This is a genomic window from Brevibacillus sp. HB1.2, from assembly GCF_013332495.1.
In the GTDB taxonomy this organism is placed as follows: domain Bacteria; phylum Bacillota; class Bacilli; order Brevibacillales; family Brevibacillaceae; genus Brevibacillus; species Brevibacillus porteri.
Genome location: NZ_JABMIU010000014.1, coordinates 115,343 through 158,854 on the forward strand (window position 1 = coordinate 115,343; position 43,512 = coordinate 158,854).

A 43,512-nucleotide genomic window follows, 5' to 3' on the forward strand; every position below is an offset into this window, starting at 1 on the left:
ACGTGTTCGATACGATTCAACGCTTGGCGGTGACGGCGACTGATCCCGAAACATTGAAGTACTATGAGCAAATCAGAGAATGGGCCATTTTATACGATGAAGTGCACAACCTCGGCATGACAGAAAAAAAGGATCGACTCGATCAGTTGGAAAGGGAGATTCCCGAGTCTGTGCTGGAAGATTACTTAAACGCCCGCGAGCGGAACCACAAGATTAACTCCTTGTTGATCGACTGGGTGGAAGATGGAACCATTGATTATTTAGTGCTGGCTCAGGATGACGCTGCTCCCCATGGTCTTCACCGGGCAGAGCGGGAGACCTTGGTCAAAAAAGCAAAGGAGCTGGATGTAGAGGAACGTGTAGCGATTTTCCCTGGAGCGGACGAAGTAGGAACCGTCTTGTTGAGCCGATTCTCCTTGAACGAAATGCGCATTCATCCAAAAGTAGCAGTCGAGTATTCGGGTATAGATGGTAGTGAGTGGACGGCGCCGTTTGAAGACACGACCTTTGATGTAAATGTTGAGAAGCATATCATCGCAGCAGGCGGCAAACCCGTTCGGGACGAGGACGATGCAGATATCGTATTAATGATTCATTCACCGAAGAAAAAAGGACAGAGCAACGCAGAGAGACGCGATGATCTGGATGAGTTCGTCGAAGAAATCAATGATCTTCTGGAAGTAGGAAAGCAGGTCGCAATTACAGACGTTACGATTACAAACAAAGCTGACCCTGAGCTGATCGAGCGACTACAAGAAGAAGTAAAGCTGCCGGAACTTTTCGCCTACACGGCATGGGGAACGGCGGGAAATAACATGGGAAGCGCGTTGGGACAGGCGTTGCAACGATCAGCCTTTTTAGAAAAAGGAAATCAGTTCGGTGTGCCCTTAACGGTGGATGCGGCAGAAACCCATATCAATCTGCTCTTGTCATCGTTTGTAAATGACCATCATTACCGAAATGAAGTGATGGCAGAAGCACGTAACCTCGTAAAAGAGTTAAAGGGAAATGAGTGGAATCTCGGCGATGACTACGACGAAGTCAATGATTTTGTGAGGGATGAACTGACGCCACATGCGGAAGAATGGTACGAAAACTATTTTGCCAATCAATCGCTGGTTATCGGAAAGAGAGGCAAGAATACGTTTGAAGGCGAAATCGTCGAAGTAACGGATATAGTGATTAAGCTTCCTTGGGAGCGGTTGTTTGAAGTCTTTGTCGGGCCAGAAGTGAAGATTGAAAGGAAGTAAGATGTAGAAGAAGCCGGTCTATTTTTCGAATCTGCACATATCATGTCTCTATCGCTATAAGAAGGTGACGAGGATGGAGACTCTACAATGGGTGTATGTGCAGTATGACTTGGAAATGTATGTGCGGGTAGTGGTGAGCGCGATTCTCGGTTTGTTCATCGGGTGGGATCGCTCGCACAGAAACAAGCCTGCCGGGCTGAAAACGTACATGTATGTGTCCGTAGCCTGCACGCTCATCACACTCGTTTCTATTTACAGCACAAAGCTATACAGCGCGCCTGGCAACGGAACGATGATGGACCCGATGCGCTTGGCGGCACAGATTGTCACAGGTCTTGGTTTTTTGGGAGCAGGCGTCATCTTGAAGGACGGCTTGAAAGTAAAAGGACTGACCTCCGCAGCCATGATCTTTTTCGCTGGAGGGATTGGCATAGGGATCGGAGCCGGATTTTACGGCATTGTGATATTCTCGGTTATCGTCGCTTTTGTACTCGCGAGGATCAGTCAGCGTGTGGAAGATGTCCAGCACAAGCGGTTAGGAAAGTGAATCATGGAGAAGCGGTGCATTAGCATCGCTTTTTGTTTTTAGAAGGAGCTGTAGTGGGGGAAGAAGCGAATTTCCAGTCTACGCTTCGGCATACGCCCCGCATGGGGTATCACTGTCCGCTTCGGAAAAAATGGCGGGAGCGCTTCAAACCAGAAAACGCGAATGCGTTTTTGTATGTAATAAAAGCTGAAATTCCCCGCCAGTTTTTCCGAAGCTAGGGTGGGCTCCAGAGGCGCTTGGACTGGAAATTCGCTTCTCAAATCTTAGAAGGTGAATGAAGTACAATGCTCTCAAAAACTTCTTTGTACAAACTTACAAAACGCCATAACAGCACGAAGTCATCCACAGCTGTCCGAAAGCACTGTCACATGTTTGGAAGGAGACCGCCCGAACGAAGAGAGGATACAGGCGACTGGAAAACATGTGGCAGGGCTTCTCCCGACCACAACAGTTAGGAGAACAACAATTAGGGGTTTTGATTCATTCAATTCCATAATATGCTAACGTTAGAATATTTCAAATAGGATGAGTGCCTCCATGAGCAAGTGGTTTGTAAGTCTATGCAATCTTGTCGTTATCATGGTGATCGGGATGCTTGCCGTGACGCCATTCGCTAATGCCGTAGAACAACCACGCCAAGCCAAACAAGGCGTGTTGGATTTGCGGGGCGTGGATTGGGAAGACGGCGACACGATTAGGCTGGATGGGGAATGGAGTTTTTACTGGCGGCAGCTCCTCCCCCCAGGTACTTTTGAACCCGATACTTCCGTACGAGAGTACATGCAAGTACCTTCATCTTGGAAGCAGGGGGCCGGTGATCGAACGGATATATCCAATCAGGGATACGCTACGTATCGACTGCTCATTCAGCTGAATGAGCAAAAGTCAGAAAGACCCTTCGCGCTCTATATGCCCAGCGTCGCAACGGCCTACAAACTGTGGATAAACGGCAAGGTTATGGCCGAAAACGGTGTAGTCGGTGAGGATGTAGGGAGGATGACCCCGAAAAATTATCCCAAGGTCGTCGTGTTTCAACCAGATCAACCGCAAGTGGAGCTCGTTATTCACGTCTCTAATTTTGTCCAGCGAAAAGGCGGCCTGTGGGAAGCCATTGAGTTGGGGCATGCTGAGCAAATCATGCGGAAGCGTGAAGCCAACATTATCTACAGTGGCATGATTGCGGCATCCTTGTTAGTCATGGGCATCTATCATTTCGGCTTGTATATGACACGCAAAAGAGAGAGTTCGACTCTCTATTTTTGTGGAGTCAGCATTGCGATCGCTGTCCGCATATTATTTTTGGGAGAGACGATGGCTGTTAGCTTGCTTCCGCAGATCCCATGGGAGATGGTGGTCAAGCTGGAGTACATGTCTTCTCTTCTCACGCTGATCATGCTCGCTTGTTTTGTCCATTCGCAGTATCGGGCATTATTCAATCGTTTCATTCTGAGAGCCTGCGTCTGGACAGGGCTTCTCTTTATTCTCTTCGTGCATTTTACCCCTGCTAGAATCTATACAGAATGGATTTATGTAGGAGAAGCGTATTTGTTGCTAAACTATGGCTACATGCTATTCGTTTATGGACGGGCCATCGTTCAAAAACAGACAGGCGCTGTCTTAAATGGAATCGGTCTCCTCGTATTTTTTACCGCAGTTGTCAATGAAGTGTTGTTTTACGCACATCTGTCTCCGTTTGAAAATGCCATTCCGTTCGGCTTGCTCGTTTTTTTACTCACCCAAATGATGAATTTGTCCATGGTATTCGCTCGTTCTTTTGCCCATGTCGAGCAACTTTCCGAAGAGCTTGCGCAGACCAATGAATGGTTGGAGCAAAAAGTACGGCAACGGACACAGGCACTCGCGGACAAGAATGAGGAGCTGCAAAGGATGGAGGAGTCACGGCGCATGCTGCTCTCCAATATTTCGCATGAACTGGGGACGCCGCTAACCTCGATTCAAGGGTTCATCAAGGCGATGCTTGACGGTGTGGTCAAGCCGAACGATCCGAAATACTTGGGGATCATCTATGAAAAAACAATCTATTTGCATCGAATCATCACGGATTTGTTTGAGTTGTCCAAGATGGAGTCGCGGCAGCTTCGCTTTCATTTTCAGCCATTGTCGCTGGTTGGATTTTTCCGTGGCTTGTACGAGAAGCATTTACTCGATATGCAGGAGAAACAGCTGCAATTTGTGTGGGAAGCACAGGAGGAGCCAGATACGGAGTGCAAGCTTTTGCTGGTGGCTGATCCGATTCGCCTGGAGCAGGTCATGAGTAATTTGCTTGTAAATGCACAAGCGTATACGCCACCGGGCAGGCTCATCAAGCTACAGGTGGAGTGGGAGCTGGCTCTGGATGGGACAGGCGAGGCAACGATCAAGGTAATAGATACAGGAGCAGGGATACAGGCGGAGGCGCTTCCTTTTGTGTTTGATCGATTTTATCGGGGGAGTGAATCTAGAAAGCTGAGGACGGCAGGAGTAGGGCTAGGTCTGGCCATCTCCAAAGAAATTATCGAAAATCATCACGGGAAAATCGGCGTACAGAGTAAAGCGGGAGAGGGAAGCCTCTTCTGGTTTTCGCTGCCAGTCCGCTGGAAGGAAGAGAGTGAAGAGGGAGGAGAGAAGGTGAGATGAGCAACGAGGTAATCCTGTTGGTAGAAGATGATGAGAACATTCGCGAATTGGTCAGGCTCTATTTGCAGGCTAGTGGTTTTCAGGTGCGAGAGGCAGAAGATATGAGGCAAGCGCAGGCCATGGTGCTGAGTGAACAGCTGGATATGGTCCTCCTTGATATTTTGTTGCCGGATGGATCGGGCCTAGAACTTTGTCAGACATGGAGGCAGAGTGGAATTCATGTGCTTGTCTTGTTTTTGAGCTGCAAAAATGACACGGAGGATATGATCGCTGGCCTGGATCTTGGTGGTGATGATTATGTGACCAAGCCCTTTGATCCCAATCTGTTGATTTCACGGGTGAAGGCGCACTTGCGCAGGAGGAGCATACAGGGAGAAAACAGCAAAGCTTTGTTGTCTCCAAAAGGACTGATAGAGACCTTGACCAAACGAGAGCTGGAGATGCTTCACATGATCAAAGCGGGGTATACGAATCAGGAGATCGCCCTGCAATATCAAATATCGATTGGTACCGTCAAAGGATACAATAACCAATTATTCAGCAAGCTCGGTGCCAAAAACCGGACGCATGCCATTATGCTCGCGAGTCAGTTCGGCTTTTTTACGTGAGCCCTAACTTTGGTTGACTCCTCTCACGATTTTTCCGATGATATTCCTCTGACAAACGCGCGTTATGCTGGAAGAGCAATCACAATCTGGAAAGGACGCGTGCGCGATGAGAGATGAAAGACTAGGAAAAATAGCAGACAACTTAATTTCGTACAGCTTGGATGTGCAAGCCAAACAGCATATTATGATCATGGTCGTGGATGAAGGGGAGCCGCTGGCCATGGAATTGGTGAAGCGGTTGTATGCGAAGGGAGCGTATCCCCACTTGCGCTTTGTCCGGCCAAAGGTCCAGCGGGAATGGTTGAAAGGAATAACGGCAGAGCAGCTTGCCGAGACCGTTCAGTGGGAAAAGGACATGTGGTTTGGCATACAAGGCTATATCGGAATTCATGGCGAGACGAATGACAGTGAGATGAAGGATGTTCCGCAGGAGAAATACCGTCTGTACGCAGAAGCATATGATTCCATTTTCCATCATGTCGACAATCAAATTACGGGACTGCGCATTAATTACCCGACCTCGGCCCTTGCTCAAAAGGCCAACATGACGACAGAAGCGTTTGAAGATTTTTATTTCAACGTATGTGCACTCGATTATCGAAAAATGGCCGAAGCGTGCCAGCCGTTGTACGACCTCATGGACAAAACGGACAAGGTGCGCATCGTCGGACCAGGGACAGACCTGACGTTTTCGATCAAAGGGATTGGGACGCGGACAGCGGTAGGTAAACGCAACATACCCGATGGCGAAGTGTATACATCTCCCGTGCGTGACTCGATTCACGGGACGATCAGCTACAATACGCCCAGCAATTTCAAAGGTACGACGTTTGAAAACATCCGGTTTACTTTTCGGGAAGGAAAGATTGTCGAGGCGTACGCTAACCATTCGGACAAGCTAACGGAAATATTGGACACGGATGAAGGTGCACGCTACATCGGTGAATTCGCCATTGCGTTTAACCCGTACATTTTGCACCCGATGGGCGATACTTTGTTTGATGAAAAAATCGCTGGCAGCTTCCATCTCACACCGGGCCGTGCCTATGATCAGGCGGATAATGGCAACCGCAGCGCGATTCACTGGGACCTGATCTGCATTCAGCGTCCGGAATACGGTGGCGGCGAAATATGGTTTGATGATGTGCTGATTCGAAAAGACGGAAGGTTTGTGCATGAGGCTCTGCTGGGGCTGAATCCGGAGCAATTGATTCTGTAGGGGAGGGCGATAATGCCCTCCTTTTTATTTGAATTTGAAAACCATTACGCCTGCGATCATGATGCCGATTCCGATGATCTTGTTCAAGGTGATCGGAACCTTTTGTACGCCGAACAGGCCGAGAGAATCAATGAGGAGAGCGACGAGCAATTGGGAGATGAGCAGAATTGATACAGCGTAGGCAGGGCCGATGGTCGTAATGCCTTTCATCACACTAAAAACGATGACCGCCCCGAAAACGCCTCCAAGCAAATACACCTTGTTGACTTCCCCAATGCTTTTCCAATCGCCATCACGAACGTAGAGAAAGATCGCGAATGATACAAGAAAGCCTACGGCGTGAACAATCGCATTGGTTTGCCACAGTCCGAGCTTTGTACTGGCTTGCGCATTGAACACGCTTTGCAGACATATAAAAACGCCAGCGAGTAACGAAAAGAGAATGCCTTGCACAATATGACCTCCTATATGGTTGATTACTCATAGATGTTTCCGCTCGCAAGCTCACTGATTTTTTCTCGATCCTTGATAATCAGTGCGCCTTTTTTGCGTTCGATCACGGAAGCTGCGCAAAGATTGCGGATGACCCGGTTTAGATGTCGGTAGCTGGTACCCAACAGCTCGGCTACCTCCGTCAGCTTCGCCGTCTTTAGCTCCTCGGAAGCAGTCGACCCTGTGTCGCTGGACAGCGTAGAGAGCAAATAGCTGGCAAAGCGATTTTCAACGGGATACAACAGGTTCAGGCTGGTTGAGTTCGATGATGTATGCAACTTGTGACTGATTTTATGCAGAATGAATTGCAAAAAAGGCGGATGGTTCTGGTAGTTTTCCTGCAAAACTTTAAAAGGGAGACTGACCACGAGACTGCGATGGACAAACTCAACGGTATTGCGGACCTCGCATTGTGTGACATACTCGACGTCTCCAATAATCGTGAGTGGATTGTTAAAGCGCAGTAACAAAGATTTTCCGTTAGGAAGCGTCGTGAAAATTTTGATTTTTCCCTTCAGAATGAAGTACATGTGGTGAAGCTGATCGCCCTTCGAACAGAGGATGTCACCCTTCTCAGCCTGATACAGGCGCATTTCATGGAGGGTAATGGCATCAAAAATATCGGGCAAGGGACTATTTTGCACCAGCGTATGCAAAAGGGTGCGGTCGTGAAGTTCTTTCATGTATCAAGCCTCCTGCTTGTTTGCTTGCAGGCTATACCCCCTTTAGTAAAAGGGATTTACGCGCGAAAAAAAAGGACATATGTCCTTTTTCTTATTTAAACACAGAAGGCGCGTAGCAGGAATATTCGGATAGATTCGAGAAGTACAATTGTCGAGATAATTAGGAAAGAGAGAAACGAAGGAGTGGTTCACATGACTTTGCCTGTAAGTGAAAGAATCATTGGATTTGTAGGAACGGGTGTCATGGGGAAAAGCATGGCAACCCATTTTCTGCAAGCAGGATATACAGTGCTGGTGTACACACGTACAAAGGAAAAAGCGGCAGATTTGCTGGCAGCCGGTGCGATCTGGAAGGAACAGGTCAGTGAGCTGGCAAAAGAGGCAAACGTCATCATCACAATGGTCGGCTACCCATCTGATGTCGAGGAAGTGTATCTCGGCGTGGACGGAATTGTGGCAAATGCGAAGCCGGGCACTTATTTGATCGATATGACGACATCGAAGCCGTCGCTGGCGAAACATATTTATGAGGAAGCCAAAAAATACGAGCTGTATTCCCTGGATGCGCCTGTCTCCGGTGGAGATGTGGGGGCACGCGAAGCGCGACTGACTATCATGGTTGGCGGCGATCAGGAAGTATTTGATGCGATGGAGCCTGTGTTTACGATCATGGGGACAAACGTCGTCTTGCAGGGCGGACCAGGTGCAGGTCAGCATACGAAAATGTGCAACCAAATTTGTATTGCCACGAACATGATCGGTGTGTGTGAAGCGATCGCGTATGCGAAAAAAGCAGGACTGGACCCGGAGAAAGTGCTGACGAGCATTGGAGCGGGTGCCGCAGGTAGCTGGTCGCTGTCGAATCTGGCACCGCGCATGATCGCGGGCAACTTCGCACCTGGCTTTTACGTCAAACATTTTATCAAGGACATGGGCATTGCATTAGAAGCAGCGGAGGAAATGGGGCTGATGACGCCAGGACTCGCGCTCTCCAAATCGCTCTATGAAGAACTGGCAGCAAACGGCGAGGCAGATAGCGGCACGCAAGCTTTGATCAAATGGTTTGAAGGCAAGTAAAGGAAAAAGGAGCCCTATTCATGAGGGCTCCTTCTCTATGGTGTTCATCCGTTGCGTGTTGACTTGTACATCTCGTACATCTTTTGGAACGGATTTATTTTTGGACGAGGGTTGTTCCATTTTCTTCACTTCTAAGATGTCTAGCAAGAAAACAAAGGACGGAATCCCGACAATCAGCCCCCATACACCAAAGAAATGCTCGGAAAAGATCAGGACGACAAACGTGTAGAAAATCGGCAAGTGAGTCTTCGTTGCCATCAAGCGAGGGTTCAACACATATGCCTCAAGCGCATGAATCAACATGATGAAAACGAGCAAATAAATAACGGTTGCGATACCACCGACGCTAAAAGCGATGGCACTGAGCGGAATCAATGAAATGGCGACACCTGCAACCGGAATGAGCCCCAGTATGAAGACCATGATCGCGAGTCCCAATAGATTCGGAAAGCCCATGATCCATAGACCGATAACGGTGAAGGTCGTATTGAATAAGGCAATCAACAGCTGTGTTTCGATTACTTTACCAAAGGTCAGGATGAATTTTTGGCTGAAGTAGGCGATTTCGTTGTACAGCCAGGATAATTTGCTCGTGCGAAATTGAGCGGTAAACGTAACGACATTGTCTTTGCCGAGCAGGAAAAACAGACTCAGAATAATCGCCAGAAAGACATTGAACCCAACGTTTCTGACCACTGCGAGAAAATCAAGGCTGCCTTGAACGATGCCCTTCATATCTAGCTTCCCAACAACAGACATAAGATAAGGGGCAAACTCATTGTGCTGATTTTGGTGGTACACTTGCTCGATGACATGGAACAATTGTCCGGTTTGATGAATAAGCGCCGGAATGGCTTTCATCCCACCCACTACGAGCAAGAACGTCAGCAAAATATAGAGGAAAATAAGAATCAGCTTGGGATGGATCGGCACGACTTTGTGTGTGAGACGTGTAAGATATTGATGCAGCCGATTCATTAAATAGGTAACTAAAAAGGTAAGCAAAACCATGTTCAGCATACTTCCCAAGGAGTAAAGCAACAAACAAAACAACGCCAAAATCCCAAATCGTCTTACATCCGGCTTTTGCAAGGCGGCAGCAAAGAAATTCATGGGAACATCCTTTCCAAGTGCTCTTATAAGCACTCCCATCCGTATACGATGATTATACTGCGTCGGTGTGAACAATTATAGCACGCTTAAAAGCGAGTGGAGGGAAAGAAAAGGTTCCAGTTGTTTGAAAAAGGGCAACGAAACTATTTCACCCTACGAAGCGTCAAAGGGAGGGAATGTTTGCCAAGGGGGCCTATCACGAATGAACATAAAAACGAAAACCATCAGTTTGGTTACGGCTGTCGTACTCGGGACAAGTGCGTGGACTTCTTCTGTCCATGCTGCTACGTTTTCCCAGATTCAGCCGTATCTAACAGACTACAAGATCGGTTTTACGGACGGTAACAAGCTGGTCACACAGGCCATTTATGATGATTTTGAGCTATCTTCCAAAGACATGATCGTAACAAAGGGCGGTAAAAAAGGAATTCTCGATGCGCGAACCGGGAAAGAAATAACCCCTGCGATTTGGGATAACATTGACATTCCCGATTCCAAAAATATCGCGATTGTACAAAAAGGCAGCTGGTTTCAATATATCGATTTAAAAACGCACAAGCTGTCGACTATGAAGTTTGCTGGGGCGCATCCGTATTATTTGTCCAAAGAGCAAGGGACGGCGATTATGCTGCTGGGAAAATCATCGATGCTGCTCAATGTGGATGGAAAGGTCCTGATTCCGCCTTTTGCAGGCAAGCTAGCGATGGTACAACTAGTTGCTCCTGATCAGACGGAAAATAAAGAGGTGGAGAAAACGCGTTATTTCGTTGCGTCTACTCCCAAAGAGCTCATTATGTACGATCCTGCTTCCAGCAAAAAGCTGTTTGCGCTGGCAAAAGCAGAATGGATTCCGAACGAAGGCGGTCCAGACACCGCGTATCTCAAGGTTCGATCCGGTGGAAAAGAAGGCTTGATTGATCGCTATGGCAAGTACGTACTCGAGCCAAAATACAACGCGATTTATATTTGGATTAATGGATACTTTCAGGTGATTGGACCAAAAGGACAAGGGCTGTGGAAAGACGGACGGATGCTGGCAGAGCCCATATATAAAGAAGTGGGGATCGAGCATAATAATCCGGATGTGTACTACACGGTTTCTGGAGATGTCATCACTTATCATTCCAGGTCCAAAGGTACGTCACATCCTTTGAAAAAAGGTGCCGAGTTATTGCATGGCAGCTATGTGCAGGGACAGGACCCGAAAACGAATCTGTACGGCGTCCTCCAAGTCGGGGGAGAGACGGTTATCCCCTTTGCTTATCCGCGGGCTGAAGGTCCGCCAGCTGCACGCTTGCTCGTCCGTAGCGACGGGAAAAAAGTGATCCTCCCTGGCTGGGGTAAAGAAGTCAAGGAGCCAGATTTTTGGTTCGACTCGTATGTGACATTGGGCAGCTACAGCATGCTTAGCATCAAGGACGGAAACAAAATCGGACTTTATTCTGAAAAGGAAGGCTTGGTCTTGCCCCCTGTTGAGAATCGAGTCATTCGCTACGAGGAAGCAACGGGGCAGGTGCTGGTGACTGAGCCGGATGGAAACGTGCTGCGATACAACTCTGTTGGGAAATCGGAAGAAACTGGAAATACAATGCCGTTGTCCGATGAGTTGACGACCATGTATCAGCCGGGAAAAGGCGTTATGATCGTGGACCGCAAGACGAACCAACCAATCAGCAAGCTCTACCAATCTGTCTACATGGATTCCGATACCAATCTCATCGTTGCGATGGATCACGATTGGGCGGATCTTTATACCGCTGAGGGCAAGCTGTTGACGACGGAGATCAAAGTCGCGGTGTGGAAGTCAGGCAACGACGGACCGCCTCTCACTTTGATTAGAGTTGCTGACTCCGTATACACCATGGGTGTGAGAGCGGGGAATATCGAAATGGCGATGATCAAGGCCGATGGCGGGCAGCTTCAGGTCGTGAGCGATTTTGTGTATCGGGATGCAGACGAAGCGATGGTACAAAATCAAAAGATCGCAGTGACAGCACGTTTGGACGGTACACTGGATGTATGGGTGCAAGAAGGGAACCAGCTCACAAACAAGCTCACTAGCGTGAAAGGTTTTCACAGGGAATCTGATTTTGATCGGGTATTGATTCAATCAAGTACAGGATGGGATGTATATTCACCGCAGTTGCTCCGCCTAAGCACGGGCGATTATCAGTCCATGAAGTATTTGCCCTTACCGGATCGCAAGATGGGTGTCATTGCCTACCAGGACAAGAAGACGGGATTGTACGGCCTCATGTCACTGGAAGGCAAGGTGCTGACAGCGGCCAAATATGAGGCGATTTTGCCAACGAACAAAGTATTCTCACAAATGTGGAGTAAGGCAGACGATCAGACGCCTTATGTATTCACAACGAAAGACCAGTTCGGTTACCTCAGTCAAGGTGGGCAAGAGTTGTTTGCGACAAGATTCCTGACGAAAAAACCAGTGGTCTCCTATAGTCCGATTACGTTCCAAGCGTTTTCGGCCTACTCGGATGTGATGCGACATCGCTCGCTTGAGCTGATCGATTTCGGCAAACCGTATAGCTGGCCAGCTGGTGGCAACAGCGAGAGCAAATTTTTTGCCAATCTGGCGCTTTATTTGAATCTGCCGAAGGATGCTGGCAAGCAAGCGGTACTTTCAGATCTGGTGTCCAAGGGTATCATCAAAGTCGATGAGAATCGTTCTGTCATGAGCGACGAAGATATGTTCCGAGTGGCTTATTTCATGGCGACAGGCAAAACGAGTCAAGCGATGAAGACGCCAGAGGTGATGGAGTGGGCACAGAAGCGGGGAATTGTGCCGGTGCGAGAGGGAATGAGCTACTACATGACAATGGATTTGTACACGGAGTATCAGCACATCCTGATGACCGAGCTCATGCGTTCCCTGAAAGGAAAAAAAGTGCTCAAGCCAAAGACGTTAACGACGGCTTCACTCAGTGACGCACAACAGCAAATGCTAACAACAGCTCTGATCGTAAACGGCAAGCCAGCCAATCAATTGTCAGTGCCGCTCCCGCAAGCTGAGTGGCAAAAAGCCATTCAAGGCTTGGTCAACCAGTACAACAAGCAAGCGGCTCAATTGCTTGCGGCCTACGAAGCGAAGCTGTGAGTAGATAAACGTACAGGCGCGGATGTTCATCCTGCGCCTTTTTTGTGCTATTAAAAAAACGGCCAATATTTTACAATTAGCACGTAGAAGGCAGCGTGAACGCAAGCCGTGACCGCCAAGGAGACAATGAACGAGACAAACGAAATCTGATCGAGCTTGTAAGCGACAAAGAAAAATATCGTAAAGGCAATAAAGGCGATAAACGTACCTTCTTCTAGATAAGCAACAGTCATATGAAAATTCCACCTCTATTCAAGAAAGGATACCTTCCCCTGATGATTTCTATTGAAAAATTAAGCATACAAGATGCAGCCAGCTTGTTTCAATTTGAAGTGTACAATCGCGCTTTTTTTGAAAAATCGGTTCCCAGTCGGGGAGACGCTTACTACCAATATGACCATTTTTTACGTGGTCTGCAAGCCTTGCTCGACGAGCAGGCGCAAGGAATCTCGTTTTTTGGTCTCATAAAAAACAGCCAGGGTGACATCTTGGGCAGAATGAATTTGGTAGACATCGAGAAAGACGAAGGAATCGGACATCTCGGTTATCGAGTCGGGGAGGATACTGCTGGTAAAGGAGTGGCTTCGCAAGCATTGAAGATCTTTTTAGCGGAGCACGTTCCCCAATTGGCTGTCAAAACCATCTGTGCTAAAACTACAACGGATAACATCTCCTCGCAAAAAGTGTTGTTGAAAAATGGATTCGAGCCCTATGACATGGAGCTGGAAACACCAGATGACTTTCTCCACTTTCACTTGGGCGTCCAAAGAGTAAGATAGAAACAGCAAAAAGTCCCCAGCCTGGGAAAAGGTAAGGGGACTTTTTGGCGTTATAGGGTGTCCAATCACGGTTCCCACGGACGTCTCGTTCCGAGCATATCCGCGAGATGCTTATTGTCCTTGCGACGAACTTTCCGTTTCTCCGCTCGCTTTTCAGCACCATCATGCAAGAATTTTTCCTCTTCTGTTTCTGGAACGACCTTGGGAACGGGTGTCGGCCGTCCATCCTCGCCAATCGCCACAAACGTGAGAAACGACGTAGCACAGACTGTTCGAACCCCCGTGAGCAAATCCTCCGCGACAATTTTGACAAAGACCTCCATCGACGTGTTATGCGTCCATGTGACGAAGGCTTCGAGCGCAACCTCATTGTCCACTCGGATCGGCTGCAAAAAGTCGACGGAATCAGTAGAAGCGGTAACAACTGGTCCCCGGGCATGTTTCATGGCAGAGATCGCAGCAACATCGTCGATATGCGCCATCAGCCTGCCGCCAAACAGCGTATCGTGATTGTTCGTATCCGGGGGCAGCACATGGCTTGCTTTGAACGTGCGCGACTCCCGAACAAAACGTTGAATCGTCATAAAGGTAGCTCCCTTCTTTCTTGCAATCGGATTATGAATGATGACAATCTTCTCTCCTTTTCATTGTTCCACAAAAAAATGGATCTATTCCTCTTCGGTGGAGTAAGGCGGCGAATTTTATCAAAGGCTATGGACGGGATAAGGTATGCGAGAGGAGGTTTTTCGGTTTGGGGGATTATGTGCAGTATTTCAATAATCTTATCGCCTCGATCAATGATATTCCGAACAAGCTGATGAGCGTTTTATCTGTTATTCATGCACCCATTCAGCATTTGACGAGCACATTGATTGTTACAAACATCCTGTTGGGTCTACTTGTACTGACCTCTATTGCGAATGTGTATATGCTTTGGCGAAATGGAAAAAAGAGACACTAATGCTGTTGCCACGAACGTCATTTGCCTCTATACTTGTGGAGTAGTTCATGGATAATAATGTAACGGTTGTTGCTACGACCGTCTCTATATCGAAAGGGTATGCACGAAAAAACAGCGGAAAGGAGGGTATCCACATGAAAAAAAGATCATTACTGTCTTTGCCAAAAGGAATTGGATACTCCACCGCTGTTTTCTTTGATCTGGCTAAATCACGGGAGAAGTATGTCCAAAAACGGATATAGCGACCATCCTTTGATGTAGTGGGATTCATCAGGATACAGTGGAAAAACGCCACAGGTCGCTTCCTGTGGTTTTCTTTTTAGGGCACCGCAGGATTTCCTGTGGTGTTTTTTTTATTTCGAAAAAGGGAGATGGATGGTATGCAAGGAAACGGAGAGAACATTTACGTAAGACTGGTACAGGAATCGGATGCACAGAGCCTCTTGGCGCTTGAAGGGAGAAACAGAGACTTCTTTCAAAACTTCACAGGGACGAGAGAAGAGGCGTTTTACACGCTGGAAGGACAAATCGACAGGATCAAGAGCTCGATGGCTTTAAAAGAAGAAGATAGAGGGTACGTCTTTGTCATTGCGGAGAAAGGACAGGATGAAATCATTGGGGAAGTCATCCTTTCAGAGGTCGTAAGAGAGAATCTGCAAAGTTGCTGGATCGGCTACTTCCTGGACAAAGAGCATAATGGAAAAGGTTACATGACCGAAGCAGTAAAGCTCGTCGTTGGCTATGCCTTCGAGACGCTAGGTCTTCACCGCTTGGAAGCAGGAGTGATGCCGCATAATATAGGCTCGATCAAGGTGCTGCTAAAAGCTGGTTTTCACAAGGAAGGGATTGCCAAGAAAAACGTGAAAATCAATGGTCGGTGGGAAGATCATCAAACACTGGCGATCGTCAAAGAAGAACAAACCGACCAGGTGAAGCCCAAGGTTCACCGCAAAAATCCTAGTACAGTTGCTCCGCCTATGGGACCCTATACACATCTGACGGTCGTTCCAAAAGGAGCCGATTTGCTCATACTTTCTGGGCAAGTAGGAATGGACCTTCATGGAGAATTGCCGACAGATATGAAAGAACAAGTAGAAAACACGCTACAGAACATCCTGCGCAATTTTGAAAGTGAGTCAGTAACTGCGGACCATATCATCAAAATCAATATATGGGCAACCGAGCAAATGGATTGGAAGCATTTTAATCAGGTGTGGGAGAAGTTCCACGGGGGGACACCGCCAGCGATGACGATGTCTTACGTCCCAGCCTTGGCAGTCCCTTCGCTCAAAGTGGAGATAGAAGCTTGGGCAGCGAAATGGTAGGAAGGAAATAGAGTCGAAAGAAAAAGGGTGAAGCTTGTCGCTTCATCCTTTTTTCTGTAACTTTTTTCTAGCAAATACGTCACTATTTTCAGGAGATAGAATGATCGTGAGGATATTGCTGTTTTGAGAGCAAAAGATGTCAAAACATGAAGGAATATGCGGACGAATCGAGAAGTTCTTTCTATTAGCTGGATTTTCCAAAAATACGAAAAAAACAGAGGGGAACGAGGAACTTGCTTTTACGAGTAAATGTCAGCTTGCTAGCTGTTTTCTTCCTGATTTTGCTGATGCCTCTGTCCATTGCGCGAGCGGCCACCCATGTAGACGTGGCGGTCGATCAGTTAAATATTCGAAGCGAGCCAGGTACGACTACCCAGATCGTCGCAACACTCAAAAAAGCCACGCGGTTGCCAATCACCAAACAGCAAAAAGATTGGACTCAGGTAAAGCTGCCGAACGGCAATACCGGATGGGTCAATAATAAGTATGTGAAGATGATAGAAGTTCCACAGATCAAATATGTCAAAAGCAATGTGGACATGCTGAATGTTCGGGCAGAACCAAATGCCACTGCACAAATTTTGCAGATCCTCGACAAAAACGGTGTGTTTTTGCAAATGAGAAAGCAAGGGGAATGGGCACAAATTAAGCTGTCTGATCAAAAGAACGGCTGGGTGAAAGCCAGTTACTTGACGGAGACAACGGTACCAGCGTCAAAACCACCCCAGGTACCAGCACAAATCCCAGATCCGACAACAATTCCAGCACCGCCCCCGCCCCCTCCAGTACTCCCATCCAATACAGGAAGTGGATTCGAACAAGGGACAATCGTATTGACGGAAGGCTATGAAGTTTATGCGCAGCCAGATATTCTTGGTACCGTCATTGGTGAAATCCATGGAGGGATGACAATCAATCATTACGGATATGCAAATGGTTGGTACACCATTAACTTTAACGGGACCTATGCCTATATCTTCAAACCAATGGAACAGACTGGGGCAGTACAGCCACTGCCGAATCCAACACCGGGGGTACCAGCGACTTTGCCAACAACAACGCCTCCCTCTGTACAAGAACTACAGGTTCGCGTCAAAAATCCTGATTCTAACATCCGCAACGGTCCCTCAACCGATCATGCCATAATTGGAAACGTTCAACCCGGACAAGTATTCCCGGTTGTGCAAACAGTAGGAGACTGGTACATCATCAGGCTGGCAGACAATTCGACCGCCTATATCGCGGGGTGGATCGTAGAGAAGATTCAACCAGCCGGTACTCTGCCACCGACAGGAGCAACGTACGAGTACAACAATGGGATGATTGGAAACGAGAAAGTGTATATCTATCACACCCATAACCGAGAGTCTTGGCGAAATGTTGCACGGAACCAACAAGGGAGCTCGGTAGATGATCCTGAGATCAACATCACGCTTGTGGGGAAAAGGTTGGGCGAGCTGTTGCAAGCAAGAGGCATTTCGGCAATGGCGAGCCGGGACGATTTCGCTCAGAGATTGAGGGAACAAAATAAAAGCTACTCGATGTCTTATTCCGAGTCATACAAGGCGGTAGCGGCTGCGGCTGCAACCAGTCCGCACTTGCAGTACATTTTCGATATTCATCGGGATAGTGATGAGCCACGCAGCAAGGTAGCGATCACGATTAATGGCAAAACCTATTCCCGGATGCTGTTTGTAATTGGAACAGCGAATCCGAACCATCTGGCGAACAAAAAGCTGGCGGAAGAGCTGAACGCCCGTCTGGAAGCTTCTTATCCCGGTTTGTCGCGAGGGATTATCCTGAAAGGTTCAAATCAAGGGAACGGGGTGTACAATCAGTCCATTTCAGAGGGAGCCCTGCTTTTGGAATTCGGTGGTACGAACAACACCTTGGAAGAAGGCTATAATACAGCAGAAGCCTTTGCTGAAGTCTTCGGGAATTACCTGATCGAATCTCAAATCGCATTTAACTAAAATTAGCACGATTCTTTTCGCCAGGAGCGAGAGAATCGTGTTTTTTTCCAGGAGGATAATTTTATGGCTACGCATCAAGAACACATACACGCGACTGACGATAACAGTAGGGGTCATCTTCAAGGCGACTGTGAAAGCTGCTTTGGCTTGTGCTGTGTGGCATTGCCTTTTGCTGCTTCCTCTGACTTTGCTATCAATAAAGACGCAGGCAAGCCCTGTAGTAACTTACAGGCAGACTTCCGGTGTGGTGTTCACACAAAGCTGAGGAAGATAGGCTTTCGCGGTTGTACTGTCTACGATTGTTTTGGAGCTGGTCAAAAGGTGTCTCAAGTCACTTATAGCGGCCAAGATTGGCGTAAAGAACCCGGATCAGCGAAGCAAATGTACGAAGTATTTCCGATCATGTGGCAGCTGCATGAGCTACTCTGGTATATAACGGAGGCGTTGACCAAGCAAGCTGCTCAGTCACTCCATCCTGCATTGAAGGAAGCGTTGGAGGAGACACAGCGCCTGACGGATCACAGTCCTGAGGACATCCTGAAGCTGGACATCGCTTTTCAACGAGCAAAAGTTAACGAACTATTATTGCAGACAAGTGAATTGGTACGTAAGGACGCGGTTACCAAATACAAAGCGGGTAAGCAAGGAAAAACCTATGGCCGAGGCGCTGATCTCATCGGTGCCAAGCTCAAAGGCGCTGATTTACGAGGAGCCCATTTGCGAGGCGCTTATTTGATTGCTGCTGATCTGAGAGGAGCAGATTTGCGGGGAGCTGATCTCATTGGTGCAGATTTCCGCGATACAGATGTGAGCGGAGCGAACTTGACGGAGACGTTGTTTCTCACGCAGGTTCAGCTCAACGGGGCGAAGGGCGATGCAAGCACCAAGTTGCCACCTTCGTTCACGCGTCCACCGCACTGGGATATATCCAAAGCATGAAGATGTAAAAAGCAGGATGTCATTCGCTGACAACCTGCTTTTTGCTAGTAAAGGGAGGGAACTAGAATTGGCCGATTAATTGAAGAAAAACAAGGCGCTGGCGATTTCTGGGAATCCAGTCATTTGATTACCTCCAAGTCCAGATGCATTTTTACAAGTTTGGATTTGAATGCAACCCAACGATTTCGATTACTTCGACTACCGCTACCCTTTTCGGACCTTCCATGAAATATCCGATCACCCCAAGCTCAACTCTTTTAGTGTGCACCTCTTTACGCATGTGAGGGAAAAGAATCCACATGCGTGCAGTTCCTTCTAAAGGAACAGGGCTAGCGCTATCTAAAATGATCTTTCCGTTAGCATCCTCAAATTCAGGGTGTATGGCAAAGATTCCTGTTATTCTTATGTCATCTCCATCGTAAGAAAAATCACTTCGATATCCTTGAAACGGTGTTGCTTTTCTCCCGCCTTCATTTTCAGAGTAAAATCGATACTTTACTCGAAAATCAGGGTGGTGCTTCCTTATTTCTTCATACGGTATCCACATGTCATTTCATCCGATCTTAGAAAAATATTGTTAATACATTTCAGCTTTTTCCGTATTAACTAGCGTGAGTCTCACAACCAAACAAATTGCGCAATTTGTTCATTTCATGTAGAAGGGAGGGGAAGTAGTTGGAGATCGCTCAAGTGAACACAGGCATCTGTCAAAACGAAGAAAACGATAGGCAAACAGAAAGCATGTCGACCGAAACGTTTGCCCAAATTTACGGTGCGTATTACAAGCGCGTCTACAAATATATTTGCTATCGGATCAACAATCACTATGCAGCCGAAGAAATATGTAGCCATGTGTTTGAAGTTGTTATTTCTAAATACAGCAGTTATTCACCTGCTAAATCAAACTTTGAAGTCTGGTTGTTTGCAATCGCCAGAAACGCAGTGACAGATTACTTCCGCTCACAGAAAAAAAGAATGAGTTTTTCACTGGATTCTATTTTGGATATGGTCCTGCCGAAGTCATCTCCGGAAGAAATTGTGATCAAGGGCGACAATCATCAAGCGGTATTTCAAGCACTGGCAAAGCTGAGTGACAAAGAACGCAATATCATCGCCATGAAATATGCGGCTGGACTAAAAAACGCGGAAATCGCAGACCTGCTTGGTGTCAGCGGTTCAAATATCGGCGTCGTGCTCTACAGATGTCTAAAAAAGCTACAAAAAGAATTGCAAAGAGGGGGCTTCCACTATGAAGAGTAAGCATGATCTAGACGATTTTCGTGAACTCACCGACTTGCTTACTGATCTGGAGCTGGATGACACCACTCCAAAAGCCAACATATACAATCGGCTGAAATTCAAATTGGAATCAGGAAACATACAACCAAATGATAACAAAAAGGACGGGATCTATATGAAAACGAATAAATGGAAAGCTGCCACAGTTAGTGCTGTTGCTGTTGTTTGCCTTTTAGGTGCATTCTCGACTACATCATTTGCCCAAGGAATGCTCCAGACGATCCTGGCACGCTTTCAGGTTGGGAACATGGAAATTACCCAATACGATAAAGAGCTGCCTGCTGCCCAGTCCAATACCCAAGGAATCGAGATACCGACAGAACGTAAGGCCCCCCCACAGATGACATTGGAAGAAGCACGTGAAGCCAGCAAAATGGACTTTCCCTCACCGACATGGTTGTCAGAGCATTATTCCTATAAAAACACGGTCGTTCATGGCGAGGGTATGGTAGAAATTCAGTATGAAAAAGAGAAGGAGTTTATTTCCTTGATGATTTCAAACGGTGGCGAAAATGGCATCAGCACGACAGAGGGTGTCAAGATCGAAACCATTGCCGGGAAAAAGGTGTTTTTCGCCAACGGAATCGTGATTTGGGAGCATGAAGGATTCACGTACGAGTTGTACCAGATGGCAGAGAAGGGCTTTGATGCTGTGACCATCGGCAACATAATCGAATCCTTGTCAACGAAATCCGCCCAAAAATAAGCGGTTGTTAGCACAATTTCTCTTGGTGCTTTGTTAACTGAATAGGGGAAAGATGGGCCCGTAAAAGGGTCCATTTTTTCTACGTACGATAACTGCTGAGATATTTTAAAAGAAAATGAATAAATTACACATTAAATGAAATAAGTAGAGGCGCATAAGTCTAGCTCAAATCAAGGGAAAATCCGAAACAGTCACAGACTGTTAAAAATCATGTAACGAATCGGACACCCTCTAGGGTCAAAAGTCCTGCTACAATTATACATGACCGGAAATATACAGGGTAAAACAAAACAAAGAACTCTCTCACGAAGATGAATGCGAAAAGGGGGTTACAAGAGAGAGAATCAATTGTGAATTTTTTCACATATATTTGTGATTTTTTTCACAAAGTCGCCATAAATGCTGGTTTCCCCACTGGTATAATTCCGGTACATAAAGGCCAAAGCGCGAATAGAAAGGGATCTTGTACATGGATATAGTGGATTTGGGACGACTTCAATTTGCGATAACAACTATCTTTCATTTTGTTTTTGTGCCGATTTCCATCGGGCTGTCATTATTAGTAGCCATTATGGAAACGATGTATGTGATAAAAAAGAATGACTTGTACAAAAAAATGGCCAAGTTTTGGGGAACCTTTTTACTCATAAATTTTGCTGTCGGGATCGTGACAGGGATTATGCAGGAGTTCCAATTTGGGATGAACTGGTCTGATTTTTCACGATTCGTCGGCGACGTATTTGGAACACCGCTAGCGATTGAGGCCCTCTTAGCATTCTTCCTCGAATCGACTTTTATTGGACTATGGGTGTTTGGTTGGGATCGTTTGTCCAAAGGTGTGCATCTCGCATGTATTTGGCTCGTATCCATCGGAACGATTCTTTCGGCTCTTTGGATTCTGGCAGCCAACTCGTTCATGCAGCAGCCAGTCGGCTTCGCTATCAATAACGGACGTGCAGAGATGGTCGATTTCTTCGCGCTCCTTACCAATGGACAATTACTATATGAATTCCCGCATACCATTTTTGCGGCATTTGCGACAGGTGCCTTCTTGGTAGCAGGTATCAGTGCTTGGAAGCTGTTGAAAAAACAAGACGTTACATTCTTTGTGCAATCTTTCAAAATTTCGATCGTGGTAGCATTGATCTCCTCACTTGCTATTGCTCAATTCGGTCATGGTCAGGCACAGTATTTGGTTGCTACCCAACCGATGAAAATGGCAGCGAGTGAAGGGCTGTGGGAAACAAGCTCAGACCCAGCTCCTTGGACGGTTTTTGCAACGATTGATCCAGAAAAACAAGAAAACGGTTTTGAAATAAAAATTCCTTACTTGCTTAGCGTCCTGACGTACAACTCACTTTCAGGTTCTGTACCGGGCATGTTGGAATTGCAGGCAGAGTATGAGAAAACCTACGGTCCAGGAAACTACATTCCACCAGTTCGGACGACTTTCTGGAGCTTCCGCATCATGGTAGCGGGCGGTAGTGCAATGATTTTGCTGGCTTTATACGGGGCATATCTCACTTTCCGCAAAAAGCTGGAACAGCCAAACAAGCGGTTCATGCAGTTGATGGTTGCGGGTATTTCACTACCATTCATCGCAAACTCAGCTGGGTGGATCATGACGGAGGTAGGTCGTCAGCCCTGGACGGTATTCGGGCTACTGCGTGTTGAAGATTCGGTTTCGCCAAGCATTAGTACAGGAGCGGTATGGTTCTCTCTTATCGCCTTCACGACAATTTATCTAATCCTGCTTTGCCTCTTGGCTTATCTGTTTGCTCGTGTGGCGAAAAAAGGACCGGATATGGATAGTCATGAGGAAGTAGAGGATTTACAGCTTCAGGATCCATTTGATCGTGTAAGGAGTGAACGTTATGGAGCTTAATGAACTGTGGTTCCTGCTCATTGCCGTTCTATTTACCGGATTTTTCTTTCTCGAAGGCTTCGACTTTGGTGTAGGTATGGCGACGCGCCTGCTATCACGAAATGATTTGCAAACCCGGGTTTTGATCAATACGATTGGCCCGTTCTGGGATGCCAATGAAGTTTGGCTGATTACAGCTGCTGGTGCGATGTTCGCAGCGTTTCCGGAGTGGTATTCCACGATGTTTAGCGGGTATTATCTCGTGCTTACGCTGATTCTGCTTGCGTTGATTGGACGCGGGGTAGCATTTGAATTTAGAGGCAAAGGGAAAGGTGAGGCTTGGAAAAAGACGTGGGACGCAGCGATTCTGATTGGAAGCTTTGTACCGCCGATGTTGTTCGGTATGATCTTTGCCAGCCTGGTGAAAGGTGTGCCGATTGATCAGAATATGGAAATGACTGCGGGCTTCTCTGACATTGTGAATGGTTACTCGTTGTGGGCAGGAGTGACCGTTACAGGACTATGCTTGCTGCACGGCCTGAACTTCATCTCGCTGCGCACGGTAGGCGAGTTGCGTGAAAAATCACGTGTACTGGCGGCAAAGCTGTTGCCGATGCAAGCGGTTCTCATGGTGGTGCTTGTAGGGTGGACATTCATGGTAACCGATCTGTTTGAGCGCCAGGGTGTTTTGTTGACAGCAGCTGTACTCTTGGGTGTTATCGCTTTTGTACTGGCTCGTTACTACCTGAGACAAGGCAGGGAAGGATGGGCTTTCGGGATGACAGGTACGATGATCCTGTTGACGTTCGTCTCGATGTTTATCGGTTTGTTCCCACGGGTGATGGTCAGCACGATTGATAGCGCGTTTGATTTGACCCTCTATAATGCAGCTTCGAGTCCATACACGTTAAAAGCAATGACCATTGTTGCAGCAGTGCTTTTACCGTTTGTGCTAGCCTATCAGGCTTGGAGCTACTTCGTTTTCCACAAGCGAGTCACTGAAAAGGATCATTTGGAGTACTAATGGACAAGGAATTGTTCCGATTACAAGGAATCCGACCGGTTATGCTGCTGCTAGCCGGTCTTTCCCTCCTACAAAGTGCGGCGATTATCGGTCAGGCACTGCTTTTGGCGAAGTCGATCGCGATCTTGTTTGAAGGTCAAGCGGTTCAGATGGCGTATCAGCCGCTTGCACTGTTTTTGGTCACGATAGCTGCTCGTCATACCATCGTTTGGCTGCAAAAGAAAGTCGCTGGCCGTTTTGCTGAAGCATCTAGTGAGTCTTTGCAAGGGAGAGTTCTATCCCGATTGTTCGAGCGTGGTCCACGTTTTGCCGCCAGTGAAGGAAGCGGAAAGATTGTTACGCTTGTCCTGGAAGGTGTAGATCGTGTACGTACTTACCTGGAGTTGTCTGTTCCACGTACGCTAGATATGGTTTTTGTTACGTTTCCGCTTCTGGCATTTGTCTACATGCAAGATATGATTTCTGGACTGATCCTGACGGTAACGATGCCTGTTCTCATCGGCTTTTTTATCGTACTCGGTCTGGCGGCGCGTAAACAAGCAGACAAACAATGGCGCTCGTATCGAATGCTATCCCATCACTTCACCGATTCGCTTCGTGGGCTTGCGACGCTCCGGTTTTTGGGACGTAGCAAAGACCATGGGGAGACCGTCGGTAGAGTGAGTGATCAATATCGATCCGCTACGATGCGTACGTTGCGCATCGCCTTCTTGTCATCATTGGCACTCGACTTCTTCAGCATGTTGTCGGTTGCGTTTGTGGCAGTCGGTCTTGGGTTGCGGCTGATTGAAGGAAACTTTGGGTTTGAAACGGCATTGGTTATCCTGATTCTTGCACCGGAATACTTTTTGCCAGTGAGGATGCTGGGATCGGACTACCACGCCTCATTGGATGGCAAGGAAGCTTTGGGGACTATTCGTACCATTATAGATAGTGCCGCAACAGATGAACATAAGGAGGAAACACAAGCAACAAATAGCCAGACGTCTCTGACAGGCGGATGGGATGGAACGATTACTTTGTCCCATATTCGTGTCGTCGGTGAGGATGGCAGACAGCTACTGGGTGAGATATCTGGGGAATTGGGCAGCAACATGAGAAGAGTGGGCATCGTTGGAGCGAGCGGGGCTGGAAAATCAACCCTTCTCGGAGTGCTAGGCGGATTTTCTGATCCCGAAGCTGGTGTGATACAAGTAGATGGGCAACCCGTTACGGGGGATGCGAAGCAGGAGTGGCAACGGCAAATCGCTTACATCCCACAGCATCCGTATTTATTCAATCAATCGTTGGCGGATAACATTCGCTTCTATGAGCCGGAAGCGACGAAGGAACAGGTGGAGCAGGTGATTCGTGATGTCGGTCTTACAGAGCTGGTGGACAGCTTGCCAAATGGCTGTGACGAAATCATTGGCGAAGGGGGCCGCACGTTAAGCGGCGGACAGGCACAGCGGGTTGCATTGGGACGTGCGCTGCTTGGCAACCGACCAGTGATTTTGCTCGACGAGCCGACCGCTCACTTAGATATTGAAACGGAATGGGAGCTAAAACAGACCATGTTGTCGGTGCTGGGGAACAGGCGTGTATTTTTGGCCACACATCGTTTGCATTGGATGCGAGACATGGATTGGATTTGGGTAATCGACCAGGGACGACTGGTGGAAGCGGGTACCTATGAACAGCTCGTTGCACAAAAAAGCGTATTTTATCGGTTGTTGACAGCTGGTGCCAAGGGGGAGAAAGGATGAAGGAAGCGCGAGAAGGCAATCAGGGGTGGTTTCTTCCATACTTTCGCCAATTTTTCTGGCAGTTTGCCGCAGCGGCTTTGCTGGGAACCTTGGCAGTGGCATGTGCGGGCGCTTTGCTTTATACGTCCGGGTATCTGATCTCCCGCTCCGCACTCAAGCCTGAAAACGTCTTAATGGTCTATGTTCCCATTGTACTTGTCCGGGCTTTTGGCTTTAGCAAAGCAGTCATTCAATACCTGGAGCGTTTGGTTGGACACGATGCAGCTTTGCGTGTGTTATCGCGTATGCGTGTGCGTTTGTATCAGGCCATCGAGCCGCAAGCACAGCTCCTCCGCACTCGTTTTCGTACGGGAGATCTGCTTGGTGTACTTGCGGATGACATCGAGCAACTACAAAATGTCTATCTGCGCTTTGTGCTACCTGCTGTATCGGCGGTTCTCCTCTACGGGGCAGGTATTGTGGCACTGGGAAGAATGGACGGGATGTTCGCGCTGCTGATGGCGTTGTACTGTGGGTTTCTGCTGTTTGTTACACCCGCAGTTATCTTGTGGTCATCGATTGCCAAGAGTCGGAGGTTCAAGCAGGAGAGACAGGCAGCATACCGGGAGCTGACTGATGCTGTTTTTGGCATGAGTGACTGGATTCTCAGTGGTCGTACACAGCAGTTTCTCCAGTTGTTTACAAGACGGCAAAAGTCAGCTGCCCAGATCGAAAACTCCATTCGACGCGGAGAATGGCGAGTCCAGTGGATGTCGCAGTGTGCAATCGGTGGAGCCATTGCCTTACTGGTCATCTGGGCGGGCGGACTTGCCGCAACGAATCAGATACCTGCTACGTTGATTGCTGCGATAGGGCTGGTCGCATTTCCGTTGATGGATGCGTTTGCCCGTATTTCTGACGCTGTTGTGCGAATGCCAGAATACAAGGAGTCTCTGGGGCGGCTTCGGGAGATTGAGGGCAGTCGTCCAGCCAGTGTGGAGGCGCAGAAGGAAAAGGTGGCTGATCAAGCAGGGGGCAGTTTGAAGCTCGATCATGTTCATTTTCGCTACCCACAAGCCAGCAGTTGGAGTGTGCAGGACGTGTCTTTTGAGGTGGCTCAAGGAGGGAAAATCGCGTTGCTCGGTCGCAGCGGAGCTGGTAAATCGACGATACTGAACTTGATTCGAGGTGCCATACAGCCGGAAGCAGGTCAGGTGACAGTAAATGGGCAGCCTGTCCAATCAGAAGAGGATTCTGCTTGTTTGTTTTCCGTGTTGAATCAGCAGCCGTATTTGTTTGACACAACCGTAGCCAATAACATCCGGCTTGGACGACCCGATGCGTCCGATGAAGAAGTGCGTGCTGTGACAGCTCAAGTCGGTCTGGATCAGCTGATTGAATCCCTACCGGACGGTTATCAAACCCGGATGCAGGAAACCGGTTTGCGCTTCTCTGGCGGAGAAAGGCAGCGTATAGCCCTTGCCCGGATTTTGTTGCAAAACAAGCCGATTGTTCTCCTTGATGAGCCGACGGTGGGATTAGATCCGTTGACTGAACGCGATCTCATGGCAACGATCTTCCGTGTCTTGCACGAGAAAACATTCATTTGGGTGACTCACCACTTGAGCGGTGTAGAGCAAATGGACGAGGTTATTTTTATGGAGCAGGGAGTCATCTCGATGCGAGGGACACATGAGCAGTTGTATCAGGACAATCCAAGGTATCGCAACCTGTATACATTGGACTGTCCGTTGGCGTCTGTGATGGAAATATAAGAAGAGGAAGACAGGCTGTTCCGGAGAGGGATAGCCTTTTTCGTTTAAGAGAGGGCCTCGCTGGTTACACCCCGGTAGTAATGGGTGTGCCCGTCATCATAAGTGGTTTGCCCTGAAAACTCGTGGTAATGACTTCCGTCCGGCAGCGGAATAGGCGGACCCGTCCATCCCCTGTAGTGATGCACATGTCCATCATTAAACGTAGTGGTTCCTTCGTAATAATGGACATGCTGATCTCTCATTCCTTCTGGCGGAGACGTTCTGCCACGTATTCGGTGACGATGACGATCCGAAATGCTAGTCAGTGTATCATATCCATGAAAATGCCCGGGCCGATCGGCAAATCGAATAAAGCGTAATGAATGAGAGTGCTGAGAGCTCATTAAGAAACGCCCCTTTGCATGCATTTATCACTAGTAAATGCGTTTGTCGGGCGTTTCGAAACGGACATTCGTCTATGCGTTCAATAACTTGCAAATGCAGAACACTAAAAGCAAAAGAGCCTTCCCCATTGGAAAAGGCTCTCGTCTGATTAAAATAGTTTTTTCCCCATGATATGATCGAGTGGAATCACGCCAATGACTCTACTATCATCGCTATTGTTACGATTATCTCCCATCACAAACACATGGTTTTCCGGTATGACGATTTTGGCATCAGGTACGTTGACCATCTTTTCTTTTATGTACGGCTCATTTAACGACTGACCATTCCGATACAGGCTCTCGTTCTTAAACTCCAAAGTATCGCCGGGTTTGCCAATGACTCGTTTTACCCAGAATGTTTTGGCATCGCTTTTCCCCATGGCGAGCATGAGGAGAGGATTTTCAAGGATGTCATCTTGTAACGTACGATCTCGGTCTACACGGCTGTCGATCACGACAATATCGTTGTACTCAGGGAGATAAGAGAATGTGTGGGACAATTTCGACACATAGATGCGTTCGTCGTTTTGCAAAGTGGGCACCATCGATTGTCCATTCACTTTAAAAGGTTGGAGAACAAATATGTTAACCAGCATCGCGAGTGAAAGGGAGATGCCCAACGTTTTGGTCCAGCCCCATATATCTTTTACGCTTTTCAAATCAGACCGCATCCTTCCACGTGACAGATTACTTTGGTGTGGCTATTGATTAGTACGTGAAGTGGTGCTTTTTGGTTACGTAAATGAAAAGAGAAGCTTGGGAAGCAAAAGGAATTAAGCAAAAAAGCTGAAAAAGATGACAGCAAAAATGCCACTGGGGACAGAGGCGAGCAGGAAATAAAAAGTCCATTTCCATCTGCTTTTATAATCTTGCACTTCATGTTCTTTGTAATAGGCTGAGGGGGCGCTAAGGGCGTTATAAACCATTAATCCAGCTAGCGTAAGGAGACCGAATGCAAGGTACTCCGCATAATGGCCAGCTTGATCGATGTTCCCCGTCTTTATTGCTATGATCATACAGAGGATCTGCAAAGCAGCTCCAAAACCAAGTGCCTTAAGCATGAGAACCACCTGTTATTTTTGGGGTAATTTAACTGTAATTACGTTTAAAAGGAAAAAACGTTTCAATCAGATTAAATCTTTTTAACAAACGAAACCCGGTCGTTTCCATTTCCATCATAATTAGAAGTCACGTCGATTCCATCCACCATTTTATCTCCTTTTTCAACCATAAAACCTAACTTGGTGTGGAAGGAGATTGAACCTTTATTAACAGGAGAGGTAATGCATCGAATCGTATCGCATCCTTTTTGTTTTATGGTTTGAAAGAAATGGTGGTATAATTCGCGGCCCCATCCATCCTTTCGTTTGTCCGGATGTACCCCAACGAAGTGAATGTAAGCTTCTCCAGGGAACGTCTGGGACAAGAACCCGATGAGGAAAGCGATGACTTCTCCATTCTCTTCAACAATAAAGCTCGTTGACTGGAAATGGACAAAAAACAGCTTGGGTAACATATCAGACATTTGTCGCCCACCCCACCAGTCGTTGAGGACCGAAATAACTTTAAGGTAGTCTTGCTCTTGTACATTTCGGATTTGCATCATGCGTGCCTCCTTCATGCTCACTGTGACAAGTCTTTCTGTTCAGGCAATTTTTCCCAGACTACAATGATTAGCGTTGCGATAGGGCCGAGGAGTAAAGAGAGAAAAAACCAATTAAGGCCGCTACGATTTTTTCCTTGAGCTAGTCCAGCGTTGATGAGGGCCAATGTACCCCAGCCAACAAAATATTGATCTTCCATTTTCGAATCTGCCTCCATTGTTAATAGGTTGCTCCTATCATATACGTAATGAAGAAAATAGAGTTGCTAAGAGTTTTACAAAATGTGTATGAACAAACTAAAAATGGCCAATCGAAAGCGAAGGCCACTGAGAGGAACGTAATCCACTGGGTTGAGGTGTCAGTCTGTTTGTTGGCTCTGTTCCGGGAACGGAAGGGGTTCCCTGAACCATGGCATCAAGCGTTTTGATACTCGGTTATTTATACAAGATGTCCTCCCGTAGTGACTCTACTTTGCTCAGAGCATCGGAAATATCTTCTTCGCTGACACCAAAGTGAGTCAGGGCATCACGCAAATGCCTAACGATGGCATCAAAATGAATGGGTTGCAGATTCATCCCTTCGTGAACCTTTGCCATGGAGTGTCCTGTGTATTGATTTGGACCACCGAGGGCATAGCTGATGAACTTTGTTTGGTGTCTACGCTGTTTTTCCATATCGGTGTTTTTGAAAAAGTGGTTCACGGTGTCATCAGCTAAAACTAAATCATAAAAGTAGTCCACTACTTTTGCGACCGTATCTTCCCCACCATATTTCTCGTAAAACGTGCTCATCAGTGACCTCCTTAGGAAAGTTGCTTCCCTTATATATTCCACGATTGATGGAAACTTATTAAAGAAAAGCCCGCAAGCTGATGCCGATTGCATTTCGACGTCAGCCTGCGGACTAGATGTATGTCATGTGCGCTTTGTTTTAGCCAACTTTCCTGATCACTTTCGAATTTCCACCTGAACTGATAATGATCCATCCTTCAGGAACAGGTGAGGCTTGCAGTACCTCAATCTGTGTTCCGTTAGGAGCACCATTGACATTTCTGATCACATTCGATCCTCCATAGGTTCGAACCATGATCCATCCTTTTGGGATAGGCGAAGCGAGCATCACTTCTACCTCCGTGCCGTACGAAGCATTATCAACATTTCTGATTACATTCGATCCTCCAAAGGCTCGAACCATGACCCATCCGATTGGAATAGGCGAGGCGAGCATTACCTCTATCTCCGTACCATAAGAAGCACCGTTCATATTCTTGATTACATTCGATCCTCTAAAGGCTCGAACCATGACCCATCCGTTTGGGATAGGCGAAGCTAGCAGCACCTCTACCTCCGCGCCATAAGAAGCACCGTTCACATTCCTGATCAGGTTCTGCGTTCCTAAACTTCTAACGATAACCCATCCGGCTGGAATAGGGGAGGTAAGCGACACCCAGATTTCTTCCCCATACATGGCGTTTCTGATTTTTTTATTGGAAGCGTAGGTGGTTGCCTTTTCCTGTGTAGGGAGTGCTGCCCCTTGGACTTGTGTGGCTAGAGAGGGTACTACGACGACTGAACTTAATGACAGGATAATAAGTGCTTTTTTAAACATGAGCATCAACCTTTCTTTATGGTGAATGTTATTTAGAAAACGTTCATCGAGTAGTAATCAATTGTTGTACATTACAAAAATATCAATTTATTCCATTTTATACTATTGTTATTCTCATTACTGTAGGAGATATTGTCGAATGCTAGGCAAAGTTGACGATATGTTGAACAGCCGAGAGAAAAGCAAATGACCCTCTCATCAGTTGAGAGGGTGGAGGGAAGGGTAGATTGTTCGCATGCGGAGCGAAATGGAGAGTAGTCCTATTTCATAAAGCTTAAAGCCACTCCAATGGAATAAGGTACAAGCCATAGAATCCATACGATTAGGCTAAATTTATGGAATTGCTTGATTTGATGTTCTTTCTTTTTCCATAGAACGACACAGGCCCACACTGTATGGAAAAACATCAAGATCAAAGCGATCAACCCGGTAATGCCATGCAAATTCAAGCTGGAACCGTCTGCGAGGAATTTCATAAACGTTGTTCCAATCGTGTCGAATACTAAACCCAAACCAAAAAAGATAAGGTGTTTCGACTTTAGCTCTCCAGAACGTTTTTCGCCCCATACTCCAATCGTATAGGCAATGAGAGCAAGATTTATAAAAATCACCGCTGCTGCTAACACGTAAGATCATCTCCTGTTCATTTCTTTTGACTACGCTTGTAAGTGTAATCGTTGAATATGAACGAGAGATGAACACAATCGTTACGTGGTTACGTGTCTAGAGTAAGTATCCGTTAGCAACTAGTTGCGTAGAGAAAAGAGGCTTTCATATGCGAAAGCCTCCATAAATAATCCAAATATTTAAGGAATTGTCACCGACACGGTTCCCACTGCTCTCCCGATTCCAGTGTTCGATACCAATATATAGTATTTTCCTACGGGTAATTCTTTGGTGCTTGTAAAAGTAAAGGATCCGCTACCCTCAAAACGTCCAGTACCTAATGGACGACTAGAACCATCTGCACTCAAGATTCGATAGGTTAAGTTGGGTTTAATGGAGGAAAGCCTGCCTTTCTGCGTTACATGAACAGTAATCTTTCCAGGTGACTGAATATCGAACCATTTAGAGTCAAGTGAGCTTCTACTCTCTAATTTAGTGTAACGCAAAACTTCTGTGGTCTTCGAAACAGGAGCAATCGCCTCTGTAGACTGAGGTTGGGTACTACTAGCTATTGCGCTTGTCGGAATAACAAGCATGGCAGAAAATGCGAGAAGTGTGGATTGGATAAATTTTTTCAATGTCATAACCTCCAATTTATTTATATTCAACAATACATTACCTTTACACCCAAAAATTAGCAATATTTTCAGGTGGGAAATAATATCTAAAAAGCGCCCCTTTTAAAGGAGTACTTAGGCAGCCCATCAAAGCTGAAAACAGCAGGCAACCAAGGAATAGGAACTGATGCCCCTTTGAGGAGCACCAGCCCTGCAGCGTTAGTTTTCTAAGTGTGACAGATCATCTGCATCAAACAAGTGTCTCAAGATGGCGTGACTCACCTCGGTAACGGGCTCGAAAACAAAAGCAACTAGGTGTTCGTGCGGCTCCAGATAGTAATTCCTGTAGCCCAGCTGAATCAACTCCCGATTGAGTCGCGCTGCATCTTCGAAACTTGCGTAAAAATACAGATGCTTGGTCATAGTAATCACCTCCTTCCGCAGTAAACCGTAGCAGAAGGAGTAGAGTCACACCAACAATCGCGAGCCTGGTTTCCAATTGAAAAAGGAAAAACCCTTATTTACAATAAGGGTTTTTCCTTTTTCATAACCTGTTGGCTCTACCGATTATCCACTTTTTCCGGATACATATCATGATTCATCATCCGATGACTCGCCATCTCCTCGTACTTTGTCCCCGGTTTCCCGTAGTTGCAATACGGATCGATCGAGATACCGCCGCGCGGAGTGAACTTGCCCCATACCTCGATGTAGCGGGGGTCCATCAGCTTGATCAAATCGTTCATGATGACGTTGACGCAATCTTCGTGGAAATCGCCGTGATTGCGGAAGCTGAACAAGTACAGCTTGAGTGATTTGCTCTCTACCATTTTGATGTCAGGAATGTAGCTAATATAGATCGTCGCAAAGTCTGGTTGACCGGTAATCGGGCACAGGCTCGTGAATTCCGGGCAGTTGAATTTTACGAAATAATCACGGTACGGATGCTTGTTGTCAAAAGACTCCAATACGCTCGGGTCATAGGAGTAGTTGTACGTTGTGCCTTGATTCCCTAAAAGAGTGAGGGAGGATAAATCGCGTTCTTGTTGATGTGCCATATGAGTACAGTCCTCTTTTCTTCCATGTGAGTAAAATATCGTTTAAACGCCTCGTTTATTGCCCCAGACAAGCGCATGTAGTTGGGGTAGAACCTTCGCGTCATTCATGTCAGGTGTCGCCATCGCATGATCGACTAGCCATTCAAAGCTCTCCAAAAGCTTATCCCGAAGCCGAGGCGTATCAGCGTCCGTCAGATCACTGTTTCCTGGCTGCAAGTAGAAAGGTACCTCTGGAAAACGCTGATGAATGGTGCGTGCATAGGCAAAGTCGGCGTCGTCGAAAACAACCACTTTCAGGCTAAGTCCTGGATGTTTTTGTTCCAAAAGCTCGTGTACAATTCGATCAAGCGCTTGAAAATCTGTTTCCATCCCGGAGCTAGGCGGCTTGGGTGAAATCGTAATGTCGTCAATCAGTGGAAGCCATGCTTGCCACTTGCTGCCTTGTGTTTCGATTGCTGTGCGAATGCCATGCTCCTTCAACAGGGTGAGTAAGTCGCCGATGCCAGTCAAAAGCGCAGGATTTCCCCCGGAGATCGTGACATGGGAAAAACGATCCCCGCCCAAGCGAGTGAGCTCCTCCCAGATCGCCTCGGGAGACATTTGCTGGATCTCATCGCGGGCAGATCCATCCCAGGTAAAAGCGGAGTCGCACCAGCTACAACGATAGTCACAGCCAGCTGTTCGCACAAACATCGTTTTTTGTCCGATAACCATTCCTTCGCCCTGAATCGTAGGGCCGAATATTTCCAAGACCGGGATCATTCCATCATCCACTCCCGTCTTACCTCTGCATAGCTGGTCGGTGTCTCGAATAGGCGAACGAACTCTACCCGAGCGTCGTTGTAGTGGTCGCGGTAGGCATCTGACTGCAATTGCTTTTCCATCTCTTCGAAAATCCACACGACCATGTTTTCGGCGGTGGTATTCATTGGAGGGAGCATTTCATTCAGATAACGATGATCCAAATAAATTTCGATGTGCTCTTTCCAGATTTGCTTGATGTCACCGAAATCGATCACGAGTCCGATCTCGTCCGGAAAGCCGCTGATGCCGAAGACGACCGTGTACGTATGGCCGTGGAGATTTTTGCACTTTCCTTCATAGGCGTGCAGATGATGTGCAGCGTCAAAAGTAAATTCCTTGCTTACCAAAACGCGTTTGTTATGGTAGCGAAGCTGTGATTTTTGAATATGAGTACCCAGTGCCTGCATGCGATCGACAATACGAAAATCAAAGTTCGCGCTCATCAGGCTTGTTCTCCAGGTTGATTTTTCTCGGAAAGATAAGTGTCCAGTCCAGCTTTTCGCAGGTGGCAGGCAGGGCATTCGCCACAGCCGTCTCCTTTGATGCCGTTATAGCAGGTGAGGGTATTTTCGCGAATATAGGTGAAGGCACCCAGATCGTCCGCCAGCTTCCACGTTTGTGCTTTGTTCAGCCACATGAGCGGCGTGTGAATCACAAACGGATAGTCCATCGACAAATTCAACGTCACATTCAGTGATTTGATAAAGGCGTCACGGCAGTCGGGATAACCGCTAAAATCCGTTTCGCATACACCGGTAACCAAGTGACGTGCTCCTCGTTGCTTGGCGAAAACGCCCGCAAAGGAAAGGAACAACAGGTTGCGTCCGTCAACGAACGTGGATGGCAATTGGCCTTCTTCCTGGGTAATGTCAATATCTGTGCGGGTGAGTGCATTGGGCGCGAGCTGGTTTAACAGGCTCATGTCCAATACGGAGTTTTTGACGCCGAGCTCTGCGGCAATTTGTTGGGCGCACTCGATCTCCAGCTTGTGTCGCTGCCCGTAATCAAACGTGAGGGTTTCTACTTCGCCGAATTGCTCTTTCGCCCAAAACAGGCAGGTAGTGCTGTCCTGACCTCCGCTAAAGACAACGACGGCTTTTTCCTTTTTCATTGCTCTCCATCTCCTTGTAGAGGTAGTTCAAAAAGTCGTCTTTTGATCACGAAGTCGTTCTGAAAGCTGATTCGACATCGAAACTGGCGTCCACCTTCGAAGTCCGGTGCTCATGTAGGTTCCCTACACTCCGCTCCACCTTTTTCAGGTTCTCACCACTTTCTCGGTGCTGAAAAGCCGACTTTTTGAACACACACTTTGATTGAATTAGAAGAAAGAGAGTTCTTGAACTTTCCATCAAAAAAACAAAAACAATACCAAAGAAAGGTACTGTTATCCTGCTTAGTTTTTTATAGAGGGAGTTCGCGAACCTCTCCCGTGCAGATGCACGGATTTCTTATTTGTGGAACCCAAATGGGCACCTTGAGACATTATACAACAATCAGCGCCGAAGTGGGGGGATTATCGTTTGGAAAAAGATTGACGGATGGAGGGTGCTACTGCTAGTGTTTTTTCATAATCGATCAACATGGAGTGGAGCGGGTGATTTTGATGAGAGATGTCCCTTTCGTGGAAGAATATCGCGGCGGCATTCTGGAGAACGTACATAACGGCATCGTGTGCGGCGTGAATGAAAAAGGAGAGGTGGCTTATCGGGCAGGAGATGAGAACCATATCACCTTATTGCGCTCCGCAGCGAAGCCCTTTCAAGCCATTCCCATCGCTAAACGTAAAATTGATGAAAAATTCGGACTGAACAGCAGCGAAGCAGCACTCTTTGCGGCCTCACATCGTGGTGAAGTCTATCATATGGAAGGCTTGGAGTCGATTTTACGAAAGACCGGCATTCAGGAAGACGAATTGCTCACTTGCCCGACTTATCCGCTCAACGAGGAGCCGAAGTTTGCTTGCTTGTCCCAAGGCATAGAAAAACGCAGGCTCTTTCATAATTGTGCAGGAAAGCACTTGGGGTACTTGGCGTTGTCAAAGGATCAAGGATATTCCACTCATGATTACTACAAGGCAGAGCATCCAGCGCAACAGGAGGCATTAGAGGTGTTTGCCAACCTGGCTGACTATCCAAAAGAGCAGGTTCAGCTCAGCGTCGACGGCTGTGGCTTCCCGGTTTTTGCGCTGCCGCTCAAGCATCTGGCGATCGCATATCTAAAGCTCGCGTGCCCGGATCTGATCGAGGATCACATGACGCGTGAGGCTGTAGGGAGAGTGACAGGCTGGATGACGAGCAGTCCCGAGATCATTGCCAGTCACAACTTCATCTGTACAGCGCTTTTAATGGATGAAAATATAATCGCCAAAGGCGGAGCGATGGGCGTATACGGCTTTGCTTTGAAAAAAGAGAGACTCAGCTTCTCGCTTAAGGTACTGAATGGCTCTGAATTAGTATGGCCGCTTATTATCGCATCGATCTTGGAGCAGATTCAGTATGAGAATCAGGAAACCATCGACCGACTGCATGCGCTGGCGCCAAAAGCCATTAAAAACGATAATCAGTTGGTGGTAGGGGAGAAACGACCAGTTTTTGTCTTGAACAAATGCTAATAACGGAGGCGAAGTATCATGCTAGTGGAAGTGATTGCGACTTCAGTTGAGGATGCAAAACGTGCAGAGCAGGGTGGAGCTGACAGGCTGGAGCTCATCTCGGGAATTTTGGAGGGAGGCATTACTCCGAGCTGGGGATTGATTGACGCAGTGGTCAAGGCGGTTTCCATCCCGGTAAACGTCATGGTGCGACCGCATAGCCAATCGTTTTGCTATACAGCAGAAGAACTTGCGGTCATGCGGCAGGATGTACGTATCATCCGTGAGCTTGGGGCAGCAGGTGTCGTATTTGGCATGCTGACTCCAGAAAATAGACTCGATCAGCGGGGAGTGGAGCTGTTACTTGGAGAGTCAGGTACTTTGAATGTGACGTTCCACCGTGCTTTTGATGATGCTGTAGATCAAATCGAAGCAGCGCGTATTCTCCTGGAATATCCCCAAGTTCGTACCATTCTGACCTCTGGCGGTAAAAAAACGGCCATCGAGGGAGCTGATTGCATCGAGCAGCTCGTCAAGCTGACGGAGAACACACAACTCACGATTTTGGCAGGAAGCGGATTGTCGCTGGCTAACGTGGGAGACCTCGTGAAACGTACGGGTGTCAAAGAGATTCATTTTGGATCGGCAGTACGAGAAGAAGGACAGGCTCTCCGATACGTCGATGCAGAGCGAGTGGCAGCCATCAAACAACTACTATAGCAAAAACAAGCCGACATCTTATTTCTGGAAGGATGCCGGCTTGTTTTTTATTTGCTTCCGTATCCAATAACCGACGATGAGAATCAGCGGATACAGGAAGCCTTTTGTTAAATCAAAGAATGGCCAATACGTATACGTTTCGTATAAAAAAGCTCCGTTTGGAACGATGATAATCGCGATGGCGACAAATAAGATACAAATGGGCATGGTGAGCGACTGATGCCCCTTTAAATGGAGAAGCTGCTTTATACCCACGCAGAAACCATACATATACAGTACGACTTTGAAATAAATGGAGACAAACCACATGAGAGCCATCATTGCTTCCTGCCTTTGAAAGAACTCTCCTACATGGACTCGTTTGGCGAGGGAGTAGCTCGGAAATGTCTCACGGGAAACCAATTCCGGGCCGAGCACCAAAAGCGATGAGAAGATGACGGCAAGTAGACAAATACTACCGTAAATGGCTCCGCGCAAAAAAGCAGACGTGAGCTTTTGTTTTGCATCGAGGAGCGGAGTGATCATGAGAAAAATAACCAGCTCCGAGAAGGGAAAAGCCGTGACTGCAAATACTCCTCTTATGACGGGCTTTATGCCATTTTCCATGAAGGGGAAAAGGTTCTCGAATTGGAACTGAGGGCTTAACAAAAGTAAAAACATAACGAACGTAAGGACAAACCAGAGGAAAAAAATTTCGCTGGTCCGTGCAAAAGCTTCAAGGCCTAATCGAACAGCGTATATGGCGGAGGCAACGAATAGAAACATGACAGCATGGATGGGTGTTGCTTTCATGATGTGCGTGGTCATGAATTCCCCAATCGTCCGTATATAGACAGCGCCGTTGATTAAAATAGCTCCCAAAAAGAAGAGAGAAAAGAACGTGCCGAGCCAACGCCCAAATATGAGCTTGCTCTTTTCAATCAGCGTTTGTTCGGGGTAGATGCGACCGACTACACAAAACAAGTATACGATGGCTAGCCCCAGTACCATGCCGATCAATCCTGATAGCCATCCATCGTGACTTGCTTCAGTCGCAGGTACGGAAGGTAAGATCAGAATGGAATCTCCTATGGTGATGAATGTGACGAGGATGACAAATTGACGGCTGCCAATCTTATCGGAGTTCTGCATGAAGTCTCACCTTGTCCGTAGGTTTATCTTACGTATTATTTCCAAGTTCAGGATGGATAAACGAAACGTAAGCAGGTGTAGTCTCTTGTCTGATTCGTTTTCCGAATAGTATGATAAAAAGAAAGCGGCAAGAAACGATAAGCCAACAGGAGAAAGGAAGAAAAGCTGTGGAGCTGGAAAAAAGGTTGTCGGCCATTATCGGACAAGCGGAGGGGACTTGGGGCGTCGTTGTGGAGGAACAGGGCTCAGCTAAAGGGACACGTTTTGAGCATGTACCGGACGAGCTGTTTATTGCGGAGAGTGTGATCAAAGTGCCGATCATGGCAGCCGTTTTCGCGGCAAGTGAGCAAGGGCATTTTCGATTGGATGATCCGCTTGTTCTACGCCAAGAGGATTTGGTTGGGGGATCGGGGATTTTGTACGCGCTATCTCCAGGCTTGAAGCTTACGATTCGCGACTTGGTGACCCTCATGATTATTCAGAGCGACAATACGGCGACAAATATGCTGATTGATTTGGTAGGAAAAGCGAAGATCGACCAGACTATGATCGATCTGGGAATGCGCCAAAGCTGTTATTCACGCAAGCTGATGATTTATCCACTCGACATCACAGAAAACAATAAGATAACGGCTGGGAATGTTGCGAGTATGCTAGGTCAACTGGCAACGGGCAGTTATTTGTCGGAGCGTGCCTGTAAAGAGATGATCGCCATTATGAAAAAGCAGCAAGTCCGTAATGGTCTGCCGTCCCAATTGCCAAGCGAGGAAGAATCCAATTATCCTGTATGGGAACTGCCGTGTAAATCGGGCTGGGATACCGGTAGACAGCATGATGTAGGCTTGCTGTATACGAACAATCGCTGCTTTTCCATTACGGCCTTATCCAAATATGTAACCGCTCAATCCGCTCTGAACACACTAGGATTATTGGGAAGAGCTGTGTATGACTACGCCATTCTGGCTGTCGATTAGATCGGCAGCTTTTTCATTTGTTGATAGCTAAAACTTGCTTGGAGGCTGCATCGATCTCTTGCAATTCAGACGATGTCAAAGAAAAGCGCATGGATTTGACATTTTCCTCCGCATGATGGACTTTGGAAGCGCCTGGAATCGCAAAGACCGTTTCACCATGAGCGTGAATCAACCAGTTCAAGGCGATTTGTGTAGCGGATGCATCGTATCTGTGTGCCAGCTCCTCGAGGACCGTGATGAGGGGCTGAGACTTTTTTAGCCCGGCAGAACGAAAGGCGGATGTCCATTTTCGGGGGCCTGTAATGGACTGGACAAGGGCTGGATTCTTATGAAATTTGCCGCTTAGAATCCCTTGCTCAAGCGGAGAATAGGCGATAATCGCAATGCCCAACTCTTTTGCCGTATCCAGAATCTCGTTTTGTTCGATCCTTCTGTCCAGCAGGCTGTATTTCACTTGATTGGAGATAAGACGCAGACCGTGCTCGCGCAATACGCGATCGGCTTCTCGCATACTTTTGGCGGAAAAGTTACTGACGCCCACGTTCTGAATCTTGCCTTGTTTGATGAGCTTGGCCATTTCATTCATTTCGCTTGCAACAGAAGATAAGGAGTACGGCTGGTGGACTTGATGCAAATGGATGGTGCGGTTATCGAGCAAACGAATGCGTTCGTCGATTGTATTCCCGATACTTTTGGCGGTGCGCAGGACAGGCCACCATTTCGTCGCAATATGAGCGGAATCCGCTAGTGGCCCGGCGTCGTTTAAGGCTTTTGCCAGCATCTGTTCTGATTGACCTTTGCCGTATACTTCCGCAGTATCAAACCAGTTTATGCCCCCACGCAAACTCGTCTGCACAATTTGTAAAACATCGTGAGGTCCAATGACAGGCCAAAACTTCCCCACCATTCCCTGTCCATTGCTGAACTGCCAGCAGCCTAGGCCTAGAGGAGAAAGCATCAGGTCTGAGCTGCCCAATTTACGTAATACAGGCGTTTCGATTGCTCCCAAGCCACTTCACCTACTCCCATTCTATTATTGATTTAAGATACTTTCTTCCAATACAGCATACTTGTCGCCGTATTCCTTAATGATATGCTTTTCGCCCCATAAGCAGAGCGAATCGAGAATACTTTTCAAGGTCCAGCCGTACTCACTGAGCTCATACTCCACTTTTGGCGGAACCTGATTGTAAATAATCCGGTTGATGATGCCATCGTCTTCAAGCTCTCTCAGTTGCTGCGTCAGCATCTTCTGCGTAATACCCGGCATCAGTCTTTTCAACTCACTCGTACGTTTTTTTCCGTGAGTCAGGTGACACAAAATAACACATTTCCATTTACCGCCGATGACTTCGAGTGTGGCTTCCACTGATATGTTATACTTCTTCTTCACAGTTGATTTCCTCCTGAATGATAGGTACTTTTTGGTGCCTATCACACAAAAAAGTGCGTACTTTTTCTTTTGGTTAGTTTCTCTCATAATAACACTTGTCAAACGACATGAAGCACATTGGGTGACTGGAAACAGTCATACTAACATAGAGAACATGGATGGAGGAGACAAGTTATGCCAAAACATTTGCAAGATACGACTACGCTGTACAACGGAGTAAAAATGCCTTGGGTGGGTCTAGGTGTTTTTAAAGTAGAGGAAGGTCAGGAGCTCGAGCAAGCTGTAAAAACAGCAATCAAGCACGGCTACCGCAGTATCGACACAGCCGCTATTTATAACAACGAAGAAGGTGTTGGCCGTGGAATCCGTGCAGGTTTGCAGGAAGCGGGCATCACGCGAGAAGATCTTTTTGTTACCTCGAAAGTATGGAATTCGGATTTGGGGTATGAGTCCACGTTGGAAGCATATGAGACGAGCCTGAAAAAACTCGGGCTGGAATATCTGGACTTGTACCTCATTCACTGGCCGGTAGAAGGAAAGTTCAAAGAAGCATGGAGAGCATTAGAGACGCTATACAAAAAAGGGTTGGTAAAAGCCATCGGGGTAAGCAATTTCCACGTTCATCATTTAGAGGAACTGCTTAAAGACGCTGAGATTAAGCCGATGGTGAACCAAGTGGAATTCCATCCGCGCCTGTCCCAAGATGAACTACGTGCCTACTGCAAGGAGCAAGGAATTCAATTTGAAGCATGGTCTCCGCTGATGCAAGGACAACTATTGGACAATCCAGTACTAAAGGGAATGGCAGAAAAATACGGGAAGTCCATTGCTCAAGTCATTATACGCTGGGATTTGCAAAATGGCGTTGTGACCATTCCAAAGTCGACCAAGGAGCATCGAATCGTCGAGAATGCATCCGTATTTGATTTCGAACTGTCTAAAGAAGACATGGAAATGATTCATGCGCTGAACCAAAATCACCGAGTTGGTCCAGACCCGGATAACTTTGATTTTTAATAGCTGACAGCATACAAAAAAACTCCTGATGATTTCAGGAGTTTTTTGCGTTGAGGAAAAGGAGTAGGAATCAAATGACTTCTGGCAACTGAATGTCGTCCATGGTTACCACACATTCAAATTGATTGGGGGAGTCGTGGTGAACATGCTCCTTGAGAATACCCATTTTCACGAAAAAGCGCAGGCTGGTGTAAACGGTTGAGAGTGTGATGTTTGGCATCTCGTTTTTTAAAGCATGGTAAACGTCTTTGGCTGTATAGTATTTCCGATTGCTAAGCATAAGAAGGAGTACGGCTCTTCTTTGGATGGTTAATCTTTTTCCTAGATGCTTTACTTGTTGTGTGACACTGACAATATGTTGATCCATTACAGGTCACCCCGTTCTTAGATTATAATAATTACTATATTATAATTATCCTTTTTATTTTGTGTACAGTCAACTTTTTCTTTCCATATCTTATCCAGCTCTTGGCATGAGCGTGCATGTTTCTGAGGGATGCGTAAATCTTACATAAGAGGGATGAGGAAATAGGGGTTTTCTTTTCGACCAAAACATGGTAGTGTATGTGCGGATTTTTCTTACGTGATAATGTCAGGAGTGGAACCATGTGGCACGAAAAAGACGAACCGCAATCCAGATGAACAGTCCGCAGCGAAAAATACTCGAATACGGCATGCTGGTTCTAGGATCGCTAGTATTGGCAACAAGTTTCAATCTGTTTCTGAATCCAAACCAAATTGCTTCTGGAGGCGTTTCTGGGCTGTCTACGATTTTGCATAACTTGTTTGGCTTTTCTCCAGCAGTCGTGCAATGGGCAATGAATATTCCTTTGTTTCTATTAGGATTTAAACTACTCGATCGGCAATACAGTATGAAGGCGGCGGTTGGTTCGATTGTTCTCCCGTTGTGTGTCATGCTGACCAGTCACCTACAGCCGTTAACGACGAACCTCCTGCTGGCAAGTATTTATGGGGGAATCGGGGTAGGGCTTGGGATTGGTATCGTGTTTCGGGGGAGAGGATCGACGGGCGGTTTTTCCATTGCATCACAAATCCTCCACAAATATTCAGGGTTTAGCTTGGGTGCATGTGTAGCTGTATTTGATGGACTAGTGATCTTGTTTGCGGGGATTGTATTCGATCCGGAAAAAGCATTGTATGCACTTATCGCGTTGTTTGTGACCAGCAAGACGATTGATATTGTTCAGATGGGCTGGAATACATCCAAGGTCGCTTATATCATTTCGAATGAAACAGATACGCTGAGAGAAACCATCTTGTATGATTTGGATCGTGGCGTCACTTTGTTGGATGGTGCTGGTGGATATACCGGCGACGCGCGTAAGGTGCTCATGGCAGTGGTTAGCCAAAGTGAAGTGAGTAAGCTGAAAATCATGGTGCGTTCCGTGGACCCGGATGCCTTCATTATTTTGTGCCCTGCTCAGGAAGTGTTGGGAGAGGGCTTTCGAGCGGGTTAATATTATATATAGAAGAAAAGAGCGGTGGGGGAGTCGTTCCACTGCTCTTTTTTTGTTCGATTTTTATTCTGAATGAAATTATTTTAGATTTTCTATTGCATTTAAAATTTATACGTGCTATATTAAATCTCGTGAGCGGGACACACACGAAACGCACACAACGAAAACAAACAAATGCCGGTGTAGCTCAATTGGTAGAGCACCTGACTTGTAATCAGGGGGTTGTGGGTTCAAGTCCTATCGCCGGCACCACTACATAATCTGTAGTAGGGAAATGAAACGGAGCGCTTGATAGCGCGAAATGCTCTTTGAAAACTGAACAGCGAAAGCGTTGATGAGTCTATCATTAAATGATTTGCCAGCTTTGAACCAGTAAC

The 43,512-nt window shown here is 47.0% G+C and carries 47 protein-coding genes, 1 tRNA gene and 1 riboswitch (1 of these 49 running past the window's edge); of the genes, 24 read left to right on the forward strand and 24 right to left on the reverse strand.

Annotated features, from left to right (window positions below):
* The 5 genes from HPY28_RS24700 to HPY28_RS24720 form a co-directional block, all read left to right on the forward strand.
* A protein-coding gene (locus tag HPY28_RS24700) for a DUF4127 family protein (RefSeq protein WP_174231623.1) crosses the window boundary here: on the forward strand, positions 1 to 1,250 show its 3' portion. It extends 439 nt beyond the left edge of the window; 1,250 of the gene's 1,689 nt are visible here — the last part of the coding sequence; the start codon falls outside the window, past its left edge; it ends in the stop codon at positions 1,248 to 1,250.
* A 73-nt stretch (positions 1,251 to 1,323) separates the two neighbouring features.
* The gene (locus HPY28_RS24705; protein ID WP_069848388.1) at positions 1,324 to 1,797 is read left to right on the forward strand and encodes an MgtC/SapB family protein; all 474 of its coding nucleotides are present in this window, start codon (positions 1,324 to 1,326) and stop codon (positions 1,795 to 1,797) included.
* 537 nt (positions 1,798 to 2,334) lie between these two features.
* The gene (locus tag HPY28_RS24710) at positions 2,335 to 4,434 is read left to right on the forward strand and encodes a sensor histidine kinase (RefSeq protein WP_174231624.1); all 2,100 of its coding nucleotides are present in this window, start codon (positions 2,335 to 2,337) and stop codon (positions 4,432 to 4,434) included.
* Positions 4,431 to 5,042: a response regulator gene (locus HPY28_RS24715; RefSeq protein WP_174231625.1), complete on the forward strand. Its 612-nt coding sequence runs from the start codon at positions 4,431 to 4,433 to the stop codon at positions 5,040 to 5,042. The genes HPY28_RS24710 and HPY28_RS24715 overlap by 4 nt, the downstream gene beginning before the upstream one ends.
* A 106-nt stretch (positions 5,043 to 5,148) precedes the next feature.
* Positions 5,149 to 6,261 carry an aminopeptidase gene (locus tag HPY28_RS24720; protein WP_174231626.1) on the forward strand — a complete coding sequence of 371 codons (1,113 nt, stop codon included), beginning with the start codon at positions 5,149 to 5,151 and terminating at the stop codon, positions 6,259 to 6,261.
* A 24-nt stretch (positions 6,262 to 6,285) separates the two neighbouring features.
* Here the strand turns inward: HPY28_RS24720 and HPY28_RS24725 are convergent, their stop codons facing one another.
* Together HPY28_RS24725 and HPY28_RS24730 are read right to left on the reverse strand one after the other, a co-directional pair.
* A complete protein-coding gene (locus HPY28_RS24725; protein WP_017251182.1) occupies positions 6,286 to 6,714 on the reverse strand; it encodes a DMT family transporter in 429 nt (142 codons plus the stop codon).
* 23 nt (positions 6,715 to 6,737) lie between these two features.
* The gene (locus tag HPY28_RS24730) at positions 6,738 to 7,436 is read right to left on the reverse strand and encodes a cyclic nucleotide-binding domain-containing protein (RefSeq protein WP_174231627.1); all 699 of its coding nucleotides are present in this window, start codon (positions 7,434 to 7,436) and stop codon (positions 6,738 to 6,740) included.
* 192 nt (positions 7,437 to 7,628) lie between these two features.
* On the opposite strand from HPY28_RS24730, the gene HPY28_RS24735 reads away from it, so the two are divergent.
* Positions 7,629 to 8,513: an NAD(P)-dependent oxidoreductase gene (locus HPY28_RS24735; RefSeq protein WP_174231628.1), complete on the forward strand. Its 885-nt coding sequence runs from the start codon at positions 7,629 to 7,631 to the stop codon at positions 8,511 to 8,513.
* Positions 8,514 to 8,531: 18 nt separating this feature from the next.
* On the opposite strand, the gene HPY28_RS24740 is transcribed toward HPY28_RS24735, so the two are convergent.
* Positions 8,532 to 9,626: an AI-2E family transporter gene (locus HPY28_RS24740; protein ID WP_017251179.1), complete on the reverse strand. Its 1,095-nt coding sequence runs from the start codon at positions 9,624 to 9,626 to the stop codon at positions 8,532 to 8,534.
* 202 nt (positions 9,627 to 9,828) lie between these two features.
* On the opposite strand from HPY28_RS24740, the gene HPY28_RS24745 reads away from it, so the two are divergent.
* Positions 9,829 to 12,741, forward strand: coding sequence for a WG repeat-containing protein (locus HPY28_RS24745; RefSeq protein WP_174231629.1), 2,913 nt, complete (start codon positions 9,829 to 9,831; stop codon positions 12,739 to 12,741).
* Positions 12,742 to 12,791: 50 nt separating this feature from the next.
* Here HPY28_RS24745 and HPY28_RS24750 read toward each other — a convergent pair whose 3' ends face one another.
* A complete protein-coding gene (locus HPY28_RS24750; RefSeq protein WP_017251177.1) occupies positions 12,792 to 12,974 on the reverse strand; it encodes a hypothetical protein in 183 nt (60 codons plus the stop codon).
* A gap of 39 nt (positions 12,975 to 13,013) precedes the next feature.
* On the opposite strand from HPY28_RS24750, the gene HPY28_RS24755 reads away from it, so the two are divergent.
* The gene (locus HPY28_RS24755; RefSeq protein WP_174231645.1) at positions 13,014 to 13,520 is read left to right on the forward strand and encodes a GNAT family N-acetyltransferase; all 507 of its coding nucleotides are present in this window, start codon (positions 13,014 to 13,016) and stop codon (positions 13,518 to 13,520) included.
* Positions 13,521 to 13,585: 65 nt separating this feature from the next.
* On the opposite strand, the gene HPY28_RS24760 is transcribed toward HPY28_RS24755, so the two are convergent.
* Positions 13,586 to 14,104 carry an acyl-CoA thioesterase gene (locus HPY28_RS24760; protein WP_017251175.1) on the reverse strand — a complete coding sequence of 173 codons (519 nt, stop codon included), beginning with the start codon at positions 14,102 to 14,104 and terminating at the stop codon, positions 13,586 to 13,588.
* Between the two features lie 167 nt (positions 14,105 to 14,271).
* Between HPY28_RS24760 and HPY28_RS24765 the strand changes: the two genes are divergently transcribed.
* The 4 genes from HPY28_RS24765 to HPY28_RS24780 all read left to right on the forward strand — a co-directional run bounded on the left by HPY28_RS24765 (position 14,272) and on the right by HPY28_RS24780 (position 18,718).
* Positions 14,272 to 14,481: a hypothetical protein gene (locus tag HPY28_RS24765; protein ID WP_174231630.1), complete on the forward strand. Its 210-nt coding sequence runs from the start codon at positions 14,272 to 14,274 to the stop codon at positions 14,479 to 14,481.
* Between the two features lie 380 nt (positions 14,482 to 14,861).
* The gene (locus HPY28_RS24770) at positions 14,862 to 15,806 is read left to right on the forward strand and encodes a GNAT family N-acetyltransferase (protein WP_174231631.1); all 945 of its coding nucleotides are present in this window, start codon (positions 14,862 to 14,864) and stop codon (positions 15,804 to 15,806) included.
* A gap of 233 nt (positions 15,807 to 16,039) precedes the next feature.
* Entirely contained in the window at positions 16,040 to 17,779 is a 1,740-nt protein-coding gene (spoIIP, locus tag HPY28_RS24775; protein ID WP_174231632.1) for a stage II sporulation protein P, read from the forward strand.
* 63 nt (positions 17,780 to 17,842) lie between these two features.
* Complete coding sequence (locus HPY28_RS24780; RefSeq protein WP_017251171.1) at positions 17,843 to 18,718, forward strand: pentapeptide repeat-containing protein; 876 nt, start codon at positions 17,843 to 17,845, stop codon at positions 18,716 to 18,718.
* A gap of 151 nt (positions 18,719 to 18,869) precedes the next feature.
* Here HPY28_RS24780 and HPY28_RS24785 read toward each other — a convergent pair whose 3' ends face one another.
* On the reverse strand, positions 18,870 to 19,265 hold the full coding sequence (locus HPY28_RS24785) for a hypothetical protein (protein ID WP_174231633.1): 396 nt from the start codon (positions 19,263 to 19,265) through the stop codon (positions 18,870 to 18,872).
* Between the two features lie 128 nt (positions 19,266 to 19,393).
* Between HPY28_RS24785 and HPY28_RS24790 the strand changes: the two genes are divergently transcribed.
* From HPY28_RS24790 to cydC, 6 genes are all read left to right on the forward strand, one after another.
* Positions 19,394 to 19,978, forward strand: coding sequence for a sigma-70 family RNA polymerase sigma factor (locus tag HPY28_RS24790; RefSeq protein WP_174231634.1), 585 nt, complete (start codon positions 19,394 to 19,396; stop codon positions 19,976 to 19,978).
* Entirely contained in the window at positions 19,968 to 20,723 is a 756-nt protein-coding gene (locus HPY28_RS24795) for a hypothetical protein (protein WP_174231635.1), read from the forward strand. Before HPY28_RS24790 ends, HPY28_RS24795 begins: the two co-directional genes overlap by 11 nt.
* A 469-nt stretch (positions 20,724 to 21,192) precedes the next feature.
* Positions 21,193 to 22,608: a cytochrome ubiquinol oxidase subunit I gene (locus HPY28_RS24800; protein WP_174231636.1), complete on the forward strand. Its 1,416-nt coding sequence runs from the start codon at positions 21,193 to 21,195 to the stop codon at positions 22,606 to 22,608.
* On the forward strand, positions 22,598 to 23,611 hold the full coding sequence (cydB, locus tag HPY28_RS24805) for a cytochrome d ubiquinol oxidase subunit II (protein WP_173623051.1): 1,014 nt from the start codon (positions 22,598 to 22,600) through the stop codon (positions 23,609 to 23,611). The genes HPY28_RS24800 and cydB overlap by 11 nt, the downstream gene beginning before the upstream one ends.
* Entirely contained in the window at positions 23,611 to 25,356 is a 1,746-nt protein-coding gene (cydD, locus tag HPY28_RS24810) for a thiol reductant ABC exporter subunit CydD (protein WP_174231637.1), read from the forward strand. Before cydB ends, cydD begins: the two co-directional genes overlap by 1 nt.
* Positions 25,353 to 27,110 carry a thiol reductant ABC exporter subunit CydC gene (cydC, locus tag HPY28_RS24815; RefSeq protein ID WP_174231638.1) on the forward strand — a complete coding sequence of 586 codons (1,758 nt, stop codon included), beginning with the start codon at positions 25,353 to 25,355 and terminating at the stop codon, positions 27,108 to 27,110. Before cydD ends, cydC begins: the two co-directional genes overlap by 4 nt.
* A 44-nt stretch (positions 27,111 to 27,154) precedes the next feature.
* Here cydC and HPY28_RS24820 read toward each other — a convergent pair whose 3' ends face one another.
* The 14 genes from HPY28_RS24820 to queC form a co-directional block, all read right to left on the reverse strand.
* Complete coding sequence (locus HPY28_RS24820; RefSeq protein ID WP_082192224.1) at positions 27,155 to 27,493, reverse strand: YmaF family protein; 339 nt, start codon at positions 27,491 to 27,493, stop codon at positions 27,155 to 27,157.
* Positions 27,494 to 27,642: 149 nt separating this feature from the next.
* Positions 27,643 to 28,206, reverse strand: coding sequence for a signal peptidase I (gene lepB / locus HPY28_RS24825; protein ID WP_017251163.1), 564 nt, complete (start codon positions 28,204 to 28,206; stop codon positions 27,643 to 27,645).
* A gap of 102 nt (positions 28,207 to 28,308) precedes the next feature.
* Positions 28,309 to 28,596 (reverse strand): hypothetical protein, encoded by a 288-nt coding sequence (locus tag HPY28_RS24830; RefSeq protein WP_173623054.1) that lies wholly within the window; start codon positions 28,594 to 28,596, stop codon positions 28,309 to 28,311.
* A gap of 71 nt (positions 28,597 to 28,667) precedes the next feature.
* Complete coding sequence (locus HPY28_RS24835) at positions 28,668 to 29,138, reverse strand: GNAT family N-acetyltransferase (protein WP_174225629.1); 471 nt, start codon at positions 29,136 to 29,138, stop codon at positions 28,668 to 28,670.
* 20 nt (positions 29,139 to 29,158) lie between these two features.
* On the reverse strand, positions 29,159 to 29,338 hold the full coding sequence (locus HPY28_RS24840; protein ID WP_026043294.1) for a hypothetical protein: 180 nt from the start codon (positions 29,336 to 29,338) through the stop codon (positions 29,159 to 29,161).
* A gap of 235 nt (positions 29,339 to 29,573) precedes the next feature.
* Positions 29,574 to 29,930: a group I truncated hemoglobin gene (locus HPY28_RS24845; RefSeq protein ID WP_173623055.1), complete on the reverse strand. Its 357-nt coding sequence runs from the start codon at positions 29,928 to 29,930 to the stop codon at positions 29,574 to 29,576.
* A 139-nt stretch (positions 29,931 to 30,069) separates the two neighbouring features.
* Positions 30,070 to 30,747 (reverse strand): hypothetical protein, encoded by a 678-nt coding sequence (locus tag HPY28_RS24850; protein WP_173623056.1) that lies wholly within the window; start codon positions 30,745 to 30,747, stop codon positions 30,070 to 30,072.
* A 260-nt stretch (positions 30,748 to 31,007) separates the two neighbouring features.
* Entirely contained in the window at positions 31,008 to 31,373 is a 366-nt protein-coding gene (locus tag HPY28_RS24855; protein ID WP_174225473.1) for an HsmA family protein, read from the reverse strand.
* A 180-nt stretch (positions 31,374 to 31,553) separates the two neighbouring features.
* Positions 31,554 to 31,991: a hypothetical protein gene (locus HPY28_RS24860; protein WP_017251156.1), complete on the reverse strand. Its 438-nt coding sequence runs from the start codon at positions 31,989 to 31,991 to the stop codon at positions 31,554 to 31,556.
* Between the two features lie 198 nt (positions 31,992 to 32,189).
* Complete coding sequence (locus tag HPY28_RS24865; RefSeq protein ID WP_017251155.1) at positions 32,190 to 32,393, reverse strand: hypothetical protein; 204 nt, start codon at positions 32,391 to 32,393, stop codon at positions 32,190 to 32,192.
* A gap of 137 nt (positions 32,394 to 32,530) precedes the next feature.
* Positions 32,531 to 33,028 (reverse strand): preQ(1) synthase, encoded by a 498-nt coding sequence (gene queF / locus HPY28_RS24870; RefSeq protein WP_007729714.1) that lies wholly within the window; start codon positions 33,026 to 33,028, stop codon positions 32,531 to 32,533.
* Positions 33,029 to 33,070: 42 nt separating this feature from the next.
* Positions 33,071 to 33,790 (reverse strand): 7-carboxy-7-deazaguanine synthase QueE, encoded by a 720-nt coding sequence (gene queE / locus HPY28_RS24875; protein WP_017251154.1) that lies wholly within the window; start codon positions 33,788 to 33,790, stop codon positions 33,071 to 33,073.
* Positions 33,787 to 34,275 (reverse strand): 6-carboxytetrahydropterin synthase QueD, encoded by a 489-nt coding sequence (gene queD, locus HPY28_RS24880; RefSeq protein WP_017251153.1) that lies wholly within the window; start codon positions 34,273 to 34,275, stop codon positions 33,787 to 33,789. The genes queE and queD overlap by 4 nt, the downstream gene beginning before the upstream one ends.
* Positions 34,275 to 34,943: a 7-cyano-7-deazaguanine synthase QueC gene (queC, locus tag HPY28_RS24885; protein WP_017251152.1), complete on the reverse strand. Its 669-nt coding sequence runs from the start codon at positions 34,941 to 34,943 to the stop codon at positions 34,275 to 34,277. Before queC ends, queD begins: the two co-directional genes overlap by 1 nt.
* Before the next feature lie 276 nt (positions 34,944 to 35,219).
* Positions 35,220 to 35,263: riboswitch (PreQ1 riboswitch) on the reverse strand.
* A 172-nt stretch (positions 35,264 to 35,435) separates the two neighbouring features.
* Between queC and HPY28_RS24890 the strand changes: the two genes are divergently transcribed.
* Positions 35,436 to 36,443 (forward strand): asparaginase, encoded by a 1,008-nt coding sequence (locus tag HPY28_RS24890; RefSeq protein WP_174231646.1) that lies wholly within the window; start codon positions 35,436 to 35,438, stop codon positions 36,441 to 36,443.
* A gap of 18 nt (positions 36,444 to 36,461) precedes the next feature.
* A complete protein-coding gene (locus HPY28_RS24895) occupies positions 36,462 to 37,142 on the forward strand; it encodes a copper homeostasis protein CutC (protein WP_174231639.1) in 681 nt (226 codons plus the stop codon).
* An 18-nt stretch (positions 37,143 to 37,160) separates the two neighbouring features.
* Here HPY28_RS24895 and HPY28_RS24900 read toward each other — a convergent pair whose 3' ends face one another.
* Entirely contained in the window at positions 37,161 to 38,273 is a 1,113-nt protein-coding gene (locus HPY28_RS24900) for a GerAB/ArcD/ProY family transporter (RefSeq protein WP_174231640.1), read from the reverse strand.
* A 167-nt stretch (positions 38,274 to 38,440) separates the two neighbouring features.
* Here HPY28_RS24900 and HPY28_RS24905 point away from each other — a divergent pair, with 167 nt between their 5' ends.
* Complete coding sequence (locus HPY28_RS24905; protein WP_174231641.1) at positions 38,441 to 39,247, forward strand: serine hydrolase; 807 nt, start codon at positions 38,441 to 38,443, stop codon at positions 39,245 to 39,247.
* A gap of 13 nt (positions 39,248 to 39,260) precedes the next feature.
* On the opposite strand, the gene HPY28_RS24910 is transcribed toward HPY28_RS24905, so the two are convergent.
* Both HPY28_RS24910 and HPY28_RS24915 read right to left on the reverse strand, forming a co-directional pair.
* On the reverse strand, positions 39,261 to 40,205 hold the full coding sequence (locus HPY28_RS24910; protein WP_174231647.1) for an aldo/keto reductase: 945 nt from the start codon (positions 40,203 to 40,205) through the stop codon (positions 39,261 to 39,263).
* Between the two features lie 75 nt (positions 40,206 to 40,280).
* On the reverse strand, positions 40,281 to 40,640 hold the full coding sequence (locus HPY28_RS24915) for a winged helix-turn-helix transcriptional regulator (protein WP_017251146.1): 360 nt from the start codon (positions 40,638 to 40,640) through the stop codon (positions 40,281 to 40,283).
* Between the two features lie 174 nt (positions 40,641 to 40,814).
* Here HPY28_RS24915 and HPY28_RS24920 point away from each other — a divergent pair, with 174 nt between their 5' ends.
* Positions 40,815 to 41,657 (forward strand): aldo/keto reductase, encoded by an 843-nt coding sequence (locus tag HPY28_RS24920; protein WP_069848323.1) that lies wholly within the window; start codon positions 40,815 to 40,817, stop codon positions 41,655 to 41,657.
* Between the two features lie 70 nt (positions 41,658 to 41,727).
* Here HPY28_RS24920 and HPY28_RS24925 read toward each other — a convergent pair whose 3' ends face one another.
* Positions 41,728 to 42,024 carry a Fur family transcriptional regulator gene (locus tag HPY28_RS24925; protein ID WP_017251144.1) on the reverse strand — a complete coding sequence of 99 codons (297 nt, stop codon included), beginning with the start codon at positions 42,022 to 42,024 and terminating at the stop codon, positions 41,728 to 41,730.
* 241 nt (positions 42,025 to 42,265) lie between these two features.
* On the opposite strand from HPY28_RS24925, the gene HPY28_RS24930 reads away from it, so the two are divergent.
* Together HPY28_RS24930 and HPY28_RS24935 are read left to right on the forward strand one after the other, a co-directional pair.
* The gene (locus tag HPY28_RS24930) at positions 42,266 to 43,135 is read left to right on the forward strand and encodes a YitT family protein (protein ID WP_017251143.1); all 870 of its coding nucleotides are present in this window, start codon (positions 42,266 to 42,268) and stop codon (positions 43,133 to 43,135) included.
* 176 nt (positions 43,136 to 43,311) lie between these two features.
* Positions 43,312 to 43,387: transfer RNA gene (locus tag HPY28_RS24935), tRNA-Thr, on the forward strand.
* The last annotated feature ends 125 nt before the right edge of the window (positions 43,388 to 43,512 follow it).

Bases quoted from the DNA above. Each gene is read 5' to 3' on its own strand.
- HPY28_RS24770 (WP_174231631.1), top strand. From the start codon at position 14,862: ATGCAAGGAAACGGAGAGAACATTTACGTAAGACTGGTACAGGAATCG.
- HPY28_RS24800 (WP_174231636.1), top strand. From the start codon at position 21,193: ATGGATATAGTGGATTTGGGACGACTTCAATTTGCGATAACAACTATC.
- HPY28_RS24720 (WP_174231626.1), top strand. From the start codon at position 5,149: ATGAGAGATGAAAGACTAGGAAAAATAGCAGACAACTTAATTTCGTAC.
- HPY28_RS24840 (WP_026043294.1), bottom strand. From the start codon at position 29,338: ATGGAAGATCAATATTTTGTTGGCTGGGGTACATTGGCCCTCATCAAC.
- HPY28_RS24715 (WP_174231625.1), top strand. From the start codon at position 4,431: ATGAGCAACGAGGTAATCCTGTTGGTAGAAGATGATGAGAACATTCGC.
- HPY28_RS24925 (WP_017251144.1), bottom strand. From the start codon at position 42,024: ATGGATCAACATATTGTCAGTGTCACACAACAAGTAAAGCATCTAGGA.
- HPY28_RS24890 (WP_174231646.1), top strand. From the start codon at position 35,436: ATGAGAGATGTCCCTTTCGTGGAAGAATATCGCGGCGGCATTCTGGAG.
- HPY28_RS24845 (WP_173623055.1), bottom strand. From the start codon at position 29,930: ATGAGCACGTTTTACGAGAAATATGGTGGGGAAGATACGGTCGCAAAA.
- HPY28_RS24850 (WP_173623056.1), bottom strand. From the start codon at position 30,747: ATGTTTAAAAAAGCACTTATTATCCTGTCATTAAGTTCAGTCGTCGTA.
- HPY28_RS24795 (WP_174231635.1), top strand. From the start codon at position 19,968: ATGAAGAGTAAGCATGATCTAGACGATTTTCGTGAACTCACCGACTTG.
- cydD (WP_174231637.1), top strand. From the start codon at position 23,611: ATGGACAAGGAATTGTTCCGATTACAAGGAATCCGACCGGTTATGCTG.
- HPY28_RS24740 (WP_017251179.1), bottom strand. From the start codon at position 9,626: ATGAATTTCTTTGCTGCCGCCTTGCAAAAGCCGGATGTAAGACGATTT.
- cydB (WP_173623051.1), top strand. From the start codon at position 22,598: ATGGAGCTTAATGAACTGTGGTTCCTGCTCATTGCCGTTCTATTTACC.
- HPY28_RS24820 (WP_082192224.1), bottom strand. From the start codon at position 27,493: ATGAGCTCTCAGCACTCTCATTCATTACGCTTTATTCGATTTGCCGAT.
- HPY28_RS24830 (WP_173623054.1), bottom strand. From the start codon at position 28,596: ATGCTTAAGGCACTTGGTTTTGGAGCTGCTTTGCAGATCCTCTGTATG.
- HPY28_RS24750 (WP_017251177.1), bottom strand. From the start codon at position 12,974: ATGACTGTTGCTTATCTAGAAGAAGGTACGTTTATCGCCTTTATTGCC.
- queE (WP_017251154.1), bottom strand. From the start codon at position 33,790: ATGATCCCGGTCTTGGAAATATTCGGCCCTACGATTCAGGGCGAAGGA.
- HPY28_RS24705 (WP_069848388.1), top strand. From the start codon at position 1,324: ATGGAGACTCTACAATGGGTGTATGTGCAGTATGACTTGGAAATGTAT.
- HPY28_RS24730 (WP_174231627.1), bottom strand. From the start codon at position 7,436: ATGAAAGAACTTCACGACCGCACCCTTTTGCATACGCTGGTGCAAAAT.
- cydC (WP_174231638.1), top strand. From the start codon at position 25,353: ATGAAGGAAGCGCGAGAAGGCAATCAGGGGTGGTTTCTTCCATACTTT.
- HPY28_RS24920 (WP_069848323.1), top strand. From the start codon at position 40,815: ATGCCAAAACATTTGCAAGATACGACTACGCTGTACAACGGAGTAAAA.
- HPY28_RS24780 (WP_017251171.1), top strand. From the start codon at position 17,843: ATGGCTACGCATCAAGAACACATACACGCGACTGACGATAACAGTAGG.
- HPY28_RS24835 (WP_174225629.1), bottom strand. From the start codon at position 29,138: ATGCAAATCCGAAATGTACAAGAGCAAGACTACCTTAAAGTTATTTCG.
- lepB (WP_017251163.1), bottom strand. From the start codon at position 28,206: ATGCGGTCTGATTTGAAAAGCGTAAAAGATATATGGGGCTGGACCAAA.
- HPY28_RS24865 (WP_017251155.1), bottom strand. From the start codon at position 32,393: ATGACCAAGCATCTGTATTTTTACGCAAGTTTCGAAGATGCAGCGCGA.
- HPY28_RS24760 (WP_017251175.1), bottom strand. From the start codon at position 14,104: ATGACGATTCAACGTTTTGTTCGGGAGTCGCGCACGTTCAAAGCAAGC.
- HPY28_RS24735 (WP_174231628.1), top strand. From the start codon at position 7,629: ATGACTTTGCCTGTAAGTGAAAGAATCATTGGATTTGTAGGAACGGGT.
- queF (WP_007729714.1), bottom strand. From the start codon at position 33,028: ATGGCACATCAACAAGAACGCGATTTATCCTCCCTCACTCTTTTAGGG.
- HPY28_RS24785 (WP_174231633.1), bottom strand. From the start codon at position 19,265: ATGTGGATACCGTATGAAGAAATAAGGAAGCACCACCCTGATTTTCGA.
- HPY28_RS24900 (WP_174231640.1), bottom strand. From the start codon at position 38,273: ATGCAGAACTCCGATAAGATTGGCAGCCGTCAATTTGTCATCCTCGTC.
- HPY28_RS24710 (WP_174231624.1), top strand. From the start codon at position 2,335: ATGAGCAAGTGGTTTGTAAGTCTATGCAATCTTGTCGTTATCATGGTG.
- queC (WP_017251152.1), bottom strand. From the start codon at position 34,943: ATGAAAAAGGAAAAAGCCGTCGTTGTCTTTAGCGGAGGTCAGGACAGC.
- queD (WP_017251153.1), bottom strand. From the start codon at position 34,275: ATGAGCGCGAACTTTGATTTTCGTATTGTCGATCGCATGCAGGCACTG.
- HPY28_RS24910 (WP_174231647.1), bottom strand. From the start codon at position 40,205: ATGCTTTCTCCTCTAGGCCTAGGCTGCTGGCAGTTCAGCAATGGACAG.
- HPY28_RS24745 (WP_174231629.1), top strand. From the start codon at position 9,829: ATGAACATAAAAACGAAAACCATCAGTTTGGTTACGGCTGTCGTACTC.
- HPY28_RS24895 (WP_174231639.1), top strand. From the start codon at position 36,462: ATGCTAGTGGAAGTGATTGCGACTTCAGTTGAGGATGCAAAACGTGCA.